The organism is Actinosynnema sp. NPDC037264 (assembly GCF_055603705.1).
The window spans coordinates 1-57,671 of the sequence record NZ_JBVJVK010000046.1; the positions used below are offsets into that span (position 1 = coordinate 1).

40 protein-coding genes (1 of these 40 running past the window's edge) are annotated in these 57,671 nt (G+C 72.8%); 25 read left to right on the forward strand and 15 right to left on the reverse strand.

Annotation, left to right across the window (positions count from 1 at the left end; translation table 11 throughout):
- The first annotated feature begins 389 nt into the window (after positions 1-389).
- The 3 genes from ACZ7GX_RS33930 to ACZ7GX_RS33940 all read left to right on the forward strand — a co-directional run bounded on the left by ACZ7GX_RS33930 (position 390) and on the right by ACZ7GX_RS33940 (position 7,443).
- Positions 390-2,780, forward strand: coding sequence for a ricin-type beta-trefoil lectin domain protein (locus tag ACZ7GX_RS33930; RefSeq protein WP_498782823.1), 2,391 nt, complete (start codon positions 390-392; stop codon positions 2,778-2,780).
- 96 nt (positions 2,781-2,876) lie between these two features.
- Positions 2,877-5,717, forward strand: a complete 2,841-nt coding sequence (locus ACZ7GX_RS33935) for a PQQ-dependent sugar dehydrogenase (RefSeq protein ID WP_498782825.1) — start codon at positions 2,877-2,879, stop codon at positions 5,715-5,717.
- 31 nt (positions 5,718-5,748) lie between these two features.
- On the forward strand, positions 5,749-7,443 hold the full coding sequence (locus ACZ7GX_RS33940) for a ThuA domain-containing protein (protein ID WP_498782827.1): 1,695 nt from the start codon (positions 5,749-5,751) through the stop codon (positions 7,441-7,443).
- An 814-nt stretch (positions 7,444-8,257) separates the two neighbouring features.
- Here the strand turns inward: ACZ7GX_RS33940 and ACZ7GX_RS33945 are convergent.
- The 5 genes from ACZ7GX_RS33945 to ACZ7GX_RS33965 form a co-directional block, all read right to left on the reverse strand.
- Positions 8,258-10,357 (reverse strand): ATP-binding protein, encoded by a 2,100-nt coding sequence (locus tag ACZ7GX_RS33945; RefSeq protein ID WP_498782829.1) that lies wholly within the window; start codon positions 10,355-10,357, stop codon positions 8,258-8,260.
- 38 nt (positions 10,358-10,395) lie between these two features.
- Positions 10,396-11,379: a TIR domain-containing protein gene (locus ACZ7GX_RS33950; RefSeq protein ID WP_498782831.1), complete on the reverse strand. Its 984-nt coding sequence runs from the start codon at positions 11,377-11,379 to the stop codon at positions 10,396-10,398.
- Positions 11,376-13,349, reverse strand: a complete 1,974-nt coding sequence (locus ACZ7GX_RS33955) for a TIR domain-containing protein (RefSeq protein ID WP_498782833.1) — start codon at positions 13,347-13,349, stop codon at positions 11,376-11,378. Before ACZ7GX_RS33955 ends, ACZ7GX_RS33950 begins: the two co-directional genes overlap by 4 nt.
- Before the next feature lie 185 nt (positions 13,350-13,534).
- On the reverse strand, positions 13,535-14,383 hold the full coding sequence (locus ACZ7GX_RS33960; RefSeq protein WP_498782835.1) for a DUF7192 family protein: 849 nt from the start codon (positions 14,381-14,383) through the stop codon (positions 13,535-13,537).
- Positions 14,384-14,386: 3 nt separating this feature from the next.
- On the reverse strand, positions 14,387-16,093 hold the full coding sequence (locus ACZ7GX_RS33965; protein ID WP_498782837.1) for an AAA family ATPase: 1,707 nt from the start codon (positions 16,091-16,093) through the stop codon (positions 14,387-14,389).
- Between the two features lie 241 nt (positions 16,094-16,334).
- Here ACZ7GX_RS33965 and ACZ7GX_RS33970 point away from each other — a divergent pair, with 241 nt between their 5' ends.
- The 4 genes from ACZ7GX_RS33970 (at position 16,335) to ACZ7GX_RS33985 (ending at position 19,791) form a co-directional block, all read left to right on the forward strand.
- Complete coding sequence (locus ACZ7GX_RS33970; RefSeq protein WP_498782839.1) at positions 16,335-16,751, forward strand: hypothetical protein; 417 nt, start codon at positions 16,335-16,337, stop codon at positions 16,749-16,751.
- Between the two features lie 138 nt (positions 16,752-16,889).
- Positions 16,890-18,071: an NAD(P)/FAD-dependent oxidoreductase gene (locus ACZ7GX_RS33975; protein ID WP_498782840.1), complete on the forward strand. Its 1,182-nt coding sequence runs from the start codon at positions 16,890-16,892 to the stop codon at positions 18,069-18,071.
- A gap of 13 nt (positions 18,072-18,084) precedes the next feature.
- On the forward strand, positions 18,085-18,942 hold the full coding sequence (locus ACZ7GX_RS33980; RefSeq protein WP_498782841.1) for an RNA polymerase sigma-70 factor: 858 nt from the start codon (positions 18,085-18,087) through the stop codon (positions 18,940-18,942).
- A gap of 111 nt (positions 18,943-19,053) precedes the next feature.
- On the forward strand, positions 19,054-19,791 hold the full coding sequence (locus ACZ7GX_RS33985) for a DUF4328 domain-containing protein (protein ID WP_498782843.1): 738 nt from the start codon (positions 19,054-19,056) through the stop codon (positions 19,789-19,791).
- Positions 19,792-20,006: 215 nt separating this feature from the next.
- Here ACZ7GX_RS33985 and ACZ7GX_RS33990 read toward each other — a convergent pair whose 3' ends face one another.
- Both ACZ7GX_RS33990 and ACZ7GX_RS33995 read right to left on the reverse strand, forming a co-directional pair.
- Positions 20,007-21,044 (reverse strand): family 2 encapsulin nanocompartment cargo protein polyprenyl transferase, encoded by a 1,038-nt coding sequence (locus ACZ7GX_RS33990; protein ID WP_498782845.1) that lies wholly within the window; start codon positions 21,042-21,044, stop codon positions 20,007-20,009.
- A gap of 59 nt (positions 21,045-21,103) precedes the next feature.
- Positions 21,104-22,282: an ROK family transcriptional regulator gene (locus ACZ7GX_RS33995; RefSeq protein ID WP_498782847.1), complete on the reverse strand. Its 1,179-nt coding sequence runs from the start codon at positions 22,280-22,282 to the stop codon at positions 21,104-21,106.
- Between the two features lie 100 nt (positions 22,283-22,382).
- Between ACZ7GX_RS33995 and ACZ7GX_RS34000 the strand changes: the two genes are divergently transcribed.
- The 13 genes from ACZ7GX_RS34000 (at position 22,383) to ACZ7GX_RS34060 (ending at position 40,992) form a co-directional block, all read left to right on the forward strand.
- Positions 22,383-23,516: a Gfo/Idh/MocA family protein gene (locus tag ACZ7GX_RS34000; protein ID WP_498782849.1), complete on the forward strand. Its 1,134-nt coding sequence runs from the start codon at positions 22,383-22,385 to the stop codon at positions 23,514-23,516.
- Positions 23,513-25,015: a sugar ABC transporter ATP-binding protein gene (locus ACZ7GX_RS34005; RefSeq protein WP_498782851.1), complete on the forward strand. Its 1,503-nt coding sequence runs from the start codon at positions 23,513-23,515 to the stop codon at positions 25,013-25,015. The genes ACZ7GX_RS34000 and ACZ7GX_RS34005 overlap by 4 nt, the downstream gene beginning before the upstream one ends.
- A gap of 122 nt (positions 25,016-25,137) precedes the next feature.
- Complete coding sequence (locus ACZ7GX_RS34010; RefSeq protein WP_498782930.1) at positions 25,138-26,025, forward strand: ABC transporter permease; 888 nt, start codon at positions 25,138-25,140, stop codon at positions 26,023-26,025.
- Positions 26,022-27,029, forward strand: coding sequence for an ABC transporter permease (locus ACZ7GX_RS34015; RefSeq protein WP_498782853.1), 1,008 nt, complete (start codon positions 26,022-26,024; stop codon positions 27,027-27,029). Before ACZ7GX_RS34010 ends, ACZ7GX_RS34015 begins: the two co-directional genes overlap by 4 nt.
- Before the next feature lie 23 nt (positions 27,030-27,052).
- A complete protein-coding gene (locus ACZ7GX_RS34020) occupies positions 27,053-28,234 on the forward strand; it encodes a substrate-binding domain-containing protein (RefSeq protein WP_498782855.1) in 1,182 nt (393 codons plus the stop codon).
- Between the two features lie 29 nt (positions 28,235-28,263).
- A complete protein-coding gene (locus ACZ7GX_RS34025) occupies positions 28,264-29,121 on the forward strand; it encodes a sugar phosphate isomerase/epimerase family protein (protein WP_498782857.1) in 858 nt (285 codons plus the stop codon).
- 63 nt (positions 29,122-29,184) lie between these two features.
- Positions 29,185-34,005: a ThuA domain-containing protein gene (locus ACZ7GX_RS34030; RefSeq protein WP_498782859.1), complete on the forward strand. Its 4,821-nt coding sequence runs from the start codon at positions 29,185-29,187 to the stop codon at positions 34,003-34,005.
- A gap of 146 nt (positions 34,006-34,151) precedes the next feature.
- Positions 34,152-35,309 carry an inositol-3-phosphate synthase gene (locus tag ACZ7GX_RS34035; protein WP_498782861.1) on the forward strand — a complete coding sequence of 386 codons (1,158 nt, stop codon included), beginning with the start codon at positions 34,152-34,154 and terminating at the stop codon, positions 35,307-35,309.
- Positions 35,306-36,160, forward strand: a complete 855-nt coding sequence (locus ACZ7GX_RS34040; protein WP_498782863.1) for an SCO3242 family prenyltransferase — start codon at positions 35,306-35,308, stop codon at positions 36,158-36,160. The genes ACZ7GX_RS34035 and ACZ7GX_RS34040 overlap by 4 nt, the downstream gene beginning before the upstream one ends.
- Entirely contained in the window at positions 36,157-37,623 is a 1,467-nt protein-coding gene (locus tag ACZ7GX_RS34045) for an EboA domain-containing protein (protein ID WP_498782865.1), read from the forward strand. The genes ACZ7GX_RS34040 and ACZ7GX_RS34045 overlap by 4 nt, the downstream gene beginning before the upstream one ends.
- On the forward strand, positions 37,623-38,480 hold the full coding sequence (locus tag ACZ7GX_RS34050; protein WP_498782867.1) for a TatD family hydrolase: 858 nt from the start codon (positions 37,623-37,625) through the stop codon (positions 38,478-38,480). Before ACZ7GX_RS34045 ends, ACZ7GX_RS34050 begins: the two co-directional genes overlap by 1 nt.
- Positions 38,480-39,586 carry a metabolite traffic protein EboE gene (gene eboE / locus ACZ7GX_RS34055; protein WP_498782932.1) on the forward strand — a complete coding sequence of 369 codons (1,107 nt, stop codon included), beginning with the start codon at positions 38,480-38,482 and terminating at the stop codon, positions 39,584-39,586. The genes ACZ7GX_RS34050 and eboE overlap by 1 nt, the downstream gene beginning before the upstream one ends.
- Positions 39,583-40,992, forward strand: a complete 1,410-nt coding sequence (locus ACZ7GX_RS34060; RefSeq protein WP_498782869.1) for an alkaline phosphatase family protein — start codon at positions 39,583-39,585, stop codon at positions 40,990-40,992. The genes eboE and ACZ7GX_RS34060 overlap by 4 nt, the downstream gene beginning before the upstream one ends.
- Positions 40,993-41,078: 86 nt before the next feature.
- On the opposite strand, the gene ACZ7GX_RS34065 is transcribed toward ACZ7GX_RS34060, so the two are convergent.
- Positions 41,079-42,722, reverse strand: a complete 1,644-nt coding sequence (locus ACZ7GX_RS34065) for a serine/threonine-protein kinase (protein ID WP_498782871.1) — start codon at positions 42,720-42,722, stop codon at positions 41,079-41,081.
- Positions 42,723-42,775: 53 nt separating this feature from the next.
- The gene (locus ACZ7GX_RS34070; protein ID WP_498782872.1) at positions 42,776-43,816 is read right to left on the reverse strand and encodes an NAD(P)-dependent alcohol dehydrogenase; all 1,041 of its coding nucleotides are present in this window, start codon (positions 43,814-43,816) and stop codon (positions 42,776-42,778) included.
- A gap of 92 nt (positions 43,817-43,908) precedes the next feature.
- Between ACZ7GX_RS34070 and ACZ7GX_RS34075 the strand changes: the two genes are divergently transcribed.
- Positions 43,909-44,496, forward strand: coding sequence for a TetR/AcrR family transcriptional regulator (locus ACZ7GX_RS34075; RefSeq protein WP_498782874.1), 588 nt, complete (start codon positions 43,909-43,911; stop codon positions 44,494-44,496).
- A gap of 125 nt (positions 44,497-44,621) precedes the next feature.
- Here the strand turns inward: ACZ7GX_RS34075 and ACZ7GX_RS34080 are convergent, their stop codons facing one another.
- Positions 44,622-47,807, reverse strand: a complete 3,186-nt coding sequence (locus tag ACZ7GX_RS34080) for a S8 family serine peptidase (RefSeq protein WP_498782876.1) — start codon at positions 47,805-47,807, stop codon at positions 44,622-44,624.
- A 438-nt stretch (positions 47,808-48,245) separates the two neighbouring features.
- On the opposite strand from ACZ7GX_RS34080, the gene ACZ7GX_RS34085 reads away from it, so the two are divergent.
- The gene (locus ACZ7GX_RS34085; protein ID WP_498782878.1) at positions 48,246-49,649 is read left to right on the forward strand and encodes a hypothetical protein; all 1,404 of its coding nucleotides are present in this window, start codon (positions 48,246-48,248) and stop codon (positions 49,647-49,649) included.
- A 1-nt stretch (position 49,650) separates the two neighbouring features.
- Positions 49,651-50,784: an ARPP-2 domain-containing protein gene (locus ACZ7GX_RS34090; protein ID WP_498782880.1), complete on the forward strand. Its 1,134-nt coding sequence runs from the start codon at positions 49,651-49,653 to the stop codon at positions 50,782-50,784.
- A gap of 9 nt (positions 50,785-50,793) precedes the next feature.
- Here the strand turns inward: ACZ7GX_RS34090 and ACZ7GX_RS34095 are convergent, their stop codons facing one another.
- Positions 50,794-51,816 (reverse strand): LLM class flavin-dependent oxidoreductase, encoded by a 1,023-nt coding sequence (locus tag ACZ7GX_RS34095; RefSeq protein WP_498782882.1) that lies wholly within the window; start codon positions 51,814-51,816, stop codon positions 50,794-50,796.
- Positions 51,817-51,909: 93 nt separating this feature from the next.
- Entirely contained in the window at positions 51,910-53,307 is a 1,398-nt protein-coding gene (locus tag ACZ7GX_RS34100) for a DUF4241 domain-containing protein (RefSeq protein WP_498782884.1), read from the reverse strand.
- 216 nt (positions 53,308-53,523) lie between these two features.
- Between ACZ7GX_RS34100 and ACZ7GX_RS34105 the strand changes: the two genes are divergently transcribed.
- Positions 53,524-54,642 (forward strand): hypothetical protein, encoded by a 1,119-nt coding sequence (locus ACZ7GX_RS34105; RefSeq protein ID WP_498782886.1) that lies wholly within the window; start codon positions 53,524-53,526, stop codon positions 54,640-54,642.
- Between the two features lies 1 nt (position 54,643).
- On the opposite strand, the gene ACZ7GX_RS34110 is transcribed toward ACZ7GX_RS34105, so the two are convergent.
- The gene (locus ACZ7GX_RS34110) at positions 54,644-54,766 is read right to left on the reverse strand and encodes a hypothetical protein (RefSeq protein WP_498782888.1); all 123 of its coding nucleotides are present in this window, start codon (positions 54,764-54,766) and stop codon (positions 54,644-54,646) included.
- 1 nt (position 54,767) lies between these two features.
- Here ACZ7GX_RS34110 and ACZ7GX_RS34115 point away from each other — a divergent pair, with 1 nt between their 5' ends.
- A complete protein-coding gene (locus ACZ7GX_RS34115; protein ID WP_498782890.1) occupies positions 54,768-55,283 on the forward strand; it encodes a hypothetical protein in 516 nt (171 codons plus the stop codon).
- Between the two features lie 135 nt (positions 55,284-55,418).
- Here ACZ7GX_RS34115 and ACZ7GX_RS34120 read toward each other — a convergent pair whose 3' ends face one another.
- A complete protein-coding gene (locus tag ACZ7GX_RS34120) occupies positions 55,419-56,291 on the reverse strand; it encodes a DUF8832 domain-containing protein (RefSeq protein ID WP_498782892.1) in 873 nt (290 codons plus the stop codon).
- 120 nt (positions 56,292-56,411) lie between these two features.
- Positions 56,412-57,671: the 3' portion of a choice-of-anchor B family protein gene (locus ACZ7GX_RS34125; protein WP_498782894.1), read on the reverse strand. Its footprint extends 39 nt past the window's final position; only the last 1,260 of its 1,299 coding nucleotides appear in the window; its start codon lies beyond the right edge, outside the window — the gene reads right to left on this strand; it ends in the stop codon at positions 56,412-56,414.

Sequence of the window (57,671 nt, forward strand, 5' to 3'; positions counted from 1 at the left end):
ACCGGAGGAACCCGCGGACCGACCCTTCCCTCCCCCCCCCCCCCCACCCACACCCCCCCCCCCCCCCCCCCCCCGCCGGCGTACTGCGCCGTGCGCCAGGCCGGGGTCCGGGATCACCTGAGACGGCCTGGGCGTGCGCCGGGCGAAGGCAGCAACCCGCAGCACCGAACCGACGATCGGCCTGCGGCTGAATGCCGGTACTTTCGCCATCCTTCGACGTACTTTCGTAATTCTTGAACAATCTTTCGTTGACTCTGTACAAAAGTCGCCTTACCGTCGCCTGGCCCGATGTGACCTGCCTAACACGCCGGCTCCCAGGGCTCCCTGCCCGAACCCCCTTGCCGAGTCGAGTCCCCTGCTCACCGGCTTAGTTCAAGGGAGAACCGCCGATGTCGTTCCCCGCCCGTCGCATCCGGTGGCTGCGCGCCGCCGGTTCCCTCACCTCGATCGCCCTCGTCACGGCCGCGTCCCTGTCGGTCTCCTCGCCCGCGCACGCCGCCGCGCCTCCACCCCAAGAGCCCGGGGTGACGCTCAGGGTCTTCGACCTGCAAACCGAGCTCGCCCGGCTGTGCACCCTCAAGACCGGCCAGACGCCGAACGTCGACAAGCTGATGCCGTCGGTCAACTGGACCACCACCGGGGACTTCGGCCTCGCCGACCGCTTCCTGACCGAGGTGACCGGCAACGTCTCCGTCACCACCGCGGGCACCTACGGCTTCCGCCTCACCAGCGACGACGGCTCCCGGCTGCGGATCGACAACGCGGTGGTGGTCGACCACGACGGGCTGCACGGCAGCGAGTCGAAGAGCGGCTCGGTCCAGCTCGGGGTCGGCTACCACTCCCTGCGCGTCGACCACTTCGACAACGGGGGCGGCCAGCAGCTCACCCTGGAGTGGCAGCCGCCGGGCGCGACCGGGTTCAGCGTCGTGCCGAACTCCGCGCTCAGCACCGACGCGGGCGTGGTCCGGGTGACCGCGCCGGGCCGCAAGGAGTGCGAGGGCAGCGGCGACGCACCGGGCGACGGCCTGCCGCTGACCGGCGTGCACCCCGCCTACTCCCTGACCAACCTGCGCCCGAGCGGGTTCGAGCCGCAGGTCAGCGGCATGGACTGGCTGCCGGACGGCCGGCTGGCCATCGCCACCTGGGGCGGCTCGAACACCAAGCTGGGCGAGGTGCACCTGATCAGCGGTGTCACGGGAGCCACCGACCCCACGAAGGTGCGCACGCAGCGGATCGCCTCCGGGCTCCAGGAACCGATGGGGCTCAAGTACGTCGACGGCAAGCTGTACGTGTCGGAGAAGGCCGGGCTCACCGAGCTTAACGACACCAACGGCGACGGGGTCACCGACAACTACCGCCGCGTCGCGACCTGGCCGTTCGGCGGCAACTTCCACGAGTTCGCGTTCGGGATGCTGTACCGGGACGGCGCGTTCTACCTGAACCTGTCGGTCGCGATCAACTACGGCGGCGCCACGACCGACCCCCAGCCCGCGGCCAACCGCGGCACCACGATCAAGGTGGACAAGGCCACCGGCGCCATCTCCTACCTCGCCGGCGGCCTGCGCACGCCGCACGGCATCGGGTGGGGCCCCGACGGCGACGTCTTCGTCACCGACAACCAGGGCGGCTGGCTGCCGTCGTCGAAGCTGGTGCACGTCAAGCAGGACCGGTTCTTCAACCACTACACCAACCCGGTCGGCCCGTTCGACAACCGCGCGATCACCGCGCCGGTGCTGTGGCTGCCGCAGAACGAGATCGCGAACTCGCCGAGCAACCCGGTGCAGCTGACCACGGGACCGTTCGCCGGGCAGCTGGTCTTCGGCGACGTGACCTACGGCGGCCTGCAACGCGGCTTCCTGGAGAAGGTCGGCGGCGAGTACCAGGGCGCGGTGTTCCGCATGACGCAAGGGCTCGAATCCGGCGTGAACCGGATCAGCCTCGGCCCCGACGGCGCGATCTACACCGGCGGCATCGGCGCGGGCGGCAACTGGGGCCAGGCGGGCAAGCTGAACTTCGGCCTGCAGAAGCTGACGCCCAACGGCGCGGAGGCGTTCGACGTCGTGGCCATGCGGGCGGTCCAGGGCGGCTTCGAGCTGGAGTACACCCAACCGCTGTCCGCCCAGACCGTGCAGGACCTCGCGACCAAGTACAAGGCGACGCAGTGGCGCTACCTGCCGACGTCGACCTACGGCGGACCGAAGATCGGCCAGCAGGCGTTGACCGTGCAGTCGGCGACGCCCTCCGCGGACCGCAAGAAGGTCACCGTCATGCTCTCCGGCCTGCAGCACGGGCACGTGGTGCACCTGCGCTCGCCCCGACCGTTCTCCTCCGAGTCCGGCAAGTCGTTGTGGAGCACGGAAGCCTGGTACACCCTCAACGTCAAGCCGGGCACCACCGCCCGCACCGGGCCGGTCAAGGGCCTCGCCGCGAAGTGCGCGGACATCAGCAACGCGGGCACGGCCGACGGCACGAAGGTCCAGCTGTGGACGTGCAACGGCACGGTCGCGCAGCAGTGGACGGTGGGGCTCGACGGGACCCTCCGCGCGCTCGGCAAGTGCCTGGACGTGCAGCAGGGCGGCTCGGCGAACGGGACCGTCACCCAGCTCTGGACGTGCAACGGGACGGGCGCGCAGCAGTGGGTCGCGCAGCCCGACGGCTCGTTGCGCAACCCGAGGTCGGGGCGCTGCCTCGACGTGGCGGGCAACAACTCCGCCGATGGCACCGCGCTGCACATCTGGGACTGCCTCGACGTCGGCAACCAGAAGTGGGTCCTCCCCTGATCGCGGGGATCCGCGGGTTCGCCGGTCGCCCCGCCGGCCGGCGAACCACCCCTCGTCGCACGTCCAGGCAGTGAAGTCCAGGAGGACGACGTCACCATGACCAGATCCCCGCGAACCCGCACCGGCCTCGCGTCCGCCGCCCTGCTCCTGGTGGCCGCCGCGGTCCAGACCGCCTTACCGACGACCGCCGTCGCCCAAGCGCCCGCGCTGCTCGACCACTCGGCGCCCCGAGCAGCGCTCGCGCCCTCGTTCCAGCAGGTCACGCTCGCCAAGGGCGCGGCCGAGATGGGCGAGCCGATCTCCATGACCGTGCTGCCCGACCGGTCGGTCCTGCACACCTCCAGGGACGGCACGGTCAGGCTCACCGACGCCGCCGGCAACACCAAGGTGGCCGGGAAGCTCACCGTCTACTCCCACGACGAGGAGGGCCTGCAGGGCATCGCCGCCGACCCGAGCTTCGCCACCAACCGCCACCTGTTCCTCTACTACGCGCCACCGCTGTCGACACCGGCCGGCGACGCGCCCTCCGACGGGACCGACTTCTCCGCCTGGAACGGGGTCAACCGGCTGTCCCGCTTCGTGCTCAACGCCGACGGCACGCTGAACACCGGCAGCGAGAAGGTGATCCTCGACGTGCCCGCCAGCCGCGGCACGTGCTGCCACGTCGGCGGTGACCTCGACTTCGACGCCGCGGGCAACCTCTACCTGAGCACCGGCGACGACACCAACCCGTTCGCCTCCGACGGCTACAGCCCGCTCGACGAGCGCGCCAACCGCAACCCGGCCTTCGACGCCCAGCGCAGCGCGGGCAACACCAACGACCTGCGCGGCAAGCTGCTGCGGATCAAGGTCAACGCCGACGGCGGCTACACCGTGCCGGCGGGCAACATGTTCGCACCCGGCACCGCGGGCACCCGCCCCGAGATCTACGCCATGGGCTTCCGCAACCCGTTCCGGTTCAACGTGGACAAGGCGACCGGGGTCGTCTACCTCGGCGACTACGGACCGGACGCGGGGTCGACGTCGGCCACCCGCGGCCCGGCGGGCCAGGTCGAGTTCAACCGCATCACCGGCCCCGGCTTCTACGGCTGGCCGTACTGCACCGGCTCGAACACCACCGAGGAGACCTACAACGACCACAACTTCGCCACCGGTGTCTCCGGGGCCAAGTACAACTGCGCGGGCGGGCCGACGAACAACTCGCCCCGCAACACCGGCCTGCCGACGCTGCCCGCGGCGAAAGCGGCCTGGATCTCCTACGACGGCTGCTCCGTGCCCGAGCTCGGCTGCGGCAGCGAGTCGCCCATGGGCGGCCCGGTCTACCGCTACAACCCGAACCTCGACTCCGCGGTGAAGTTCCCGCAGTCCTACGACGGGCACTTCTTCGGCGCCGAGTTCGGCCGCCGCTGGATCAAGGACATCGCGGTCAACGCCAACGGCACGCCGGGCGCGATCACCGCCTTCCCGTGGTCCGGCACGCAGGTGATGGACTCGGCGTTCGGCCCGGACGGCGCGCTGTACGTGCTGGACTACGGCACGGGCTGGTTCGCCGGCGACGCGAACTCCGCGCTGTACCGCATCGAGCACGTGACCGGCGGCCTCGCGCCGATCGCCAAGGCCGCCGCGGACAAGACCTCCGGCCAGGCGCCCCTCACGGTGACCTTCTCGTCCGCGGGCTCGTCCGACCCCGACGGCGACGCCATCACCTTCGCGTGGAAGTTCGGCGACGGCGGTACGTCGACGGCGGCCAACCCGCAGCACACCTACTCGGCCAACGGCGCCTACACCGCCACGCTCACCGTCACCGACAGCACCGGTCGGACGGCCACGGCGAGCGTGCAGGTGACCGTCGGCAACACGGCTCCGACCGTCACCCTGCACCTGCCGCAGCACGGCCAGCTGTTCGACTTCGGCGACGCGGTGCCGTTCCGGATCACCGTGACCGACCCCGAGGACGGCGCGGTCGACTGCACCAAGGTCAAGATCAGCTACATCCTCGGGCACGACTCGCACGGCCACAAGCTGACCGAGGCCACCGGGTGCTCGGGCACCGTCCAGACACCCCAGGACGGCGAGCACGACCCCAACGCCAACATCTTCGGCGTCTGGGACGCGGAGTACACCGACCGCGGCGGCGTCACCACCCACACCCAGCACGTCACCCAGCCGAAGAACCGGCAGGCCGAGCACCACGGTTCGGCCAACGGCGTCACGGTCTACGACAAGGGCGCCGCGCACGGCGGCAAGGCGGTCGGCGACATCCACAACGGCGACTGGATCGCCTTCCAGCCCTACGTGCTGACCGACGCGACGACGATGACCGCGCGGGTGGCCTCGGCCGGTGCGGGCGGCACCATCGAGGTGCGGGCCGGGTCCGCGACCGGCGCGCTGCTCGGCTCCGCCACCGTGCCGGTGACCGGTGGCTGGGAGACGTTCACCGACGTCAGCGCGGGGCTGACCAACCGGCCCGCCGGCACCACCACCCTCTACCTGGTGTTCAAGGGTGGCGCGGGCGCGTTGTTCGACGTCGACGACTTCACCTTCGCCACCGGTCCCCGCACCGGCCGGATCACCGGCATCGGCGGCAAGTGCGTCGACGTGAGCGGCGCGGCCACCGCCGACGGCACGAAGATCCAGCTGTGGACGTGCAACGGCACCAACGCCCAGCAGTGGACCGCGGCCGTCGACCGGTCGCTGCGCGCGCTGGGCAAGTGCCTCGACGTGCGGTCCGGCGGCACGGCGAACGGCACGCCCACCCAGCTGTGGACGTGCAACGGCAGCGGCGCCCAGCAGTGGGTCGCGCGCGCCGACGGCGCCCTGGTGAACCCGCAGTCCGGGCGCTGCCTGGACGCGTCGGGCAACAGCTCCGCCGACGGCACCGCGCTGCACCTCTGGGACTGCAACGGCGCCGCCAACCAGAAGTGGATCGGGCCCTGACCACGACGACCGCTCGACCGAGGAGCAACTGATGTCCCGACTGCGATCCGTGCTGTCGACGATCACCGCGACGGCGGTGGTGATTTTCGCCGCGGCCCCCGTCCCGGCGACCGCGGCCGATCCCCCCTACAAGGTGCTGGTCTTCTCCAAGACCGCGGGCTTCCGGCACTCGTCCATCCCGAACGGCATCCAGGCGATCCGCGACCTCGGTGCGGCGAACAACTTCACCGTGGACGCCACCGAGGACGCCGGCGCCTTCACCGGCGCGAACCTGACCCAGTACAAGACCGTGATCTTCCTGTCCACGACCGGTGACGTGCTCAACACCACCCAGCAGGGCGCGTTCGAGTCCTACGTGCGCTCCGGCGGCGGCTTCGTCGGCGTGCACGCCGCGTCCGACACCGAGTACGACTGGCCGTTCTACGGCGGCGTGGTGGGCGGGTACTTCCACTCGCACCCCGCGATCCAGCAGGCGACGGTGCGGGTCGAGGACCGCGCCCACGCCTCGACCTCCCACCTCGGTCAGGACTGGGTCCGGACCGACGAGTGGTACAACTTCCGGTCCAACCCGCGGGCGAACGTGCACGTGCTCGCGCGCCTGGACGAGGGCACCTACTCCGGCGGCAACATGGGCGACCACCCGATCGCCTGGTGCCAGACCTACCAGGGCGGACGGTCCTGGTACACCGCCGGCGGGCACACCGAGCAGTCGTTCGCCGAGCCCGGGTTCCGCGCGCACCTGCTCGGCGGCATCCGCTACGCGGCCGGCATGACCGACGCCGACTGCCGGGCCGAGACCGGCTACACGTCGCTGTTCAACGGCTCCGACACCAGTGGGTGGAGCCAGGCCGGTCCGGGCAGCTTCGCCGTCGCCGACGCCACCCTCACCTCGCGTGGCGGGATGGGGTTGCTGTGGTACTCGGCCAAGGAGTTCCGGTCGTACTCGTTGAAGCTGGACTGGAAGCTCGCCGGCGACGACAACTCCGGCGTGTTCATCGGGTTCCCGGCGAGCAGCGACCCGTGGTCGGCGGTGAACAACGGCTACGAGATCCAGATCGACCCCACCGACGCGGTCGACCGGACCACCGGCGCGGTGTACGGCTTCAAGTCCGCCGACATCGCCGCGCGGGACGGCGCGCTCAACCCGCCCGGCGAGTGGAACACCTACGAGCTGCTCGTCGAAGGGGAGCGGCTGCAGCTGTTCCTCAACGGCGTGAAGATCAACGACTTCACCAACACCGATCCGGCGCGCAGCCTGCAACAGGGGCACTTCGGCCTGCAGAACCACGGCGACGGTGACGACGCGTCGTTCCGCAACATCCGGGTCAAGGAGCTGTCGGGCACGCGCACCGGTCGGATCACCGGCCTCGGCGGCAAGTGCGTCGACGTCAGCAACGCGGGTGCCGCGGACGGCACGAAGATCCAGCTGTGGACGTGCAACGGCACGAGCGCGCAGCAGTGGACCCTGCCGGGCGACGGCACCATCCGGGCGCTGGGCAAGTGCCTCGACGTTCGGTCCGGCGGTACCGCGAACGGCACGCTCACCCAGCTGTGGACGTGCAACGGAACCGGTGCGCAGCAGTGGGCCGCGCAGTCCGGTGGCGCGCTGCGCAACCCGCAGTCCGGCCGTTGCCTGGACGCGTCGGGCAACAGCTCCGCCGACGGCACCGCGCTGCACCTCTGGGACTGCAACGGCGCCGCCAACCAGCGGTGGACCTTGCCCTGACCGGTCAACCCGCACCAACCGGACCGACCGCGTGCCCGACCGGACGTGCCCCGACTGACCGGAACCGGACCGACCGGCGTGCCCCGCCGCGCGTGCTGCCGCGGGACACCCGGTCGGTCCGGTCGATGCCGTGGCCAGCCGACCGAGGGCGGTGGACTCGTCGGCGACCCGTTCGACGTCACGGTGGCGATCGGGCAGAATGCACGTGACGCCGGGGCCTCAGGCCCCGACCCGCCGGACCTCCGACCCAAGATCACCCAAAGGCGTGACGGCCTCCGGGTATGAATGGAAAGCCGGATAGCGTTGCCGGAAATGATAGGGAGGCGCGGCGGCCCCGGTCACATCACACTCCGGTAGCCACGGGCGGTCGCCCACCCAACCGGTGTACGTGACCATGGCGCCACCCGCTAGATCAGCGTGCCGTGCTCTTGGCCGGCGGGCTCCGGGCTGCGGGCTACCGACCGCTGGCGGTGCCTGCGGCAGCGGCTGGCGGTGTCTGGCGGGCTACCGACCCGCGGTGGTTGGCGGCTGGCGGGCTGCCGAGCGGCAGTGGCCGGCGGGCTGGCGGGTTACCGACCCGCGGTGGCCGCTGGCAGGCGGTGGGTGGCCGGCGGCCGGTGGGCTACCGGCCCGCGGTGCCAGCGGCCAGCGGGCTGCCGAGCGGCGGTGGCCGGCAGGCCGGCGGCTGGCGGGCCGGCGGCTGGCGGGCTACCGAGTGGGGGTGGCCGGTGGTCGTTGGCGGCGGCCGGCGGGCTGCAGCCGTGCCGACCCGGTCGCACGAGCCGCGGTGGCCGGCGGGCTGGCGGCTGGTGGGCTACGAGCCGGCGGCCGGCTCCAGCTGGGCGAGGGCTGCGGCCACGGTGGCTCCCTGGGCCGACCCCAGTGCGCGGTACAGGTCCAGGGCGGCGGTCCACCAGCGTCGGGCTTCGGCGAAGTCGCCGGCCGACGCGGCGAGCACGCCGAGTTCCTGCAGCGCCCGTGCCTCCTCGTGCTTGCTGCCGCACGCCCTCGCGTAGCGGACGGCTTGGTGGAACGCGACCTCCGCCAGGACGTGGTCGCCCGCACGGTGCCGGATGCGGCCGAGCCGGCCGAACCCCTCGGCCGCGTCCAGGTCCAAGCCGAGCCCGATCGCGACGGCGATGGCCTCCTCGGCGTGCGCGACCGCGTCGGCGAACCGACCCAGTTCCATCTCCACGAGGGCCATGCTGCGCAACGTGATCCCGACGTTGCGGTGCGCGCCGCTGTCGCGGTACCAGCCGAGCGCGAGCTCCTGGTTGCGCAACGCCGCCGCGAACTCGCCACGCCTGCGGAGGACGGCCGCCTCGTTGGCGAGCGCGTTGCTCCTCCCGTGCCCGTCGCCGAGTTCCTCGAACAGCTCCCGCGCCCGTCGGTAGTGCTCGGCCGCTCCCTCCAGCTCGTTCAGCTCGACGAGCACCATGCCGAGGTTGTTGCGGGTGCGCGCCTCGGCGAGCGGGTCACCCGCGCGGACGCACGCCGACAGCGCCTGCTCGTGGGTGCTCAACCACCCGTCGAGCGCCTTGGTCAGGAAGTAGTAGTCCCGCAACGTGTAAGCGAGCTGCCAGCGCCGTACGTCGAGCGAGGGGTCGTCGAGCGCGCACATCGCTTCGAGGTTCCGACGCTCGAGGTCCAGCCACCGCAGTGCGGCGTCGCGCCCCTGGAGGTCGAGCATGGCCACCGCCCGTCCACCGAGGGGGAACCGCAGCCGGTGCGGCATGATGATCCGCCCGGCGCGGTCGGCCATGTGCAGGTAGTGGTCGACCAACCGCTCGACCGCGGCTCGTCGGTCCTCAGCGGTGTCGACCCGGTCGCACGTCTCCCGCGCGTACAGCCGCAGCAGGTCGTGCAGCCCGAAGCGACCGGACCCCAGGTCGAGCACGAGGTGCCGCCGCGCCAACGACCTCAGTAGCGTGGCGGCGGTGACGTGCGGGACGTCGAGCAGCGCGGCCACGGCGTGCGTGCCGAACTCCGCGCCGGGGTGCAACCCGAGTAGCCGGAAGGCCGTGGCCTCGCCGGCCGGCAGCGCCCGGACGGACCAGGAGAACACGGTCCGCACCGCGGAACGGGCGTCGTCGTCCTGGGTGTCGAGCACGTCGAGCCGCGCGTGCTCGTCGGCGAGGTCGGCCACGACACCGTCGAGCTCGGCGGACGGGGAGCGCGCGATCCGCTCGGACACGATGCGCAGCGCCAACGGCAACCCGGCGCACAACCGCACCACCCTGCCCGCGGCGGGGTGACGGGCCCGATCGCCGATCTCCGCGCGCAGGAGCGCCAGGCCGACGTCCTCGGCCAGCGGTTCGACCCGCAGCGCGGTGGCCGCGTGCTCGACCACGAGGCCGCTGAGCCGGTGGCGGCTGATCACGACGACCAGCCCACCGGCGGGACCCGGCAGCAGCGGCCGGACCTGGTCCGCGGATAACGCGTTGTCCAGCACCACGAGCGCCCGACGCCCGCTCATCAACGTCCGGAAGTGCGCGGCGCGTTCCTCGACGGTGGTCAGCGCCTCCGGCCGGGCGTACCCGAGCGCTCGCAGGAAGCCCGCCAACGCGTCCTGCGCGCGCAGCGGCTCACCTCCCCCGAAACCGCGCAGGTCGACGTGGAGCTGCCCGTCGGGGAACTCGTCGACCACGAGGTTCGCCCAGCGCAGCACGAGCGCCGTCTTGCCGACACCGGCCATGCCGGACACGACGACGACCCCGCTGGACGGCAGCGCGTCCAGCCGGGCCAGCAGGTCCTCACGGCCGGTCAGCCTGCCGCCACCGGCGGGGAGCTGGCGGGGCACGGCCTTGGTGGCGGGTCCCGCCGTGATGTGCACGTCGCCGTGGATGGCACCGGCCTGCACCGCGACCGCCGCATCACCGGTCAGGCTGTTGTGCACGTCGCTTCGAGGGGTCATGACCTCGATTGTCGACTCGTCCGGCCGCGCGCACGAGCTCAGAACGCGGTCTCGACCGCGCCGCTGAGGTCACCTGCCTCCAGCCAGTCGCTCCCGCTGAGGTCCACCGCGCACCCGACGTCCGACAGGCGCTGGGCCAGGAGCTTGCGCGGTGCGGGGTCGTTGGTCAACCGCACCACGAAATGCCCGTCGAGGTCCGTGAACCGCCGCACCTTGCCGAGCTCGACCAGGATCGTGCGCTCCGGGACCAACATCATCGCCATGCCGGTCTCGTAGATGACGTTCGGGCGGGCCTGCCCCGCCGGCCGCGTCGCCGGGTCGTGCTCGTCGGCGGCGTGCTCGGCCTTGAGCCGCACGACGTCGTCCGGCGTGGCGAGCACGATCACGGCACGGCCCTTGCCCAGGACGGCGTGCAGGACGTCGCCGATCTTCGGGGAGCCCTGCCGGACCTCGGCCAGCACCTGGGACCACTCCAACGGCTGCAGGCCGATCGCCCGCAGGAAGTCGAACAACGCACGGCGCGCCCTCTTGTCGCGCCCGTGGATCACGAAGACCGTGCGATCCCGGTCCGGCTCGGGCGCCGACCCGTCCCGGAGGTCGTCGCGGTGGACGGACGCGGCCGGGGCGGCGAGCCTGGCCCGTGCCTCCAGCAGCAGCTGCTTCTGGGTCTTGATGGGACCTCTGAACCGGTCGGCGTACGGGTGCTGCCAGTAACCGAGCAGGCCTTGGTGCTCGCTCGGCCGCTTCTGCCTGCCACCGAAGAACTTCGGCCGGGGCTTCACGGGCTCGTGGAGGAAGTGCTTGATGCGGTACTGCAGCGTGCGGACGCTGCCCTCGTACTCGAAGCGGAACTTCTCCCGGAGGTCGGCGGGGAGCAGCAACAGGCAGCTGGTGAACCACTCGTCGTAGTCGTCGCCCAGCTGCCTGGCCGCGCGCGCTCCCGCGGCGACGTCGTCGACCTGCACCTGCTGGGCCAGTCGGTCGAGCACGGCGACCTGGTCGATGAGCTCGTCCAACGTCATGACTGGAGGACCGCGATCAACCGGTCGACGGTGGGCGACCGCCAGTACTCCGCCCGTTGGTTGATCCGGATGCTCCCCGGCAGGTCGTTCTCGTCGAAGTCCTGGTCGATCACCAGGACCTGGACGGCCCGGTCGACCGGCTTCTTGACCTGGTGGTGCGCGAAGATCGCCGTCTCCAGCTTGGCCCAGCTCGACTTCGAGTACGACGGGCTGGCGAAGATGAGGATCCGCCTGCTGTGCTTCACGCCGTACTCGACCGTGCTCAGCGTGGTGTCGCCCGGCCACATGTCCTTGTCGTCGTACCAGCAGTTCAGCCCGACCGCCTCCAAGCGTCGCAGGACGTCGAGCACGACGGGCTTGTCCGCGCTGGAGTGGCACAGGAACACGTCGTACCGGTAGCCGTCCTCGGACCGCTGCCCGACGCGGGACAGCACCTTGAACAGGGCGTCGTGCTGGCGGCCGGTCAGCTCGTCGATGCCCTTGGCGTCGATGCGCAGCATCTTCGGCGACGTGAGGTTGGTGTAGGTGGGCGGCGGGACCTTCAGGTCGGGCAGGTCGATCCAGATGATCGGGAACTTCCGCCCGTCCAGCTCGCCGTGGGTCTCGGTGCGCAGCGTGCCGGCGACGAGGATGCACAGGCCCTTGGACTGCTCGTGCGGAGCGATGTCGTCGAGCGAGATCCGGAACGGGGTCAGCGGCACCAGTTCGCAGTACCGGCGCAGCGGCTGGAGCGGGTCGTCCGGGGAATCCGGCCCGACGGTGAGGGGGCCACTCGGTTTGCCCTTCGGGCCCGCCAGGTACGGGACGTTGTCGCTGACGTGCTCGAGGATGCGCTCGCTGATGTAGGCGTTGAACTGGGTCGCGGCGGCCTTGCCCACGGCGTCGTTCCCGAGCAGCTTCGACTGGACGTCGTTGTTGTTGAACGACAGCAGCGCCACGTCCGTCAACGCCACCAGGTCGGCGGTGCGGCGGCGGCCCAGCGCGAAGGCGAAGTCGCCGACGATCTCACCCACGCCGTAGGGGTACATCGGCGCGGCGTCGCCGTGGTAGCCCGTGCCCTCGGAGTTGTACACGCCGACTTGTCCGCGCAGGATGACGAACAGGGAATCACCCGGCTCGTCGAAGCGGCAGATGAACTCGCCCTCGGTCCGCTCCACGAGCTGGCCCAGCCGCAGCATGCTCGCCAGCTCGTCTTCCTTGAAGCGGTTCAACAACGGGTTCGACTTGAGCTCGTTGCTGTTCTGGTCGCGGTACTGGAGATTCAGCGCCGCTCTCTTGAGTTCGCTGGTTGCGATCGTGGACGTCGAGTTCACCTGCCAGATCCGCTTGGTGTGGTACAGCGCGTCCCAGTGCTTGCGGAAATCGTCGGCCGGCACCGACGGCTTCTTCAGCTTGTCCGAGTCGCTCAGGCTTTCCACCGGCCACTCCGGCACGGTTTCGTCCAAGGAGAGCAGGTACAGCAGCCGGGTCGGGAAATTGCGCGCGGGAAAGGGCAGCGGTTCGTGGAAGGTCACGGCCGGATCGGTTTCCGACGATCGCATCCCGCGCCGGAACTCCTCGGAGGCGACGACGTCGTCGGCCACCACGTGCCCCAGCAGCCACCCCGCGTAGTTGATCGGGCCGCCGACGAGTTGGACCCGCCCGTCGGCGCCGACGACGTCGCAGACCTCGCCGACGTGGCAGGTGATGCGCAGCGGCACGCGCTCGGCCCTCGCCCACGAGGTCAACTCGGCGAGCAGGTCGACCGCGGGCTGCTGCCAGCCGGGTTGCCGGAAGACCACGTGGCCGCCGTCGCCCCCGGACGACCAGACGACCTCGCCCGGGCCGCACGAATCGATCGTCGCCGCCACGATCCGGTTGATCTTCTCGATGCGGCGGACCTGATCGCGTTCATTCGCCTCCGAATGACCGCGGATGTCGCACGACACGATCGCAACCGGGTAGAAGTCCGTCTCGCGGGACGACTGCACAGGACGCCTCCATGGTGCCTGTCGACCACATCGTCCGCAATAATGCGGAAACGTTGCGCCCGGTGCCACTTGAACCGGTTCGCGATCATATCGCGGACGTCGGGCGAACACTTCGGAAGGCTTGCGGGGCGCCGCGGCGGTGAGGCGTCCGGCGCAGTCGATCCGGCGGTCGGACCGGTCCGGGATCAGTCCTGGATCAGCCCCAGGGCGTTGAACACCTGCCGGCCCCACGACAGCGCCGTCGGCAGGTCGTCCCACTGCCGGTCCTCTTCGGTGAGGTACGGGAACACGTACGGGTCGGTGATCTCGGCGGGCAGGTCGTCGGCCAGGCAGGTGTACGGGGGACGCCCGTAGTTGTCCGCGTACACCGCCTCGGCGACCTCCTTCGGCTGCGCGTCCCATACGCCGAACCACAGCCGCCGCAGCATCCCCGGGTGGGCCATCGCGAAGATCAGCCTGCCCACGTCGAACGGCTCGCCGGCCGAGATCACCCGCGCCACGCCGCAGTAGCGCTGGGGCTGCCGCGGCGAGTGCAGTATCCCGGCGTCCCCGGACCAGATCTCCACGCTGTGGCCGGCGTCGATGATCGCGGCGCACAACGTGGCCAGCGCCAGGCCGCGGTTGATGATCACGTCGTGCGCGATCCGGTGCGAGTACCCGGACGGGACGAGGAACGTGATCACCTTGCCCCGCCGGGAGACCTGGCGGGGCACCGCGTCCACCATGCACTCCGGCACACCGGCCAGGTACGCGCCGACGTCCACCTCGCTGCCGGTCACGTCCCAGGTCGGCTCCAGCACGGTGACGGCGTGGGAGAGGCCGGCGCTCTCGCGCAGCTCGCTGATCGTCACGTCGGCCTCCTCCAGCGCCAGCGGCCAGCCGTCGACGGCCAGCCGGACCGCCTCCTCCCAGGAGGAGCCGTGCCACCCGGTGTCGGCTCTCCGGCTGGTCCCGTGGGCGATGGACGGCGGAGCCGTGGCGGCGTCGAGGAACTCGCGCCAGGACAGCAGCGGGGGCAGCGTTGTCCGCAGCACGGGTCAGTCCAGCCCGAGCGCTTTGCGGTGCGCGTCGGAGAGGCCGCGCACGACCCGCCACTGCATCACCTGCTCCACGGTGGCGCCCGCCTCCAGCAGCTTGGCGCCGTCGATGCTGGTCCGCGGCGAGAAGAGCACCGGCAGCTTCTTGTCCTCCGCCAGCTTGCGCAGGTCCCGGACCTCGTCGAGGAGCTCGTGCACCGCGTCGGGGTGCGATGGCGCGTGCCGCAGCGCGATCCGCTCCTCCAACCCCTCGTCGATCGGCACGTCGATCACCACGAAGCGGTCCAGCGTGGCGGCGTCCAGCGTCTGCCGGCCGACGTACTGCCGGTCGCCTCCCGTGCCGTAGGTGTTCCCGGTGGCCACCAACCGGAAGTTCTCGTGCGCGTCGACCATGCGGTCCGCGAACGCGCACGTCCCCAGCGCGAGCGCCTGGTTCAGCTCGGCGAGCAGCCCGGGGTGGCCGTTGTCCAGCTCGTCCAGCAGCATCACGCCGCCGTGCTCGAACGCCCGGCGGAACGGGGTGTCGCGGTACTGGCCGTGGGCGTCGTAGTAGCCGAACACCTTGCTCATCGGGGTGGTCGGGCCCAGCGACAGCGCCTGGAACTCCAGGCCCAACGCCCCCGCGGCGTGCTTGGCCAGCATGGACTTCCCGGTGCCCGCCGGGCCGACCAGCAGCACGTGGCAGCGCGCGTGCAGGGCCACCAGCAACTCCGGCAGCACGGTGTGCGTGTCCGCGCCCAGCTCCACCTCCCCGCCCTGCGGCAGCACCACCGTGACCACGTTCGGCGCGTACTGCGCGAACGTCTTCTCCGCCTCCTCGCGGACCGCGCCGCGGACCGAGTCCAGCGCGGCCGCGGACACCTGGCCGACCACGTCCGGCAGGGCCTCGCGGGTCGCCTCGCGCGCCAGCTCGGTCGCCGCGACCGCGGCCTTGCCGGCCAGCTCGTCGTGCAGCAGCCGCAGGTCTGGAGTCGCTCCGGCCACCGCGTCGCGGGCGAGCCCCGGCAGCACCTCCGCCGCCGCGCGCCGCACGGCCTCGGCCAGCGAGCCGCGGACCTTGTCCGCCTCGTCCCGCACCGCACCGGGCGCCGCCTCCTCGACCGCCGCGCGCACCACCTCGACCATCGCGGCGGACCCGGCGCGCACCAGCTCGTCACGCACCTCGTCGCGGTCCGGGGTGGCCTTGGCGACCGCGGCGCGGGCCAGTTCGGAGATCACCTCGTCGGACTGCCGCGCGAGGCCGCCGGCCACCGCGTCGCGCACCTGGTCGGTGGCCTGGCGCACCACGTCCGCGAGCACGTCCCCGGCCTCGCCGCGCACGATGTCGGTCGCTGCCGAGGCCACGGCGGCGACCAGTTCCTCGCGCAGCTTCTCCGCGTCCGGCGTCGCCTCCCGCACCGCGGCCCTGGCCAGCTCCGGCAGCAGGTCGTCCGCGGCGCGGGTGACCAGCTCGGGCAGGTCGGCCTCCAGCTCCTTGCGCGCCGCCCCCTCGACCGCGGCCCGCAGCTCGGCCGGGTCCGGGGTGACCGCGGCGACCGCGTGCTCGGCCAGGCCGGGCAGCGCCGCCTGGGCGTGCTGGCGGATGGTCTCCGGCAGGCGGGCCTGGATCTCGCTCTGCACCATCCACAGCAGATTGCTCTGCGTGAACACCGCACGCGCCACCGCCTCGGAGATCTGGGCGATCTCCGCCTTCGTGCTGGTCCGCACGCTTCCTCCCCGTTCCACGCGTTCTCGCCCCGAGTATGGGATCGGTTCGGGGGCTCACCCGGAGAGCGGCACGTTGCTGCCACGCACGGCGGGCGGACGGGTTCGACGCCGTCCCCAGTCGGTCGGGCCGACCGGGTCGCGGACCGCTGCGGCCGACCAGTCATGATTCGCGGGCGGCCGGTCCGGCACGACAGCCGCCGACGACCCGTGCCCGACGCCGTTCGCACCGGAGTGGAGTCCGATGGAGAAGTCCCGCCGCACCCGGGCGAGCCGGCTCGCGGTCGTCGCGACCGGGGTGCAGACGGCCCTGCTGCTGCTCGGTCCGTATGGTGAGATGAGCAGGTTCGACCAGGCCGCGCTGGGCGTGCTGATCGTGCTGGGCCTGCCGGTCAACGTCGCCGCGCTCGTGCCGATGGTGCGCCGGGTGCGGCGCGGGGCCGACGCGGGCACGGCCGTGCTGGTCTTCTGCGCGGTGTTCCTGCTGTGGCACGGCTTCGCGCTGGGCGTGGTGGCGGGCTGGTGGGCGTCCGGGTTCGTGGGGGCGGTCCGCCTCGGGGCCGGCGTCCCGATCTCCCTCGCCTACCAGGTGGTGATGTGCGTGGCCTTCGCCGCGGTCCTCGCCCTGGGCGCGCCGAGGCGCGCTCACGTGGAGTCCTGAGCCGGCCGACCCGACCGGCTCCGGGTGACGTGTCGCGCGTCACATCCGCAGGTGTCACGTCCGGTGGCGCCGGTCAGTCCTATGGCCGTTCAACGCCCCGGGGAACCGGTGGCACGGTCAGGAGAACAGGGGCAGGTCATGGAACTCGACCACCACGTCGTCGTGCTCGGCGCCGGGTACACCGGTATGTTCGCCGCCATCCGGCTGGCCCACCGCACCCGCCGGCGCGGTGTCCGGATCACGCTGGTCAACCCGTCGGCCCGGTTCACCGAGCGGCTGCGGATGCACCAGCTCGCGGCCGGGCAGGAGTTGGCCCACCTGCGCATCGCCGACCTGGTCACCGGCACCGGCATCGTGTTCGTGCGGGGCAGGGCCACCGCCATCGACCCCGACGGCCGGACCGTCACGCTCGACGACGGCGCCCGGCTGGACTACGACACCCTGGTCTACGCGCTGGGCAGCGCCACCGACACCAGCCGGGTCCCGGGCGCGGACGTCCACGCCTTCACGCTCGACAGCCCCCAGGTCGCCGTCCGCTTCCACGACCGGCTGAACGAGCTCGCCGCCGGCGACACCGTCACCGTCTGCGGCGGCGGCCTGACCGGTGTGGAGGCGGCGACCGAGGTCGCCGAAGCCCGACCCGACCTGAACGTCACGCTGATCAGCGCGACCGAGCCCGGCGCGATGATGGGCGACCGGGCCCGCGCCCACCTCGACCGGTCGCTGCGACGCCTCGGCGTCACGGTCGTGGTCGGCGCACGGGTCACGCGGGTGCAGGCCGACGCCGTCGAACTGGAGACCGGCGAGCGGGTAGCCTCGGCCGCCTGCCTGTGGACGACGGGCGTGGCGGTGTCGCCGCTGGCCCGTGAGTCGGGCATCGCGGTGGACGACCGGGGTCTGGTCGTGGTCGACGCGACGCTGCGGTCGGTGTCGCACCCCGACGTCCACGCCATCGGCGACGCCGCCGCCGTCCGGCTCGGCTGGGGGAGCGTCCACGGCACGTGCCAGAGCGGCCTGCCCACCGCCCAGCACACCGCCGACACCATCGCCCGGCTGCTGCGCGGCAAGCAGGCCCGGCCGTTCCGGTTCGGCTACTTCCACCAGCCGGTCAGCCTCGGCCGCCGTGACGCGGTCATCCAGTTCACCCGCGCCGACGACACCCCGCGCCGGGCCTACCTCAAGGGCCGCGCCGCCGTGCTCTACAAGGAGTTCGTCAGCGGCAGCCCGGTCAAGATGTACCGGTTGGGCAAGCGCGTGAACGTCAGCACCATCGTCTCGAAGGGCGGCCGCGCCACCCGCGAGCCGGCCGCCGCGCGTTGAGAGCATGGCGGCCATGACCGATCGGGACCCGTACCTCGAACACCGGCGGCTGCTGTTCACCACCGCCTACCAAATGCTGGGCAGCGTCGCGGACGCCGAGGACGTCCTCCAGGACGCCTGGCTCACCTGGCACGCCGCCGACCGCTCGGACGTCCGGCACCCGAAGGCGTACCTGGTGCGCACGGTCACCAACCTGTCGTTGAACCGGCTCACCTCCGCCCGGGCCACCCGGGAGACCTACGTCGGCCCGTGGCTGCCCGAGCCGCTGCTGACCTCGCCCGACGCCGCCACGGAGACCGAAATGGCCGACACCGTCTCCACCGCGATGATGGTGGTGCTGGAAACCCTCAACCCCGTCGAACGCGCGGTGTTCCTGCTCCGCGAGGTCTTCGGCTACTCCCACGCGGAGATCGCCGACGCGCTGGACCGCCCGGAGCCCACCGTCCGCCAGATCGCGCACCGCGCCCGCGAGCACGTGCAGGCCCGCCGTCCCCGCTTCGACACCGACCCGGAGCGGCGCGCGGAGATCACGTCCCGGTTCATCGCGGCCTGCGCGGGCGGCGACCTCACCGCGGTGATGGAACTGCTGGCCCCCAGCGTGACCGCGTGGTCCGACGGCGGTGGCAAGATCACCGCGGCCCTGCGGCCCCTGCACGGCCCGGACCACGTCGCCCGCTGGTTCCTCGGCGTCCTGGCCAAACCCACCTCGGCGGGCGTCGTCCTCGAACCGGCCTCCATCAACGGCGAGCTGGGCGTGCTGGTCACCATCGGGACGACCCCCATCGGCGCCCTGACCTTCGACCTGGCCGACGGGCTCGTGCAGAACCTGCGCCTGCAGATCAACCCGGACAAGCTCACCGGCCTGCGGTAGCCGTGAGGGTCGCGTTCCTCGCCGGTGTGCTTGGCGCAAAAGCGATCGGCCGCCACCGGCACGTCGCGTAGGCTGCCCTCCGGGTCGGGGGACCTTTCTAGTGGAGATTCCGTGTTCCGATCCGTGCGCGGCCTCGGTGTCGCGTTCTCCGTGCTGGTCGCGTCGACCGCCTTGCTGGACCTGGTCCTGGCCGGGTGGGTGTGGCGCGTGCACGGTGTGCTGCAGGACTACGTCGACGGCCGCATCGGCGAGGCCGAGCTGGAGCGCACGCTCGCCGTGACCGACTTGCTCGACCTGGGCGCCGCCGCCGCGTACCTCGCCGCGGGCGTGGTGTTCGTGGTGTGGACGTGGAACGTCCGCTCCAACGCGGACCTGGTCGCGCCGGACGCGCACCACCTCGCCAAGCGTTGGGCCATCTGGGGCTGGCTGCCGATCATCAACTTCTGGTTCCCGCGCCGAGTCGTGGTGGACGTCTGGCAGGTCAGCCTGCCGCGGCACGAGCTCGGCCGGGGCCGCGCCGAGGTCAACTGGTGGTGGGGCCTGTTCATCGCCTACCAGGTGTTCGACCGGATCGCGGACCGGTCGCTGGCCCGCAGCACGACCGTGGACGGGTTCGCCAACGGCGGTGCGGTGCTCGTGGTGGTGGCCGTGCTGTCGGTGGCCGCCGCGGCGCTCGCGGTGAACGTCGTGCGGCGGATCAGCGCGTGGCAGTCCGTGCCCGGCTTCGTCACGCCGCCGGAGGTCGTCTCGCCGTCGTCCGCCGGGTTGACCCCGGTCGACGTGCCCGAGCCGCCCGCGCCGCCGACCGCGCCGCCCGCCGACGACCCGCGGTGGCAGCGTCCGGAGTAGACACCCGGCTCAGCCGACTCCCTTGACGGCCACGGCACTCCCGGTGGGTGCCGTGGCCGTCCTCGTGGGAATCCCGGCTTTTGGCGGAGGACATGCAGAAGTAGGTGGACGGACCGTCCTTAGGCGACGAGTTTCACCTCGACATGCTCATATGACGGCACTCACTTCGGCGCGCGCCCATGACGTCAGGGCGACCGTGCCGCTTCACCGCGTGGTCAGTGGTCGCGGTGGACGATCGCGTGCGCGAGGTCGGTCAGTTCCGCCGCCGCGCGCGGCGTGGGCTTGATCGAGTCGAGCCGGCGCAACGCCTGGTCGAGGAGCAGCTCCGCCTGGCGCTCGCTCCAGGCGCGACCGCCGGCCGCTTCGACCAGGTGCGCCGCGCGGGCCGGGTCGGCGGCGACCAGCCGCCCGTCGCCCTCGTACATCACGGCGAGCTCCCGGCCCGCCGGCGTGCCGGAGGTCAGGGCGGCGACGACCGGCAGGGACTTCTTGCGGGCGCGCAGGTCGCCGTGCACCGGCTTGCCGGTCACGGACTCGTCGCCCCAGATCCCCAGCAGGTCGTCGACGTGCTGGAACGCCACCCCCAGGCGCAGGCCGAAGTCGCGCAGGCCCGCGACTTCGGCGGGCCCGGCCCCCGCGAACGTGGCGCCGAGGGCGCAGGCGCACGCCAGGAGGCCGCCGGTCTTGCGCTCCGCCATGGCCACGCAGTCGGCCACGCCGACGTCGTGCCGCGCCTCGAACGCGAGATCGGCTTGTTCGCCGTCGACCAGGCCGAGCACGGCGGCGTTGAGCAGGCGCACGCCCGTCAGCGCGGCCGGGTGCCCGCCCGCGACGAGCACGTCGAAGGCGAGCGCCAGCAACGCGTCACCGGCCAGGACGGCGTCCGGCACGCCGAACACGCGCCACGCCGTCGGGCGGTGCCGCCGGGTCGGGTCTTCGTCGAGCACGTCGTCGTGCAGCAGCGTGAAGTTGTGCACCAGCTCCACCGCGGCGGCGGCCGGCACGGCGGTGATCGCCTCGCCCCCGACCGCCTCGGCCGCCAGCTGGGCCAGCACCGGGCGGATCGCCTTGCCGCCGTCCGCGTCGGTCGGGTCGCCGTGCTCGTCCCACCACCCCAGGTGGTAGCCGGCGACGCGGCGCGCCGCGGCGGGCAACCCGTCGACGGCGGCGCGCAGGGCCGGCTGCACCAGGTCGCGGCTCCACGCCACGACTTCGCGCACGGGTCGGGCACCGGCGATGGCTTCGGGCGGCACGACGCACCTCCTGGTCGGTCGGGTCGGCGGAGCCGCCGGGACGCGATCGCGCCCGCGGCTCAGGCCAGCTGGCGGTCGACCACGTCCGGCGAGAGGACGTGCTGCACCACCATCGCCGCCGCGCCGAGCACGCCGGCGTCGTCACCCGCCTGCGACGGCACGATGCGCAGGTTCCCGGTGGCCAGCGGCAGGGAACGCCGGTAGATCGCCTCGCGCACGCCGGCCAGCAGCATCTCGCCGGCGAGCGCGACGGTGCCGCCGACGACGATCAGCGACGGGTTGAACATGCTCACGCAGGCGGCGAGGACCTCGCCGATGTCGCGGCCCGCCTGCCGCACGGCCTGACCGGCTTCGAGGTTGCCCGCGCGGACCAGCGCGACGACGTCCGCGCTCGTGTGCGCCTCGACGCCCTTGGCGCGCAACGCCGCCGCGATGGCGGACCCGCTGGCGACCGCCTCCAGGCAGCCGGTGTTGCCGCAGCGGCACGGCACGTCGCCGGCGTGCGGCGCGAGGATGTGGCCGAGGTCGCCCGCCGAGCCCACCGCGCCGCGGTGCAGCTTGCCGTTGCTGATGAAACCGGCGCCTATCCCGGTGGCCACCTTGATCACGATGAGGTGCTCGGCCTCCGGGAAGCACTTCGTGTGCTCGCCGAGGGCCATCAGGTTCACCTCGTTGTCGACCAGGACCGGGACCCCGAGTTCCGCGCCGATGTGGCTCGGCACGTCGTAGCCGTCCCAGCCGGGCATGATCGGCGGGTTGTTCGGCCGGCCGGTGGAGTGCTCGACGGGACCGGGCAGGCCGATGCCGACCCCCGCCACGCGCGTCGACTCGAGGTCGGTCTCCTCCAGCAGCGACCGCCAGGCCGCCACGAGCCTGGGCAGGACCACTTCCGGGCCCTCGGCGATGTCCTGCTCGAACCGGTGCACCGCGAGCGGCGAAGCGGTCAGGTCCGTCACCGCGATGGTCGCGTGGGTGGCGCCCACCTCGGCGGCGAGCACGACCCGCGCGCGGGCGTTGAACACGAACCGGCCGGCCGGGCGCCCGCCGGTCGACGCCTCACTGCCACCGTCGCTGACCAGGCCCGCGTCCAGCAGCGCGTCCAACCTGGCTCGCACGGTCGACCTGGCCAGGCCGGTCACCGTGGTGAGTTCGGACCGGGTGCGGGGCACGCCGTCGCGGAGCAGGCGCAGCAGCTCTCCCGGAGACGCGGCGCCGACGGTGGAAACGTCTTCTTTCACCCTTCAATTGAAGCAGAGGTTGCAGTCATACGGCGTCAGCCGTCGAAACATGTCCTACTTTTGGTTGACATCCGCCATTACTGATCTTACGGTTCGCCACATGACTGTGACCCACCTAACTCAGCCGGCCGCCGGCGGTCGTGCCGAGCCACGGACACCGCGGGTCGCCGTGGTGGGCGCCGGGTTCATGGGCCGCGTGCACGCGGAAGCGGCCCGACGGGCGGGGGCCGCCGTGGTCGCCGCGGTGGCGAGCACTCCGGACGGCGCGGACCACGCCGCGAAGGCGGTCGGCGCCGAGCGCGGCTACCCCGAGCTGGCCTCGCTGCTCGCCGAAGCGGGCGCCGACGTGGTGCACGTGTGCACGCCCAACGCCCGGCACGCGGAGGCGGTGGAGGCGGCGCTCGCCGCGGGTGCGCACGTCATCTGCGAGAAGCCGCTGGCGGTCGGCGTCGCCCAAGCCGCCGTCCTGGCCGACGCGGCGGTGGCCGCGGGCCGGGTGGCGACGGTGCCGTTCGTGTACCGGTTCCACCCGATGGTGCGCGAGCTGCGGGCCAGGCTGGCGACCGGTCAGGCGGGCGTGGTGTCCACCGTCAGCGGCGGCTACCTGCAGGACTGGCTGTCCCGGCCGAGCGACGACGACTGGCGGGTCGACCCGGCGGTCGGCGGCCCGTCCCGGGCGTTCGCCGACATCGGCTCGCACTGGTGCGACCTGGTCGAGTTCGTCACCGGCGACCGGATCCGGCGGCTGTCCGCGCAGACGGCGACCGTCCAGGCGCGACCGCGGCCGTCCGCCACGCCGACCGAGGACGTCGCGGTCGTCCAGTTCGCCACCGAGTCCGGTGTCCTCGGCACGCTGGTGGTCTCGCAGGTCGCGGCCGGCCGGAAGAACCGGCTGCACCTGGAGGTCTCGGGCACCGAGTCCAGCTTCGCGTTCGACCAGGAGGACCCGGAGCGGCTGTGGGTCGGCAAGCGCGACGGCAACCAGGTGCTCCTGCGCGACCCGGGGACGTTGTCGCCCTCGGCGGCCCGCTACGCGCGGCTGCCCGCCGGCCACGCGCAGGGCTACCAGGACTGCTTCGACGCCTTCGTCGCCGACACCTACCGCGCCGTGCTCGGCGAGGACCGGCCGGACGGCTTGCCGACCTTCGCCGACGGCCTGCGGGCGGTCCGGATCACCGACGCGGTCCTGACATCTGCCGCGTCGTCCGGGGCTTGGACGGAGGTGGCCCGATGACCGCAGAGGGCGATGTCGTCGTCCGCCTCACGGGGATCACCAAGAGCTTCCTGGGGGTGCCCGTGCTGCGCGGCGTCGACCTGGAACTGCGCGCGGGCGAGGTGCACGCGCTCATGGGCGAGAACGGGGCCGGCAAGTCGACCCTCCTCAAGGTCCTCGCGGGCGCGCACCGGCCGGACGCGGGCCAGGTGGAGGTCAACGGCGAGCCGGTCGCGTTCGCCACTCCCCGGGACGCCCAGCGGGCGGGCATCGCGATCATCCACCAGGAGTTCAACCTCTTGGAGCACCGCACCGTCGCGGAGAACGTCTACCTCGGCCGCGAGCCCGTCCGCCGGGGTCAGGTGGACCGCCGCAAGATGGAGGCGGACACCAAGGCGCTGCTGGACTGGCTCGGCGAGGACGGGGTCGACCCGGCCGAGACCGTCAACCGGCTGTCGGTCGCGCAGAAGCAGGTCGTCGAGATCGTGAAGGCGCTGTCCACCGACGCCAAGGTGCTGGCGATGGACGAGCCGACCGCCGCGTTGGCCGACCACGAGGTGGAGCTGCTGTACGGCCTGGTCGACCGGTTGCGCACCAGGGGCATCGCGATCCTCTACGTCTCGCACCGCATGCGCGAGGTGTTCGACCTGAGCAAGCGGATCACCGTGCTCAAGGACGGCGCGTTCGTCACCTCCGCCCTCACCGCCGAGCTGACCTCCGACCAGCTCGTGCGCCACATGGTCGGGCGGTCCCTCGACGCGCTCTACCCCGACCGCGCGACCCCGGACGACCTCGGCGACGTGCGGCTGGCGCTGCGCGGCGCGGGCAACGACCGGGTCCGCGGCGTGACGTTCGAGCTGCGGGCGGGCGAGATCGTGGGCATCGCCGGGCTCCAGGGCTCCGGGCGGTCCGCGATCGCGCGGGCGATCTGGGGCGTCGAGCCGTTCACCACCGGCACGCTCGAGGTCGACGGCGTCGCGCGGCGGATCACCGACCCGCGTGCCGCCGTGCGGCTGGGCATCGGCTACGTCACCGAGGACCGCAAGGGGGAGGGGCTGGCGCTGCGCCAGTCCATCCGGGACAACGCGCTGCTCGTCCGCCGGGCGGCGCTGGCGGGCGGCGCGGGGCGGCGCAAGTCCGACCTCGCCGAGCTGCTGAAGTCGGTCGCGGTCGTGGGACGGGGCGAGCACCAGGAGGTGCGCTACCTGTCCGGCGGCAACCAGCAGAAGGTCGTGCTGGCCAAGTGGCTCGCGGTCGGACCGCGCGTGCTCGTCGTGGACGAGCCCACGCGCGGCGTCGACGTCGGCGCGAAGCAGGCGGTGCACCGGCTGCTGCGCGACCTCGCCCGCAGCGGGGTCGCGATCCTGATGATCTCCTCCGAACTGCCCGAGCTGATCGGCATGAGCGATCGGGTGCTGGTCGTCCACGAGGGCGCGATCGTGGGCGAGCTGCCCGCGGGCGCCGGTGAGGAAGCCGTCATGGGCCTCGCCACGGGGCACGGTATGGGAGAAGTGGCGTGAGCGTCGTGCAGGAGAAGGTCAAGCTCGCGGGCGCCGCCCGCCGTGGCGGGGTCCGGCGGTTCGGCTTCACGCCGACCGTCACCGTCTACCTGGCCCTGGTCGTGCTGCTCGTGGTCGGCAGCATCCTCGTCGGCCTGAACGGCGGCGTGCTGCTCGACCAGGGCGGCATCCTCAACATCCTGACCCGCAGCACCGTGCTGGGGCTGGTCGCGGTCGGTCAGACCATCGTGATCATCACCGGTTCGCTCGACCTGTCCGTGGCCTACCTGGTCGGGCTGTGCTCGCTCGTGGCGGCGGAGACGATGGCGGGCAGCGACGGGATGATGGTGCCCGGCGTGCTGCTGGCGCTCGGCGTCGCCGCGGTCGTCGGCCTGGTCAACGGGCTGGTCGTCACGGTCCTCAAGGTCAACGCGTTCATCGCGACCCTCGGCGTGGCGCTCATCCTGCGCGGCTACCTGGAGGAGAACTACACCGGGCCGGCGGGCAGCGTGCCGCGCGCGTTCCAGCACCTCGGGTTCGACCGCATCGGCCCGGTCCCGGTCGGCGTGCTGCTCATGCTGCTCGTCGCCGCGGCGGCGTGGTGGTACCTCAAGCGCACCCGCGCCGGCTACCACACCTACGCGGTCGGCGGCGACGTGGACGTCGCCCGGCTGTCCGGTGTGCGCACCGGCCGCACGATCGTCATCGCCCACGTGCTGTGCGCGGTCGCGGCCGGTCTCGCCGGGGTGTTCCTGGCCAGCCGGCTCGGGTCCGGCGCGCCGTACGTCGGCACGGACGCCGGGTACGACCTGGAGTCCATCGCGGCCGTCGTGCTCGGCGGCGCGGCCCTCGCGGGCGGTCGCGGCGGCGTCGTCGGCACGATCGGCGGCGTCCTCATCCTGGCCACCCTCGACACCGTCTTCGACGACCTCGCGGTCGACCCGTTCTTCAAGGACGTGGTGCGCGGCATCGTCCTCATCGTCGCGGTGGCGCTCTACGCGCGCCGCAAGCTCTCCAGGAGGTCCGCGTGAGCGCGCCGACCACGTGGCGTCCCCGGCTGGCGGACGGCACCGCGCCCGTGCTGGTGGTGCTCGCCGTGCTGCTGGTGGCGCTGGCCTTCACCGGCCCCGCCTACGCGGAACCGGCCGGGTACCTGGCGCTGCTCAAGCGCGCCGCGCCGCTGGTGCTCCTGGCCATCGGCCAGTACTTCGTCATCGTCTCCGGCGGGTTCGACCTGTCGGTGGGCTCGCTGGTCACCGCCGAGGTGGTGATCGCGGCCCGGCTGATCGACGGCCAGGAGTCGGCGACCGGCTGGGTGATCGTGCTGCTGCTCGGCTTCGGCCTGCTGGTCGGCCTGGTCAACGGGCTGGTCACGACCAAGCTGCTGGTGCCGTCGTTCATCGTGACCCTGGGCATGCTGCTCATCCTCGACGGCGCGGTGTTCCTGTGGACCGGGGGCGCACCCCGCGGCGCGCTGTCACCGTCGTTCCGCGTGTTCGGCCGCGGTGGCGTCGACCTGCCGGTGCTCGGCCACCTGCCGTGGTCGGTGGTGATCCTGCTGGCCGTCCTGGTCGCCGCCGTGCTGTTCATGCGCAGCGGCACCGGCCGCACGCTGGTCGCGGTGGGGGACAACGAGAACGCCGTGCGGCTGGCCGGCGGTCGGGTCGATCACCTGAAGGTGCTGGCGTTCGGGCTGTCCGGTCTGCTCGCGGCGCTGGCCGCGATCCTGCTCGGCGGGTTCGCGGGCGTGTCGGCGCAGGTCGGCGAGGGGCTGGAGTTCCGCGCCATCACCGCCGTCGTGCTCGGCGGCGTCCTGCTCGGCGGCGGGCGGGGTTCCGTCGTCGCCGCGGCCGCCGGCGCGCTCACCCTCGAAGCCCTCTTCTCGCTGCTCAACCTGCTCGGCGTCTCCGGCGCGCTGGAGTCCGCCGTGCAAGGCGTGATCATCATCGCCGCCGTCGCCTACGCCGCCCTCGGCCTCACCCCGCGGCTCCGGTTCCGCCACCGCGCGGGCACACCCGAGCCCGCCCGCCGCTAGTCACCGCCGCACAAGGAGATCCGATGAACAGGAAGTGGTCCGTCGTGGCCGTCGCGGGCCTGCTGGCCATGGCCGGCTGCAGCAGCGACCTGCCCGTCGACACCGGGACGTCCGGCACGACGGGTGCGACGAAGGACGCCGGCGCGAAGTCGGAGTTCTTCGACCAGGCGCGGTACGAGAGCCAGCTCAAGTTCCGGTCGACCACCCCCGAAGGGCCGGCCGACAAGCCCTGGGAGCAGATGATCTCGCCCGCGATGGTCGACACGGTGAAGCTCGCCAAGCCGGGTGGCGACTACCACCTGTGCTTCTCCAACGCCTCGGTCGACAACCCGTGGCGGCAGGTCGGGTTCAAGACCATGAAGGAGGAGGTGAAGCTGCACCCGGAGATCACCAAGTTCACCGTGCTCGACGCGGAGGCCAAGGACGACAAGCAGATCAGCGACATCCAGTCGTTCGCCTCGCAGGGGTGCAGCGCGCTCATCGTGTCGCCGAACACGACGGCGACCCTCACCCCGGCCATCGAGGCGGCGTGCAAGACGAACGTCCCGGTGATCGTGTTCGACCGCGGCGTCAACACCGCCTGCCCGGTGACGTTCATCCACCCGATCGGCGGGTTCGCCTTCGGGGCGGACGGCGCGGAGTTCCTGAAGGAGAAGGTGAAGGCGGGCGGCAAGGTGCTGGCCCTGCGCATCCTGCCCGGCGTCGACGTGCTGGAGCAGCGGTGGGCCGCGGCGAACGAGATCTTCTCCGGCAGCGACCTGAAGATCGTCGGCGTCGAGTTCACCGACGGTGACGCGGCCAAGACCAAGACCATCGTCAACGACTACATCCAGCGCGAGGGCCAGATCGACGGCGTGTGGATGGACGCGGGCGCCACCGCCGTGGCCGCGGTCGAGGCGTTCCAGGACGCGGGCGTGCAGATCCCGGCGTTCGTCGGCGAGGACCAGCAGGACTTCCTGCGGATGTGGGCCGACGAGAAGATGACCGCCGTCGCGCCGACCTACCCGACCTACCAGTGGCGCACCCCGGTCATCGCCGCGCTGAAGATCCTCAACGGTCAGCAGGTGCCCAAGGAGTGGGTGCTGCCGCAGCCGAAGGTCACCCAGGACACGCTCCAGAGCTTCCTCAAGCAGGACATGCCGCCGCTGCACTACGCGATGTGCGGGTGCGAGTCGATGCCCGGCTACCCCGCGCCCTGGAAGTGACCACCCGACCCGGCCCGGACGGAGGAGCAGTGCACGCGATCGGTGTGAGCACGTGGGTCTGGACGTCGCCGCTGCGCGACGCGGCACTCGCCGAGCTGGCCGCGCGGGTGGCCGGCTGGGGGTTCGACGTGCTCGAACTGCCGGTGGAGGAGCTCGGCGACTGGGACCCGGCGCGCGCCGCGCGGGTGCTGGCCGACCACGGCCTCGCCGCGACCGTGTGCCTGGTGATGCCGCCGGGCCGGGAACTGGTGGCGGCCGAGCCCGCCACCGTCACGGCCACCCAGGACTACCTGCGGCGGGTCGTGGACGTCGCGGCGCAGGTCGGCTCGCCCGTCATCGCGGGCCCGGCCTACGCGTCGGTCGGCCGCACGTGGCGGATGTCGGCGGGGGAGCGGCGCGACCGGATCGCCGAGCTGCGCGACAACCTCGCGCCGGTGGTGGAGCACGCCCGGTCGGCGGGCGTGCGGATCGCCGTCGAACCGCTCAACCGCTACGAGACCAGCCTGCTCAACACGATCGGGCAGACCTTGGAAGCGCTGGACGGGCTGCCGGTCGACGGGTGCGGCGTGGCGGTCGACGTCTACCACCAGAACATCGAGGAGAAGCACGTCGGCGCCGCGATCCGGTCGGCCGCCGGTCGGATCGCGCACGTCCAGGTGTGCGGCAACGACCGCGGCACGCCGGGCGAGGACCACCTCGACTGGCCCGACGTCGTCGCCGCGCTCGCCGAGGCCGGCTACTCCGGGCCGCTGTGCATCGAGTCGTTCACCGGCGAGAACGCGAGCATCGCGACCGCCGCGTCCATCTGGCGCCCGCTCGCGCCCACCCAGGACGCGCTCGCCACCGACGGCCTGAAGTTCTTGAAGGAGGTGATCGGCACCAGCTGACCGGCGTCACCACCACTCACCGGCGCCGGCACGCCGGGCGGAACAGAAAGCGTGTGGAGGATCGTGAGAACCCCTGTGTCCCGCTTGCGCACCGTCTTCGCTCTCCTGCTGACCTTCCTCGTCGTGGCCGGTTTGCTGCCGGCGACCGCCGCGGCGCACCCCGGCCACGACGCGCCGGCCGAGTTCCGAGCCCTGCTGTTCACCAAGACCGCCGCGGGCGCCTACCGCCACGACTCGATCCCGGCCGGTGTGGCGATGGTCGAGAAGCTCGCCGCGGACCACCACTTCGAGGTGGTGCACAGCGAGGACGCCACCCAGTTCACCGACGCGAACCTGGCCGGCTTCGACGTCGTCATCATGCTCCAGAACGGCGGCATGGTCTGGGACACCGACGCCCAGCGCGCGGCCGTGAAGACGTTCGTCAACAACGGTGGCGGCATCGTCGCCATCCACAACGCGACGGACATGAACATCGAGTCGTCGTTCCCGTGGTGGGACGACTTCGTCAACGGCGGCGCGCACATGACCGCGCACTCCGCCAACGGCCTCACCGCCACCTCCTACCAGGTCGACGAGGTGCACGAGTCGACCAGGCACCTGCCGGACCGCTGGCAGAAGGCCGAGGAGTGGTACAACTTCAAGCCCAGCATGCGCGGCAAGGTGCACCCGCTGGTCGAGGTGGACGAGAAGACCTACGACCCGGGCTCCGAGGCCATGGGCCACGACCACCCGATCAGCTGGTGCCGTGACGCCGAGGGCGGCCGGGTCTGGGCGACCGGCATGGGCCACAACGCCGCCGACTACACCGAGCCGACCTTCGTCGCGCACGTGCTGGGCGGCATCCGCACCGCCGCCGGCGTCGTGCCCGCGGACTGCGGCGCCACGGTGGACGCCAACTTCGAGAAGGTGACGCTGGACGACGCCACCCACGCGCCGACCACGCTGGACATCGCGCCGGACGGCCGCGTGTTCTACACCGAGCTGCTCGGCCAGATCCGCGTGCACGACCCCGCCTCCGACGCCACCTCCACGGCGTTGACGCTGCCGGTCTACAGCGGCGGCGAGGACGGCCTGGTGTCGTTGGCCCTGGCGCCGGACTTCGCCACCAGCAACCACCTGTACGTGTACTACTCGCCGGCGGGCACGGCCGAGGTCAACCGGGTCTCGCGGTTCACCGCCGAGCGCAGCGTGATCCGGCCGGACAGCGAGAAGGTCCTGCTGGAGATCCCGGCGTCGCGCCGCGAGGAGCCCGGCCACACCGGCGGGTACCTGGAGTTCGGGCCGAACGGGAACCTGTACATCGGCGTCGGCGACGACACCAACCCCTTCCAGTCCAGCGGGTACGCCCCGGTGGACGAGCGGCCCGGCCGCGACCTGTTCGACGCGCAGAAGACCTCGGCGAACACGAACGACCTGCGCGGCAAGATCCTGCGCGTGCACCCGGAGCCGGACGGCACCTACACCGTCCCGCCGGGCAACATGTTCGCGCCGGGCACGGCCAAGACCAGGCCCGAGATCTACGCCATGGGCTTCCGCAACCCGTTCCGCTTCAACGTCGCCTCCGACGGCACGGTGTTCATGGCCGACTACGGCCCGGACGCGGGCGGCGACAACCCGTCGCGCGGCCCCGGCGGGCTGGTCGAGTGGAACGTCATCAAGGAACCCGGCAACTACGGCTGGCCGTACTGCGTCGGCGACAACACCCCGTTCAACGACTTCGACTTCGCCACCAACACGTCCAAGGCGAAGTTCGACTGCGCCAACCCGGTGAACGACTCGCCGAACAACACCGGCCTGACCGCGCTGCCCGCGGCCAAGGCCGCCGACGTCTGGTACGGCAACGGCGCCGAGGGCGACGAGTTCCCCGAGATGGGCACCGGCGGCGAGGCCCCGATGGCCGGGCCGCGCTACGAGTTCGACCCCAACCTGGCCTCGGACGTCAAGTTCCCCGAGTACTACGACGGCAAGCCGTTCTTCTACGACTGGGCGCGCAACAAGTTCTGGACGTTCTCCCAGGACGACCAGGGCGGCCTGCTCAAGATCAACGAGTGGTTCAAGAGCGCCGCGCCGTTGGCGCCTATGGACATGAAGTTCGGTCCGGACGGCGCGATGTACGTCGTGGAGTGGGGCGGTGGCTACGGCCGCGACAACCCGGACTCCGGCGTCTACCGGATCGACTACACGCAGGGCAACCGGCGGCCGACCGCGAAGGCGACGGCGACGCCGTCCTCGGGCCGAGCCCCGCTGCCGGTGAAGTTCTCCGCCACGCAGTCCTCCGACCCCGAGGGCGCCGCGCTGACCTACGCGTGGACCTTCGGCGACGGCGGCACGTCCACCGAGGCCGAGCCCACCCACACCTACACCGCCGACGGCGTCTACAACGCGCAGCTCACCGTGACCGACCCGTCGGGCAAGAGCGGCGTGACCAACGTCCAGGTGACGGTCGGCAACACCGCGCCGTCGGTGACCATGACGTCCCCGGTCGACGGCGGGTTCTTCGACTTCGGCGACAAGGTCGCGTTCGACCTCGACATCACCGACCCGGAGGACGGCCAACCGGACTGCGCCAAGGCGGTCCTCCAGCCCGCCCTCGGCCACGAGGCGCACGCGCACCCGATCGACCAGATCAACGCGTGCGAGGGCGAGTTCACCACGCTGGTGGACGACGGCCACGCCGACGCGGACATCTTCTACTCCGTGGACGCGTCCTACACCGACCGCGGCGCGGGCGCGCTGCCGCCGCTGGTCGGCCGCGACCTCGCGGTGATCCAGCCCAAGCACAAGCAGGCCGAGTTCCACCAGGAGTCCTCGGGCGTCCTGGTCTCCGCCGACCCGGCCGCCGAGTCGGGCAAGCGGGTCGGGGACCTCGGTGACGGCGACTGGATCGCGTTCGACCCGGTGAACCTGCACCGCATCGACCGCGTCACCGCACGCGTGGCGTCCGCGAGCGCCGGCGGGTCGATCGAACTGCGCCGGGGTTCGCCCACCGGCGACCTCCTCGCCACCATCGCGGTGCCCGAGACCGGCGGCACCGGCCGGTACGCGACGGCACCCGACGTGGCGGTCACCGACCCGGGCGGCACGATGAAGCTGGTCGCGGTGTTCCGCGGCCCGGCCAACCAGTTCACGCTCGACTCGTTCACGTTCATCGGCAAGGGCGTGTCGGTCAACGCCGCGCCGCACGTGGTCGTCACGGCGGACCCGGCGACCGGCGCCGCGCCGTTCACCACCGAGCTCACCGCGACGGCGACCGACGCGGAGAACGACGCGCCGTTCACCTACGCGTGGGACCTCGGCGACGGCACGTCGGCGTCGGGCGCCGTGGTGCGGCACACCTACGCCGATGACGGCACGTACCACGCGTCCGTGACGGTCACCGACGCGGCCGGGCGGACCAAGAAGGTGTCCACGCCGGTGGTGGTGCGCGACCCGCCGATGCCGCCCATCACCTGCGCCACGCCGGACCCGGCCGTCGCGCCGAGCGACGAGTTCGACGGCGACCGGCTCGACGGGTGCCGCTGGAACGCCGTCGTGCGACCGGACCTGGAGTCCATGCGCATGGGTGACGGTGTGCTGAGCATCGACACGCTGCCCGGCGACATCAACGGCGGCAACAACGACGACCCGCGCAACTTCGTCCTCCAGAACGCGCCCACGGGCGACTGGACGGTGGAGACGAGGTTGGCCGCGCCCGTGGTCGAGCAGTGGCAGCTCGCCGGCTTCATGGTGTACGCCAACGACGACGACTACGTGAAGTTCGACGTCGTCGCGCGCAACGCGCCGGGCCAGGCCGTGACGCTGGGCGCGGAGCTCGTCTCCGAGAACAACGGCTCGTTCGGCGACGGCGGCAACCGCGGCCTCGCCATCGGCACGCCGGAGAGCGGGTGGTGGCACCTGCGGCTGAAGAAGGTGGGCAACACCTACAGCGGCGAGATCAGCGACGGCGGCACCACCTGGACGTCCATGGGCGCCCCGGTGACCAACGACGTGCCGAACGCGAAGTTCGGCCTGATGGCGATCGGCCCGTCGCAGACCATGGGCCCGGTGACGGTCGACTTCGACTGGTTCCGGGTGTCCGGTGTGGACACCACCGCGCCGGAGGTCACGGCGACCGTCGACCCGGCCGCGCCGAACGGCGGGGACGGCTGGTGGACCAGCGCGCCGACCGTGGCGGTCACCGCGGTGGACGCCGGTTCCGGCGTGGCCGGCGTCGAGTACCGGATCGACGGCGGCGACTGGAAGCCCTACACCGCGCCGTTCCCGGTGACCGGTGACGGCGCCCACGCGGTGCAGTACCGGGCGACCGACGTGCGGGGCAACCGGTCCGAACCCGGTTCGGTGGCGGTCAAGGTCGACGCGAGCGCGCCGACCGTGAGGCTCACCGGGCTGCACGACGGCGTGAGCTACGGCCACGCCGAGGACAAGGTGGTCACCTGGCAGGGCGAGGACGCCACGTCCGGGGTCGGCACGGTCACCGCCACGCTCGACGGCCGCCCGGTGACGTCCGGCACGACCGTCTCCATGCACGCGCTCGCGCTCGGCGCGCACACCTTGGCGCTGACCGCGACCGACAAGGCGGGCAACGAGCGGGACGTGGTGGTGACGTTCACCGTCACGACCTCGTTGCCCGACCTGCAGGCCATGGTCGACCGGTTCGCGGCGGAGCGGCGCATCACGTCGTCCGTCGCGCGCGGGCTGGACCGCGACCTGGACGAGGCGCGGCGGCTGCTGTTCGACGGCAAGCCCGCCAAGGCGATCGAGAAGCTGGAGGGCTTCCGCGACGCGGTGTCCCGCAAGGTGACCGATCGCGCCGTGCGCGACCTGCTCGTCGCCGACGCCGACGTGGTGATCGCGGCGCTGCGGGGGCAGGCGGGCGGTAGCTGATGGGCAATGGCCGGAGCCACCGTGCTCCGGCCACCAGCGCGTGGGGCGGTTGCCGGACCGCACCCACCCGACCGGTGCCGGGACGTCCGCGTCCCGGCACCGTTCGGTGACCGGATGTTGAGTGAGCGGGCGAAGGAGGGTGGCCAATGACGGACGAACCCACCGGGCTGTGGCTGATCGGGGCACGCGGATCGGTCGCGACGACGGCGATGAGCGGGCTGCTGGCGCTGCGCGCCGGCCTGGCGCCGCCGACCGGCTGCGTGACCGGACGACCAGAGCTGGCCGGTGTCCCCATGCCGGGCTGGCACGACCTGGTCGTCGGCGGGCACGACGTCGTCGACACACCCCTGGTCAAGCGCGCCGAGCAGCTGGTGGACAGCGGCGTGCTGCCGCACCGCCTGCTCGGCGCGATCGCGGACGGCCTGCACGCGGCCGACGCCGAGGTCCGGCCCGGCTACCACCCGGTGACGCACCGGGGCAGCCAGGCGGAGGCGGCCCGCCGGCTGGCCGCCGACATCACCGACTTCCGCGAGCGGCGCGGTCTCGCGCGGGTCGTGGTGGTGAACGTGTCCTCGACCGAACCGCCCGTGCCCGCCGCGCCCGAGCACGGCGACCTGGCGTTGTTGGAGGAAGCGCTGGCCGACCCGGCGCGCGCGGTGCTGCCGCCCAGTTCGGTGGCGGCGTACGCGGCGTTGCGCGCGGGTTGCCCGTTCGTGGACTTCACCCCGTCCACCGGGATCGCGCTGCCCGCGCTGGACGAGCTGGCCCACCGCGAACGGCTGCCGTACGCGGGGCGCGACGGCAAGACGGGGGAGACGTTGCTGCGCACGGTGCTCGCGCCGATGTTCACCGCGCGGGCGTTGCGGGTGCGGTCGTGGGCGGGCACGAACCTGCTCGGCGGCGGCGACGGCGCGACGCTGGAGGACCCGGCGCACGCCGACAGCAAGCTGGAGTCGAAGGGACGCGGGCTGGCGGCGTTGCTGGGTGAGGACGTCACCGCGCCGCTGCACATCGACAACGTGCCCGACCTGGGCGAGCAGAAGACGGCGTGGGACCACGTGTCGTTCGAGGGGTTCCTCGGCGTGCGGATGTCGCTGCAGCTGACCTGGACGGGGCTCGACTCCTCGCTGGCCGCGCCGCTCGTGCTGGACCTGACCCGGCTGGTGGCGGCGGCGCACGCGGCCGGCGAGGTGGGTGCGCTGGGCGCGCTCGGGTTCTTCTTCAAGGACCCGCTGGGCAGCGACGAGCACCGGTTCGCCGAGCAGACCCGTGAGCTGTACCGGTGGGCGGGTGAGCTGGCGTGAGGGCGTACGCGGAGCTGGTCCGCGCGCCGGCCGCGCTGACCGTGCTCGGTGACACCCTGGCGGGCGCGGCGGCGGCCGGTGTGCCGTTGCGGGGCAGGCGCTTGCTGCTGCCGCTGTCGTCGGTGGCGCTGTACTGGTCCGGGATGGCGCTCAACGACTGGGCCGACCGCGAGCTCGACGCCGTGGAACGCCCGGAGCGGCCCATCCCGTCCGGCCGCGTCAGCCCTCGTGCCGCATTGACCTTCGCGGTGGCCCTCAGCGCGACCGGGCTCGGCCTCGCCGCGCTGGCCGGTGGGCGTGACTCGGTGGCGGTCGCGGTGCCGTTGGCGGTGGCGGTGTGGTCCTACGACACGGTGCTGAAGGACACCGCGGCGGGACCGCTGGCGATGGCCGCGTGCCGAGGTCTGGACGTGGCGCTCGGCGCGGGCCGGGAACGGGCGGCGAGCGCCCTGCCGGCGGCCGCCGTCCTGGCCGGGCACACGCTCGGCGTGACGGCGCTGTCGCGCGGCGAGGTGCGGGGCGCGTCCGCCGGTGCGGCGAAGGCGGTGCTCGGCGGCACGGTGGCGACGGCGGTCGCGGCGATCGCCCGGCCGGGGCGGACGTGGCGGCACCGGCTCGGCGCCCTCGCCGGCGCGGCCACGTACGCGGTCACGGTGGGCCGTGCGCAGTTGGCGGCGGTGCGCGACCCCGGTGCGAGCACCGTCCGGTCGGCCACGAAGAACGGCATCCACGGCATGGTGCCGCTGCAGTGCGCCCTCGTGGCGCGCAGCGGGTCGCCGGCCGTCGCCGCCGGTCTCGCCCTGGTGCTGCCGCTGGCCCGCAAGCTGGGTCGGAAGGTGGGGCCGACATGACCTACCACCTGGGCTACGGCACCAACGGGTTCGCCAACCACCGGCTGGACGACGCGCTCGCGGTGATCGCCGACCTCGGCTACACCGGGGTGGCGCTCACGCTCGACCACCACCACCTCGACCCGTTCGCACCCGACCTCGCGCAGCAGGTCAAGAAGGTGGCCGCGCGGCTGGACCGGCTCGGTCTCGGTGTCGTGGTGGAGACCGGCGCGCGGTTCCTGCTCGATCGGCGGCGCAAGCACCACCCGACGCTGGTGAGCGACGAGCAGGAGGTCCGGGTGGACTTCCTGCTGCGCGCGGTGGAGATCGCGGCCGACCTCGGGGCCGACTGCGTGTCGTTCTGGTCCGGCATCGTGCCACCGGACGTGGACGACGAGGAGGCGTGGCGGCGGATGAGGTCGGGCGTCTCGGCGGTGCTCGACGGCGCGGCCCGGCACGGCGTGCCGCTCGCGCTGGAACCCGAACCCGGGATGCTGGTCGAACGGCTCGACCAGGCGCTGCGGCTGCGCGCCGACCTCGGTTCGCCCGCCCTGCTCGGGATCACCCTCGACGTGGGGCACTGCGTCGCGGTCGAACCCGAGGACGCCGCCGCGTGCGTCCGGCGCGCGGGCGACCTGCTGCTCAACGTGCAGCTGGACGACATGCTGCCGGGCGTGCACGAGCACCTGGAGTTCGGGGAGGGCGACCTGGACCTGGCCGCCACCCTCGCCGCGCTGGACGAGATCGGTTACACCGGGCTGGCCGGTGTCGAGCTGCCCCGCCACAGCCACGCCGCGCCGGACGTGGCGCGCCGCGCGATGAGCGCGCTGCGCGAGGCGTCGTCCGGGCTGGGGGCGGTGGCTGGGAGTGCGCTGCGCGAGGCGTCGGCCGGTCCGGAGCACCCGTGGCTGGCCGAGGCCGAGCGCGCGGTGCGGGCCGATCCCACGGCGATCCGGTCGATCTTCCCCGCGGTCGGCCGGGCCGTCGGCAGGCAGGCGTTGCGCGGCGAGGCCGACCCGCTCGGCGTCGTGCACGGGACCGTCGACGACGCGGCCCGCACCCGACTGCTGACCGCGCTCGCGTCGGCGACCGGCCCGCAGGAGCTGGCGGCCGAGCTGCTCTCGCTCTACCGCTTCGGTGACGACGCGGAACGCCGTGGCGTGCTGCGCGGGCTCGCCGCCGTCGGGGACGAGGCGCCCGCGGCCGGTGTCGAGCTCGTCAAGGACGCGTTGCGCACCAACGACACCAGGCTCGTCGCCGCGGCGCTCGGTCCGTTCGCCGCCGATCACCTCGACGCGCACTCGTGGCGGCACGGCGTGCTCAAGTGCCTGTTCCTGGACATACCCCTCGCCGCCGTGGCCGGGTTGGACCGGCGCGCGGACGCCGAGCTGCGGCGGATGGTCGCCGCGTTCGCCGACGAACGCCGGGCCGCGGGCCGCACCGTGCCCGGCGACGCGCTCGAACTGCTGAGGAGCCAGACCTGATGCGCATCTTCGACCCGCACATCCACATGACCTCACGGACGACGGACGACTACGAGGCGATGCACGCCGCCGGCGTGCGGGCGGTGGTCGAGCCCGCGTTCTGGCTGGGTCAGCCGCGCACGAACGTCGGCTCGTTCACCGACTACTTCGACGCCCTGATCGGCTGGGAGAGGTTCCGGGCGGCGCAGTTCGGCATCCGGCACCACTGCGCCATCGCGCTGAACCCCAAGGAAGCCAACGATCCCCGCTGCACCCCCGTGCTCGACGTGCTGCCGCGCTACCTCGCCAAGGACGGCGTGGTCGCGGTCGGCGAGATCGGCTACGACTCGATGACCCCGGAGGAGGACGAGGCGTTCGCCCGGCAGCTGGAACTGGCCCGGCAGCACGACCTGCCCGCGCTGGTGCACACACCCCACCGGGACAAGGCCGCCGGCACGGCGCGCACCCTCGACCTCGTCCGGGAGTCGGGCCTGCCCCCGGAACGGGTGCTCGTGGACCACCTGAACGAGATGACCGTGCGCGCGGTGGCCGACTCCGGGTGCTGGATGGGCTTCTCGATCTACCCGGACACGAAGATGGACGAGACCAGGATGGTGGCGCTGCTGGTCGAGCACGGCACGGACCGGGTGCTGGTGAACTCCGCCGCCGACTGGGGCCGGTCCGACCCGCTCAAGACGCACAAGACCGGGTTGGCGATGCTGGCGGCCGGGTTCGACGAGTCCGACGTGGACAAGGTGCTGTGGCGCAACCCGGTCGAGTTCTACGGCCAGAGCGGGCGGCTGGCGCTCGACGAGCCGGACGAGCCGGCCGCGTCACCGACGTTCGCGGGCAACTCGATCCTGCGGGGTGGCTCGTGATCCCGGCGTACTGCACCAACGTCCACCCGGCCGAGGACCTGGCCGGCGTCGTCGCCCAGTTGGACCGCTACGCCGTCCCGGTGCGCGAAGCGCTCGGCGCCGACGCCCTCGCGCTGGGGCTGTGGCTGGCCGAACCGGTCGCGCGCGGCCTCGCGGAGGACGGCGCGGCCCGCCGGCGCTTGGCGGCGGACCTGCGGGCCAGGGGACTGGAGGTGAGCACCCTCAACGCGTTCCCGTACGGCGGGTTCCACCACGAGGTCGTCAAGCACTCCGTCTACCACCCGACGTGGACCGACCCGCGACGCGCCTCGTACACCCTCGCGTGCGCGACCGTGCTCGCGGACCTGCTGCCCGATTCCGCCTCCTACGGCAGCATCTCCACGTTGCCGCTGGCCTGGCGCGAGCCGTGGACCGGCGACGACGACGTGCGCGCCCAGGCCGCGCTCGACACCGTCGCGCGTGGCCTGCGCGCCGAGGCGGCCCGGCACGGCAGGCCGATCAGGCTGGCCGTCGAACCGGAGCCGGGCTGCGTGCTCGACACCGTCGCCGACGCCGTCGCGTGGCTGGCCGACCGCGTCGACCACGACCACGTCGGGATCTGCCTGGACACCTGCCACCTGGCCGTGTCCTTCGCCGACCCGGCCGAAGCGGTCAAGGCCATCCGCGGGACGGGCCTGTCGGTGGTCAAGGTGCAGGCGTCGGCGGCGCTGGAGGTCGCCGAGCCCGGCACGGAGGAGGGCAGGCGGGCCATCGCGGCGTTCGTCGAGCCGCGCTACCTGCACCAGGTCCGGGAGAACGCGCCCACCGGCGTGCTCGCGGCCGACGACCTGCCCGAGGCGCTGACCGACCTGCCCGCCGCGCACCCGTGGCGGGTGCACTTCCACGTGCCCCTGCACGACCAACCGACCGCACCGCTCACCTCCACCACGGACGTGCTGCTGACGGCGGTGGAGGCGGTCCGGTCGACCGCGGACACCATGCCGCACGTCGAGGTCGAGACCTACACGTGGACCGTCCTGCCCGGCGCGGGCGACGACCTGGCCGCCGGTATCGCCGCCGAACTGCGCTGGGCGGCGGACCACCTCGGAGACGGAGGCGCCCCATGAAACCGCTGGTGGTCATCGACGTCGTCGGCCTGACGCCGGCGTTGCTGCCGCACATGCCCAACCTCGCCCGGCTCGGCCGGCGTGGCTGGCAGGCCGAGCTGGGCACCGTGCTGCCCGCTGTGACGTGCAGCGCCCAGTCGACGCTGCTGACCGGGCTCACCCCGGCCCAGCACGGCATCGTCGGCAACGGCTGGTACTTCCGCGACCTCGGCGAGGTCCACCTGTGGCGCCAGCACAACCGGCTCGTCCAGGGCGAGAAGCTCTGGGAGACCGCCCGCCGCGCCCATCCCGGCTACACCGCCGCGAACGTCTGCTGGTGGTACGCCATGGGCGCGTCGACCGACGTCACCATCACCCCGCGGCCGATCTACCACGCCGACGGCCGCAAGTCGCCCGACGCCTACGTCCGCCCGCCGGCGCTGCACGACGAGCTGGTCGGCGAGCTGGGCGAGTTCCCGCTGTTCCAGTACTGGGGACCGACCGCGACCTTGAAGTCCAGCGAGTGGATCGTCGGCGCGGCCCGCCGCGTGCTGGCGTCGCGGCGCCCGGACCTGCTGCTCGTCTACGTGCCCCACCTGGACTACGACCTCCAGCGGTTCGGACCCGAGGGCCCCGAGGCCGCGCGTGCGGCGGCCGAGGTGGACGCCGCGCTCGCACCGCTGCTCGCCGACGCCGAGGCAGCCGGCGCGACCGTCGTGGCGCTGTCGGAGTACGGCCTCACGGCCGCGCGCCGGCCCGTCGACGTCAACCGGGCGTTGCGCCGGGCCGGGCTGCTGGAGGTCTACACCCAGGCCGGCATGGAGCTGCTGGACCCGTGGGCGTCACGGGCGTTCGCGGTGGCCGACCACCAGATCGCCCACGTCTACGTCGCCGACCCGGCCGACGTGCCCCGCGCCCGAGCCGTGCTGGCGGAGCTGCCCGGCGTGGACACCGTGCTCGACCGCGCGGCGCAGGCCGGCGTCCACCTCGACCACGAGCGGTCGGGCGAGCTGGTCGCGGTGGCCGAGCCGGACGCCTGGTTCACCTACTACTACTGGACCGACGACGACCGCGCGCCGGACTTCGCGCGTGGCGTGGAGATCCACCGCAAACCGGGCTACGACCCGGCCGAGCTGTTCTTCGACCCGCACGACCCGCTCGTCAAGGCCAAGGCCGGGCTCAACCTGGCGCGCAAGAAGCTCGGCCTGCGCTACGCGATGAACGTGGTGCCGCTCGACCCGTCGTGCGTGCGGGGCACGCACGGCAGGCTCCCCGACCGCGCCGAGGACGGCCCGGTGCTGCTGTGCTCCGACCCCGCCGCGCCGGACTCGGTCGAGCGGAACGGCCGGATCGCCGCCACCGACGTCCGGGACCTCCTGCTCGACCTGCAAGGCCTGTCCGCACCCGTGAGGGGAACCGACCGCTGAACCGACCGGTGGGCTCGCCCGCGCGGCGAGCCCACCGGCGTCCACTCGCGGGGCAGCTCCGTCCGGAGCCGACCCGCGACGGGGGATCACTTGCCGCGCGGGTAGGTCTTCTGCACCTCGCCCTTCAGGTTCGCCTGGAGGAACGCGCCGCCGTACTCGTCGATCAGGTACACCTTGATCGACGGCGTCTCGTCGATGATGTCGCTGTCGACGATCAGGTACCGCAGGGTCGGCTGCGGGACGCCGAGCTCCTTGTTCGCCTGCTCGAACAGCGCGGGCACGGCGTCCCAGTTCACCTGGTTCAGGTCGATCACCGGCCGGTCGGCGTCCACCCCGTCCGCGCCCTTCCTGGTCGCCTTGCCGCCCCGGTACTCGAAGTCGTCGAAGCCGTTCGCGACCGCCGCGGTCGGTGCGACGGCCGTGGCGTGGTCCGGCCACAGCGTCAGCTCGGACACCATCGTGCCGCCCATCACCCCGCCGAGGGCGGCGACCGCTTCCCGCGCGCCGGCCGGCGTGAGCAGGTCGACCTTCGCCGCGGTGCCCGCGGTGGTCGGCTGGTCGCCGGGCAGGCCGACATCCCGCTGTGTGGCCGCGGTCGTCGTCGTCCCCGTGGGGGATTTCGCCGAGTTGTCCGCGTCCCGGAGGTGGTTCACCAGCACCACGGTCGCGACGACCAGCGCCACCCCGACCAGGGAGAGCACCACGGTGCCCGTCCGCGTGCGGGCCTTGGGCAGCGGGGTGGGGTAGGACTGCGGGTAGCCGTGGGGCTGGGGCCCGCTGACGGGCATCGGCGTCGGCGTCGGCCAGTGGGGGTACTGGGGCTGGGGACCGCTCGGCGGCCCCGGGACGGCGAACCCCACCGGCGTCGGGGGGCCCAGCGGCGGAGGCGAGTCGCGCTCGGCCGCGGCGAACATCTGGTCCAGCACCTCGCCGGTCGGCCGTTCGGCCGGGTCGTTGCGCAGGGCCGCGTTGAGCGCGGGTGCGAGGGCGCCCGCCCGGCGCGGCGGCGGCACCGGCTCGGTCATCACGGCGGCGAGGGTCGCCATCGTGGACGCGCGGCGCATCGGGTGGTAGCCCTCGACGGCCACGTACAGCAGCATCGCGAGCGACCAGAAGTCCGACGCGGTGTGCGTCTCGTCGCCGCGCAGCCGCTCCGGCGCGATGTACTCCGGCGACCCGATCACGTCGCCGGTCGCGGTGAGCTGGGTCGAGCCCTGGAGGGCGGCGATGCCGAAGTCGGTGAGCACGGCGCTGCCGTCCGTCCGCAGCAGCACGTTGCCCGGCTTGACGTCGCGGTGCATCACGCCCGCGGAGTGGGCCGAGCGCAGCGCCGCGAGCACGTCCCGCCCGATCCTCGCCGCGTCGCTCGGGCTGAGCACGCCGTCGCTCAGGCGCGCGTCGAGCGACGTGCCGCGGACCAGCTCCATGACGATCCACGGGTACGGCGAGTCGGCCGACTCGATGATCTGGTAGATCGACACGACGTTCGGGTGCTGCAAACGGGCGAGCGCGCGGGACTCGCGCAGCACGCGCTCCCGCAGCTGGGCGGCCGTCGCGGGATCGCTGTCGACCTGGTCGGCGTCGGCCGGGCGGACCTCCTTGATGGCCACCTCGCGGTGCAGCCCCAGGTCGAGGGCGCGCCAGACCGTGCCCATCCCACCGCTGCCCAGCCTCTCCAGCAGCTCGAACCGGCCGTCGAGGATCCGCCCGGTGTGCTCTCGCTCAGACACCGCGTCACGCTAGCAACCGGCGACCGGAGGACGGAGAACCGGCACTCCCGAGTTCAGAGGTCGGACAGGTCGAGGACGAACCGGTAGCGGACGTCGTTGCGGCCCAGGCGGTCGAGGGCCTCCGCGACGCGGGCCGACGGGAGCGGTTCGACGTCGGCGGCGATGTCGTTGGCGGCGCAGAAGTCGAGCATGGCCGCGGTCGCCGGACGGCCCCCGCTGCCGGCGGAGCCGAGCTTCTTGCGGCCGATGAGCAGGTCGAGCGCCTGGACGGTGACGGGCCCGAGGTGGCCGACCTGGCTGAGCGTGCCGTCCAGGGCGAGAAGTCCCAGGTACGGGCCGAGGTCGTGGGGCACGGGAATGGTGTCGATCAAGACGTCGAACCGGTCGCGGGCCGCGGCCATCCGGTCGGGGTCGGTGGAGACGACGAGGTCGTGCGCGCCGAGCCGGGCCGCCTCGGCCGCGCGGTCCGCCGACCGGCTGACGACCGCGACCTCGGCGCCGAGCGCCACCGCGAACTTGACCGCGAGGTGGCCCAGCCCGCCCAATCCGCTCACCGCGACGCGGGCGCCCGGTCCGACACCGAGGGCCCGCAGCGGTTCCCACACGGTGATCCCGGCGCACATCAGTGGCGCCGCCGCGGCCGGGTCCAGTCCGGCGGGCAGCGGGTAGGCGAACCGGTCGCGCAGGACGTACTCGCGGGAGAAGCCGCCCAGCGTGGTGGACCCGTCGTGGCGGTCGACGCCGCCGTAGGTCAGGGTCGGGAACTCGCGGCAGAAGTTCTCCTGGCCCGCCGCGCACATGGCGCACGCTCCGCAGGAGTCGACGATGTTGCCCACGGCGACGGGGTCGCCGACGCGGAAGCGGGTCACGTCCGGACCGGTCTCGGTCACCACGCCGGTGAACTCGTGGCCCGGCACGAGCGCCGGCACGTCCCCGTCGCGGTGCGCGCGGACGGCGTGCAGGTCGGTGTGGCAGACGCCGCAGTAGTCCACGCGCACCGCCACGTCGTCGCGGCGGAGGTCCCGCCGGGGGATCGTGACCCGGCGCAACGTGCCCGTCGAGCCGTGCGCCTGCCAGCCGGTGGTGCTCCTCATGACGCTCCTTTAAACAGACTGTTCGGTCTGTTTCACGGTAGGCAGGCATCGGGCGAAAAGCAAACCAACTGGTCTGTCTGTAGAGTTCGGCCATGTCCGACCAGCAGCTGACCGCCCGCGGCGCGGCCACGCGGCAGCGCATCCTCGACGTCGCCACCCGCGAGTTCGCCGAACACGGCATCGCCGGCGCCCGCATCGAGCGGATCATCGCCGCGGCACGCACCAACAAGGCCCAGCTCTACGCCTACTTCGGCAGCAAGGAAGGGCTGTTCGACGCGATCTTCTCCGGTTCGCTGGAGCGGATCGTCAACGTCGTGCCCATCGACGCCGCCGACCTGGCGGACTGGGCCGTGCGGCTCTACGACGAGTACCTGCGGCGGCCCGACCTCATCCGGCTCGCCACGTGGGCCCGCCTGGAACGCCGGCCCACCGGCCACCTCGTCGACGACGCCGACCGCCTCGACGACGGCAAGCTCCGGGCCATCGCCGAGGCGCAGGAGGCGGGGCTGGTCCGGGCCGGCGACCCGTTCGACCTGATGGCCCTGGTCATCGCCCTGTCGATGGCCTGGTCGCCGGTCAGCAACGTCTACGCGGCCACCGCCGACGAACCGGCCGCCACCCACGACCGCCGCCGGGCCCTGCTGCGCGACAGCGTCCGCCGCGCGGTCGCGCCCGGCTGACCGGTCACGTGACCGCTCGTCAGGCCCGGCGAGGCGCGCGTTCGAACTCGGTCCCTTCCAGGGCGACCGCCGTGCCGGCCCCGGTATCGCGAGTGCGCGGGGCCGGCACGGTGGCGTGGCGGTTCCTACTTCAGCGCGTACGCCCTGGTGATCGTCTGGCGCTGGCCGTTGCCGTCGGGATCGGTGATGCTCGACCGCAGCGACACGAACCGCGCACCCGCCGGGTGGTCGACGGTCGCCTTCCAGCCACCGTGATCACGCCACACCGCCGCCGGCCGCCACGTCGCGCCGTCGTCGTAGGACACCTCGACGACCGGTGTCGAGACCGTGCCGATCGCGCTGCTCCCGTTGCGCTGGAAGTACACCGGGATGGTGAACCGCTTCCCGGCCGGCGCCGCGTTGTGGTGGTCGAGGTTCGGCGCGAACCTCACCCCCACCAGCGGTAGCGCGACCGCCTCCGCGCCGCTGTGCTCGGACGTGAACGTCCACTCCGCGCTGATCGCGGTGGACAACCGGTCCGACGGCCGGGTCGTGGTGGTGCGCAGGGTGTAGGACGCCCGCTCCGGCACGGCGTCGAACCAGCCCATGCCGTCGTACGGGTGCTCGGCGATCACCCGGCCGTCACGCAGGAGCGTCGTCGTGCCGGCCACGTCGAAGCTGAAGTTCATCCGGCCCCGGCCCTGGTCGGTGGCCGTCGGCACGGCGAAGCTGAAGCGGTCGCCGATCCGGGCGGCGAAGTCGGCCGGGCCGTGCAGCCCTCGTGGCAGTGACGGCCCGAACACGCCGACGTTCCAGCGCTCCGCGGTCGTGCGGTCGAGCGGGAAGCTCCTCGGCTCGACCTGGTACGTGCCCGACACCGCTTGACCCGACTCGTCGATCTCGGTGAAGTCGCCGTCCCACGGCACGTCCGGCGTGTAGTACTCGGTCAGCGCGCCGGGCAGCGGCAGGGGGAGGAACGACTCCCGCAGACCGGTCCGGCCGGACGTGGCGACCGCGTGCTCCGAACGCACCTTCGCGAACTGCCGGTCCCGGTAGCGCCACCGCAGCGTCTCCGGGACGGTGCCCTTCTCCGCGTGCCGGACGTGGTAGAGCGACGAGCCCGTGAACGACTCGCCGTCACGCTCGGCCAGGCGCTGCTCCACGGTGAACGTGAACGCGTCGCTCCTGGTGGTGGCCGGCTTCACCGCGCCCATCTCACGGCCGCCGACGCGCATCAGGTACTGCGTCGCCTTGATGCCGCCCCACGCGGTCTCGCGTTGGAACACCACCTTGCCGTTGCCGGGCTTCGCCTTCGGGTTGTCCAGGTCGAAGCCGACCGGCTCGGCCTCGCGCGCGTCGAGGACGAGCTCGACGTCCCGGGTCAGGTCCAGCGCCGGCTCGACGAACTCGGCGGTGCGGAAGTCGCGCAGCTCCGGGATCGGCAACGCGATCGTGGCGTCGAAGTAGTACTCGCCCTTCGGCAGCCGCATCCTGGCGGTGCCGGACGAGTCGTACAGCGGGAACTCCCGCGGGCGGTCGACGTCGATGAGCCGCGCCGTGTGGAAGTCGGTCGGCGCGCCGTCGAACCCGACGAACTTCACGGTCACGTCGTAGCTCTCCGGTTCGCGGTTCACCGAGATCGGCGTGCGCACCGACCGCCCGTTGCCGGTGGCGATGACCAGTCCACTGTGGACCTTCTCCTCCGAGCCGTCCCTGGTGTCGGTGGTGACGGTCGCGCCGGCCCGACCGCCGGCCGGCACGGTCAGCCGAGCGGGTTCGACCGCGAACGGCGCTCCGGTGGTCGTGAGGTCGAGCGTGACCGGCTCGGCGCCGGTGTTGGTGTAGGTCAGGGTCGTCCTGACCGGCTGGTCGTCGTCGTGCGGCCACTGGGCGATGCCGTTGGTGATGCTCGCCGGCGTCGCGGACACCGCGGCCGTGGTGGCGGCGGCGACGTCGACCCGGCCCGCGCCCTGCTCCGCGACGGTCGACGTGTCGTTCGGCCTGGCGCTGCCGACGAGCCCGGCCTTGAGCTGCTCCGCTCGCCAGTCGGGGTGCCGGCCCGCGAGGACGGCGGCGGCGCCCGCGACGTGCGGCGTGGCCATCGACGTGCCGGACAGGGCGACGTAGCCGTCACCGGCGGGGATGCCGATGCGGCCGTTCTTGGCCTTGGCCGCGACGATGCCCACGCCCGGGGCGGTGATCTCGGGTTTGACGGCGCCGTCCCGCAGGCGGGGGCCGCGACCGGAGAAGTCGGCGAGCCGGTCGTCCCGGTCGACCGCGCCCACGGTCAGCGCGGCGTCGGCCGCGCCGGGGCTGCCGATCGTCCCGGCGGCGGGGCCGTCGTTGCCGGCGGCGACCACGAACAGCACGCCCGTCTCGGCCGAGATCCGGTCGAGCGCCCGGGACATCGGGTCGGTGCCGTCGCTCGGCGAGCTGCTGCCCAGGCTCAGGTTCACCACGTCGGCGCCGCTGCCCGCGGCCCACTCCATGCCCGCGATGATCCAGGACTCCAGGCCGCTGCCGTAGTCGTCGAGGACCTTCCCGTTGAGCAGCTTGGCGTCCGGCGCCACGCCCCGGTGCCTCGCGCCGTTGCCGGTGATGGTCGAGGCGACGTGCGTGCCGTGGCCCTGCCGGTCGTCGGCGGTGTCGCTGTCGGTGAAGTTCCGCTCGCCCACGACCGCGTCCGACAGGTCCGGGTGGGTGGCGTCGATCCCGGTGTCGAGCACGGCGACCGTCGTGCCCTGCCCGGTGTGGCCGGCGGCCCACGCGTCCGGCGCGCCGATCTGCGGCGCCGAGTGCTCGACGCTCGCGCGGACCGGCCCGTCGAGCCAGACCCGCTCGGCCTGGCGCGCGGTGGCCCAGTAGGCGGGCGACCGCTCGACCGAGACGGCGGCGGCGCCCATGGCCGGCAGCTCGCGGCTGACCCGGGCGCCCGCCGCGCGCGGGGTGGCGCCCGGGTAGTCCACGATCAGCGGCAGCCGGTCGCGGGAGGCGTCGTCGTAGCCGGTGCGGGCCAGCTCGGTGACGTCGAACAACCGCGGGTCGAGCGTCCCGCGCGCCAGCGCGAGCGCGGCGTCCTCGGGGATCACGTGGATGTCGCCTTGCACGTCCGTGCGGAGGTGGAAGGTGAGGTGCTCGCGGCCCTCGGCGGGACGCACCTTCGCCCCGTCCGGGCCGCCGAGCGCGACCTCGTCACCGGTCAGCAGCGTCACGGTCGGCCCCACCGGCGTGAACGCGCCAGGCGCCGCGACCGCACCCGGCGCGTTCACGGTGGCCGGCGCCACCACACCGGCGGCGACCGCCGCGGCGAGCAGAGCCCGTCTGTAGATCATCAGCCCTCCAGCTTGGACCCGACGACACGTCGCCGGTCGACACTTCCGGTCCATGCCCAAACGCGGCAGACCCCCGTTCCGCTGCACGCCGGCCGGAACCGGTTCGGCGGCGAGTCGCCCATCGCATCCGGGATGCCGGCCGGCACGCCGAGGTCGTCGACGGGCACCACCGCCCTCGACCCCGCCGCGTGACGGCTGCGCGCCTCGGTCCCTCGTGCTGTGGCTGCGCGCCGACGCCGCAGCGTGACGGCCGGTGGGCCGAACCGTTCGCCGGGGCGGCCGGTGATATTCCCGGCGGAGGCGGCCACCCGGTTGCTACAGTTCGCCGGCCGGCCGCGGGACTTCGGTGCGACTTCCGGAACCCGCCTCTGAAGCGATGATTCGCTGCTCGTGCCCCCATTCCCCGGCCGGCCCCGACACCACTCCCGGAGCAGACGCATGGACGCCCTCACCGCCGACGACATGATGATGTTCATCAACGCGGCGACGACGTCCACGTCCCAACGCGAGTTCCACGGCGGCGCCGACGACCAGCGGCTGTCGCTGGACTTCCTGCACGACTACGTGATCGGCAACTACCGCGACCTGTACGCGGCGGCCCTCGCGCTGGACATCAACGACCACAACGCCGCGCTGATCGTCCGCAAGCTGCTGGAGACCACCGGCGACGCCACCGCCGGCCAGCGGCGGGTCGAGGGCGGGCTGATCGCCCGACGGCTGCGCACCCTGCCGCCCCAGCGCGTGTACGACCTGTTCCGCGCGTTGCGCCGGGCACGGGTGAACAACCGGCGCACCCGCGCGATCATCCGCGAGTGGGTCGCGGCCCGCCCGGACCCGACGTTCGACGCTGTCAAGTACCGCACCGCCCTGAAGGGCGCGCTGCGGCACGCGCACGTCGCGCCGGACGGCGAACTGGGCCCGTTCCTGTTCACGTCCGGCCACCACCCCCGGTACCGCACCCCGCTGCTGGAGACGTGGCGGCGCGCGCACTACGAGCAGGCGTCGGTGTACGAGCTGCCGTACACGGTGGCCGAGGGCTTCGCCGCGAAGCACGGGATCGACCGGGCGACGTTCCTCAAGCGCATCGAGCCCCGGATGACCAGGCTCGAACGGTTCCGGTTGCAGGAGTCCGCACGGCGGGACAAGGCCGCCGTGGCGGTCGACCTCGCGTCGATGCCGCTGACCCGCCTGGCCTCCTACGTCCTGTCCCTGCCGGTGCCCGTGCGGGTCGAACGGCGGGGCGAGCTGACCGGGGCGCTGCGCGCGGCGGCGGTCCGGGCCGCCGGGCCGGCCGCGGGCGGGTGGGGTCGGGTCGCGGCCGTGCTGGACGACAGCTTCTCCGCGTCCGGCTCCACGCAGAAGCGCCGCCGGCCGTTGGCGGTCGCGCTGGCGTGCCACTACCTGCTGGCGGAGTTGGCGGCGGAGTACGTCCCGTTGTGGACGTCGGGGCGCGCCGACGCCCTGCTGGCCCGCCCGCACGGCATGACGCCGCTGGGCGAGCGGGTGCTCGACGCGCTGGAGCACGCGCCGGACCGGCTGCTGATCGTGTCCGACGGCTGGGACAACGCGCCGTACGGGCTCGCGTCGGAGGTGTTGCGGGTGTGGCGGGCGAAGCTCGACCCGGAGCGCCGGGTGGTCGCGGTGCACCTCAACCCCGTGTACGACGCGGGCGACTTCGACGTGAAGCGGCTCTCCCGGTCGGTGCCGACCGTCGGCCTGCGCGATGCGGAGGACGTGCCCGCCCTGGTCGAGTTCGCCCGGTTCACCGAGGGCCGGACCGGGTTCGCCGACCTGCGGGCGCACTTCGACGCCCGGGTGGCCAAGTTCCTGCAGGAGGGGTGACGTGCAGCTCGACCTGACGGGGCTGACCACGCGTGCGGCTCAGGTGTGGGGCGGCGTCCGGCTCGTGCCGTTGACGCGGGACGAGCCGATCACCGGCCTGCGGCTGCACGACCGCGTCTACGGGGACGACCCGGCGATCGTCGAAGTGGGCCCGCGCACGCACTACGCGTCCTACATCCCGCACGGTTTCGTGGCGACGTGGACCGACGACGACACCCCGGTCGCGACGTACGGCACGCAGCTGAAGCGGGGCGCCGCCGCCACGGGGCCGCCGCCGCACGGGATGCGGCTGCGCATCCACCGCCGGATGGCACGCCGGGTCGAGCGCAACCGCTTGCGGTTCCTGCCCCTGCACGTGGCCGTCGAGGGGTACCTGGCGCTGCACTTCGGCGGCCCGGAGGTGGTGTGGGAGGAGTGGTCGCAGCGCGCGATCCGCCGCGGCCTCTCGCCGCGCGTGGAGGAGGCCTACTCGGGCGCCGAGGTCGAGGGCCTGGCGGACGCGCTGAAGCACTTCGAGATCCACCCGGGCCAGTGCGGCGTGCTGGTGTACGTGGCCGACGCGCTGGCGGCGGCGTTCGTCGTCCCGCACCCGGACGACTACCGGGCGCTGCACGCCACCCTCGTGCAGGACATGTACGGCGAGCTGATCCACTACTACGCGACCCTGGCCACGCCCGCGCCCCGGTTCGACGTGCGGCTGCCGGACGACGTGGCGTCGTTGGCCGACCTGCGCGCGGCGGCGGCCCGGGAGCAGGCCGAGTGGGCCCGCTTCCACGACCTGACGATGGCCGCCGGGCTGCTGGGCGAGAGCTACGCGACGAACCGCGTGTACCGGATGGGCGACTACACGCTGTCCCGCTTCCTGCCGACCTTCCGCCTCAAGGAGGAGAACCACATCGGCGAGCTGATCACCGCTCGCGACGGTCGGACGGCGTACCTGAAGACCTTCCGCCTCTCGGAGGCCCAGATCCGCCGCGGCCACCTGCTGACCACCCTGGCGGCCCACGACTGGCACCTCCCGACCGCCGCGAACGCGCTGCGCGTCACCGAGCCGCAGTTGGGCCTGCGCCTGCAGGCGGCCGGGTTCGGCGCGCTGCTCCGCGAGGACGTCCTGGCCCGCTACCGCGCGGGCTGACCGCCGGGGTCAGCGCCAGCCCAGCGCCGGGGCGACGTGGGTGAGGACGTCGTCGAGCAGGTGGGTGTTGTAGTCGACGCCGAGCTGGTTGGGCACGGTCAGCAGCAGCGTGTCCGCCTCGGCGATGGCCTCGTCCCCGACCAGCTGCTCGACGAGGGCGTCGGGTTCGGCGGCGTACGTGCGACCGAAGACCGCCCGGGTGTCGGCGTCGAGGTAGCCGATCTTGTCGGTGCTGCCGCCGTCGTCGCCGAAGTAGGCGCGGTCGAGGTCGGTGGTGATCGCGAAGATGCTGCGCGAGACCGAGACGCGCGGCTCGCGCGACCACCCGGCCTCCGACCAGGCCTTGCGGAACGCCCGGATCTGCTCGGCCTGCTGGACGTGGAACGGCGCGCCGCCCTCGTCGTTCTTCAGGGTCGAGCTCATCAGGTTCATGCCCTGCTCCGCCGCCCAGACCGCGGTGCCGTTGGAGCCCGCGCCCCACCAGATCCGCTCGCGCAGGCCCGGCGAGTGCGGTTCGACGCGCAGCAGGCCCGGCGGGTTGGGGAACATCGGGCGCGGGTTGGGCTGGGCGAAGCCGTCGCCCTCCAGCACGGTCAGCAGCACCTCGGCGTGCTTGCGGGCCATGTCGGCCTCCGTGTCGCCCTCGGCGGGGCGGTAGCCGAAGTAGCGCCACCCGTCGATCACCTGCTCCGGCGATCCCCGGGAGATGCCGAGCTGGAGCCTGCCGCCGGCGAGGAGGTCCGCCGACCCGGCGTCCTCGGCCATGTACATCGGGTTCTCGTAGCGCATGTCGATCACGCCGGTGCCGATCTCGATGCGCTCGGTCCTGGCGCCGATCGCGGCCAGCAGCGGGAACGGCGAGGCGAGCTGCCGGGCGAAGTGGTGCACCCGGAAGTAGGCGCCGTCCACGCCGAGCTCCTCCGCGGCCACGGCGAGGTCGACGGCCTGCAGGAGCGCGTCCGACGCCGACCTGGTGCGCGAGTGCGGCCCGTCGGACCAGTGCCCGAAGGACAGGAATCCGATTTTCTTCACGCCCCGTGGAACGCCTCGGCGAGCTGATTGATTCCTCAACTACTCGTGGCGACCGACCCGGCACGAAGTGCGGCAACCGCCGTGGCGCGGGTCTCAAGCAGGTTGGGCGGTGGCCAGGTCGGGCGCGAGGAAGTCGAGGACGTAACAGCCGAGCGAGCCGTCTTCGGCGCGGCCGAGCCACACCGGGTTCGCGCCGTCGCTCCAGCCCTTCACGATGATCAGGTCGGTGCCCTCGGCGGACAGGGTGCGGTACGGGCCGTCGCCGCTCATGGCCGTCTCGATCTCGGCCTCCTGGTACGCCGCCACGCCGGTGTGGTCGACCAGCGCGAGGGTGGCCGTGTCGACCGGGTTGCCGAAGAACTCGCCGTCGCCCAGCGCCAGTTCGTGGTCACCTTCGAGCAGGGCCAGGTGCCACGAGGTGACGGGCGCGTCCGTGATCGTCACCCGGCACGCGGCGGTCGTGGTCGTGCCCGTGCCGTCCTCCACCACCTGGAACACGTCCACCGGGTACTCGCCGGGCGGCGCCGTCGTGGCCAGCGGGGTGGAGCCGTCGTCGAGCCAGGCGGGGTCCGCGACGACCACCCTGCCGCTGGGCAACCTGATCGTGCCGACCGGGAGCCGCCGGACGGTCAGGGCACGGCCGTCCTCCGTGCGGAACCGCGCGCCCTCGGTGACGGTCTCGGCGATGTGGCGCGGTCGCAGCGGTCGCGGTGGGCGCCACGGGAAGTGGGTGGGCACGACCGCGGGCCCGGGGCGGGCGGTCGCGGGGCCGGTCATCCCGGCGAGGCCCGGCCAGCCGTCGACCGCGGGCACGGCGACGTCCTCCGGCGGCGGCGCCGACTCCGGCCAGTTCGACCCGTCCGACCAGTCGCGCGAGGTCTGCAGCGTGCTGCCGTCCGACTGCACGGCGGTGATCCCGATGGTTTTGATCGCCGCGGTCGCGTCACGGCGGACCCGGGCCCGGAACGTCGGCTGGTCGCCGTCGAACTCCGGCGCGTGCGACCCGGCGTAGTTCCAGCTGCGGACCTCGAACAGCCGCAACCACCCGTCCGGCCAGCGCCGGTACGCGACGCCCCGGTACCTGCGGCCGTCGGCGTCGACGTGCCACAGCTCGGCGTGGTGCTCCGCCCAGCACACCTCCACCACCGCCCGCGCCGTCCCGTCGACGAGCAGGACCACGGCGTACTGGCCGCCCGAGGCGTCCTGGGCGCGTGCGACCGACTCGGACATCGGCGACACCGGGGCACGCGCGCCGGCGTCCCACCCCGCGCAGTACACGACCTCCACCGGCCGGTCCGTCGGCGCGGGCACCTCCGCCACCGGCAGGTCGTCCAGGTCGGGCCCGACGCCCAGCGGTCGGTCGCCCGGCTCGCGGACGTTCGCCAGCGCCAGGAACCCGCCCGCCGTCATGACCACGAGGCCGCCGGCCAGGAGCACCGTTCGTCGGGAGAGGCGCGTGCCCGTCCCGTCCCCTTGCGTCGGCGGGTTCACGGATCGCGACCTTACTGGACGGCCCCGGTAACGATGACCCAGCCGGCGCCGATGCGAATGCGCGCATTTCGTGGACGTCCCGTGTCCATTCCGCGCCCGTGCCCGGCGGCGGTGCCCCGCAATGCCGAAGTTCGTTGCCCAGCGCCGGCTCGGCTGCTTGTCCTGCGCGGGACACGGGGATTCCTGCTGTCGCTCCACTTTGACCTGGGGGATGGTTTGCGGACTTTCCGTGGCGCTGGAGCCTGCGCCGCCGCGCTGCTCGTCGCGACGACACTGGTGGCCGGTGCGCCCGCCGCCGCGGCCGCGGAGCCGCCCGCCGCGCCGTACACGGCCTTCACGACGCACTTCGAGGGCTTCGGCTACATCGACGGGAGCTTCTCCTACGAGGCGTCCCGCAGCACGATCCGGGCCTTCCAGCAGAACGCCAACGGCTACGCGTTGACGATGATGGCGTCCACCACCGGCCACCACCACAGCTTCGACCTGTCGCCGCCGAACGGGACGCGGTTCGAGGCCGGCCGGTCGTACCCGGCGAAGACCGGCTTCTACACGTCCGACTCGATCACGGTGTTCAACGTCGGCGGCGACGGGCAGGGGTGCGAGGGCGCGGCGGCGACCTCCGGCACGGTCAACGTGCACGAGGCCGCCTACGACGAGGCCACGGGCCGGTTCACCGCGTTCGCGGCCGACTACCTGATGCACTGCGACGGCACGACCCGCACCGCCAGGGGCGAGATCCGGTTCCAGTCCGGCGTCGGCTACCGGGCCACGGACAGCCCGGACTACCGCTCGCAGTTCGGGCGGCAGCCCTGGGGTGAGCAGGGCACGTCGACGCAGGTGCCGGTCGAGGTGAACGGCACCGTGCCCACGACCTTCGGCGCGGCGTCGCTGACGGGCCCGAACCCCACCGCCTTCCGGATCACCGCGAACACCTGCTCGGGGAACACCCTCTCCCACGGTCGGACGTGCGCGTTGACCATCACGCCGACGGCCACCGCGGTCGGCGCGCAGACGGCGTCGCTGACCCTCCTGGAGGACTCCGTCGCGGGCAAGGTCAGGCGCCTGCTGTCGTTGGAGGGCTTCGACGCGCGCGGCGACCGGGGCACGTTCTACCCGCTCACGCCCTACCGCGTGCTGGACACCCGCTCCGGCCAGGGCGCGCCGCGCGCCACGGTCGACTCGGGCCAGACGGTGCGCCTGCAGCTGACCGGCCAGGGCGGGGTGCCGGTCGAGGCGTCGACCGTCGTGCTGAACGTGACCGTCACCGAGCCCTCCGGCCCGGGCTACGTCTCCCTGTACCCGACGGGTCTCACCCGCCCGACCGCTCCTCGCTGAACTACGGGTCCGACAGCACCGTGACGAACTTCGCGGTCGTGACCGCCATCCCGTGCTCCGACTGCGGCAGTGGCACGGGTGCGCCGTCCATCGGGGTGTACACCAGCCAGGACAGCCACGTCATCGTGGACATCGTCGGCTTCTACGACGACAGCTCGCTGGAGGGCGGGCTGCGCTTCGAGCCCGTCGTGCCCAACCGGATCGCCGACACCCGCGCGGGTCAGGGCCGGCCGTCCGCGCTCGGCCCGGCCACCACCGCGACCGTCGTCGCGCCGGAGCCGCTCACGGGTCCGGACGTCTGGCGGTTGGCCACCAACGTCACCGCCGTCCAGCCGACCGCCCCCACGTTCCTGACGGTGTGGCCGGCGGGCTACAGCGGCGTCGGCCGTCCCAACACGTCCAACCTCAACCCGTCCGCCGGTGCGATCGTGCCCAACGCCGTGCAGACGATGATCGGCCCCGAGTGCGGGTTCCACGTCTACAACAACCAGGGCTCGAGCCACGTCCTGGTCGACGTCGTGGGCACCTTCTACCACGACCCGCCGCCGTCGACCGCTTCCGCTTCCACCCGCGGGCACGTCGCCCAGGGGCAGGTGGCGGCCCCGAAGGCGGAACCGCTGAACGGGCCCCAGCGCGCGTAGGCAAGGCACCTCCGCCGGAAGTCGACTGTCCGGTGTGGATAATCACGTCCACATCGGACAGTCGGCTCTCGGCGGTGTGCGCGGCACCTGGCGTGAAGGCCCGCGCTGTCCCGCTGGCGGGAGCCGGGGCCCGGATCAGGCCACGGCCACCGTGATCGCGGCGGTGTGCACGGTCCCGCCGTGGGCGAACTCCAGGAACAGCCGGTACTCGCCGCGGTCGGCGAACGTGGCCTGGAACGTCAGCTCGCCGTCGACCAGCGGCACGCCCAGGGGCTGGACCGGGTGCAGGTGGGTGGCCGACAGCAGCATCGTGTGGAAGCCGGTCATGTGCCCGTAGGAGCCCAGGTGGGGTTCGAGCGCGCGGACGAGCGAGCCGTCGGGTGCGCGGATGGCGAAGCGCAGCTCCTGCGGCCGCATCGGGGCGGGTCGGGCCGGCTCGTCCACCCGCGTCACGGTGAACCCGGTCGCGGTCACCGCTTCCGCGGCGGGCGCGGGCACCGGGACCAGGGTGGTGTCACCCGGCACGCTGAACGGGACGCCGAGCACCACCGGGTGCCGGGGGTCTTGGGTGTCGAGCGGGACGAACTCGGCGAACATGCGGTACGCGCCGCCGTCGTCCAGCCGGACGTCGACGTGCCACGTGTCGCCGACCAGGGTCGGGTGCACGTGCTGGAAGACGTGCATGTCGTCGCGGATCACGAAGAAGTGCAGCTGCTTGGTCTGGTTGTCCAGGAAGCGCGTGCGCGGCAGCCCGTCCGGGCCGAGGATCCGGAACGCGACCGGCACGGCCGGGCCGCGCGTCGACGGCACGGTGACCCGCTCGAACCGGTAGCCGCTCTCGGCTTCCGACAGGCCGTCGCTGTGCGCGGCGGGCACCAGGTCGGCCGCCCGTTGGTGCGTCGAGTGCGCGGGGCTTGCCGGGGTCCGGAACAGCGCCAGCGCGCCGGCCAGCACGATCGCGACGGCCAGGACGGCGAACACCCAGTCGGTGAGGCGCAGGTTGCGCATCATCACTCCTCACGTCCGGCAGGACGGCGGCCCCGTGCGCGGCGGGTGGCCGCGCACGGGGAAGGGCACGTCAGAGCTGGAGGCGCCGGGCGTCGAGCGGGCCGACGCCGTCCTCCGCCGTCACCTGACGACGCCGAGGTTGGGCTTGACCACGACCAAGCCCTGCTCGATGCCGTTGACCAGGACGATGCCGCTGGCGAAGTAGGGGTAGTTGCTCCACGCCCCGTTGAACCGCGCCGCGTCGCCGGCCGGGTAGATGTCGAAGTAGCCGACCTCGGTCAGCCGGGCCGAGGCGACCTGGCTGACGTCCAGGATGCGCAGACCCGCCTGGTAGTTGGCCTGGTAGGAGTACCGGCCCTTGACGTACTGGTTGTGGTCGATCGCGGTGGCCGGCGAGCTGTAGGTGCCCGTGTGCACGGGCGAGGAGAGCTTCGCCAGGTCCCAGATGTAGGTCTTGGTGCGCTTGTCGGTGCTGCGGGACTCGTCCAGCTCGTCGTCCAGCAGGAAGTACCGCTGGTCCTCGGTCAGCCAGCCCTGGTGCGAGTACTGCGCGCCGGAGTAGGCGGTGCGGGCGAGCTGCACCGGCGAGGACTTGGTGGTCACGTCGACGATGGTCAGCGTGTCCTCGTTGGAGTTGAAGCAGATCTCCCGGCCGCGGTGGGCCTGGTCCGGGCCGCGGTAGACGACGCACTGGGTGTCGTGGGTGTAGCCGTCCTGCGACACGCACCCGGCCTGGGTCGGCGACTTCGGCGTCCGGATGTCGACGATGTGCGGCCCGCCGCGGCACGTGTTGGAACCGATCGCGTAGGCGTAGCCGGTCTCCTCGTTGATGGCGATGTTGTGCGCCGGGCCGAAGCCCCTGTACAGCGCGTCCGCGGTGAACGTCTGCGGCGTGGTGACGGTCCGGAGCCTGGTCAGGTCGAAGACCTGCATCCCGTGGCCGCTGATGGCGTCGGCCACGATGAACGCGTGGTCGCGGTACACCTTCATGTCGCGCCAACTGCTGCTGCCGCCGTTGGACGGCAGGTTGCCCAGGTACCGGGGCGAGGTGGGCGTGCTCACGTCGACGAACGCGGTGCCGTTGGTGCGGCCGACGATCGCGTACTCCTTGCCGGAGGACGGGTCGGTCCAGCCCCAGATGTCGTTGCCGTTGCCGCCACCGATGGAGGCGAGCGGCAGCACGCTGAGCAGGTCCACGTTCTTGCAGGGGTAGATGTCGGCCTTGCCGTTCGCGCACGGCACGCCGGCCGCGGTGCCGACGACGGCGTGCCGGTCGGCAGGCAGGTGGTCGGTGAGGAAGGCGCGGACCGCCGCCTGTCCTTCAGGGGTGTCGGGGTCGTGCGCGGAAGCCGCCGTCATGGACAACGCGACCATGGACGT

Coding starts and splice junctions, on each gene's coding strand:
- ACZ7GX_RS34035 (WP_498782861.1), top strand. CDS start 34,152: ATGACGGACGAACCCACCGGGCTGTGGCTGATCGGGGCACGCGGATCG.
- ACZ7GX_RS33970 (WP_498782839.1), top strand. CDS start 16,335: ATGGAGAAGTCCCGCCGCACCCGGGCGAGCCGGCTCGCGGTCGTCGCG.
- ACZ7GX_RS34020 (WP_498782855.1), top strand. CDS start 27,053: ATGAACAGGAAGTGGTCCGTCGTGGCCGTCGCGGGCCTGCTGGCCATG.
- ACZ7GX_RS34000 (WP_498782849.1), top strand. CDS start 22,383: ATGACTGTGACCCACCTAACTCAGCCGGCCGCCGGCGGTCGTGCCGAG.
- ACZ7GX_RS34005 (WP_498782851.1), top strand. CDS start 23,513: ATGACCGCAGAGGGCGATGTCGTCGTCCGCCTCACGGGGATCACCAAG.
- ACZ7GX_RS33975 (WP_498782840.1), top strand. CDS start 16,890: ATGGAACTCGACCACCACGTCGTCGTGCTCGGCGCCGGGTACACCGGT.
- ACZ7GX_RS33940 (WP_498782827.1), top strand. CDS start 5,749: ATGTCCCGACTGCGATCCGTGCTGTCGACGATCACCGCGACGGCGGTG.
- ACZ7GX_RS34110 (WP_498782888.1), bottom strand. CDS start 54,766: ATGACGTGGCTGTCCTGGCTGGTGTACACCCCGATGGACGGCGCACCC.
- ACZ7GX_RS34070 (WP_498782872.1), bottom strand. CDS start 43,816: ATGAGGAGCACCACCGGCTGGCAGGCGCACGGCTCGACGGGCACGTTG.
- ACZ7GX_RS34075 (WP_498782874.1), top strand. CDS start 43,909: ATGTCCGACCAGCAGCTGACCGCCCGCGGCGCGGCCACGCGGCAGCGC.
- ACZ7GX_RS33935 (WP_498782825.1), top strand. CDS start 2,877: ATGACCAGATCCCCGCGAACCCGCACCGGCCTCGCGTCCGCCGCCCTG.
- ACZ7GX_RS34045 (WP_498782865.1), top strand. CDS start 36,157: ATGACCTACCACCTGGGCTACGGCACCAACGGGTTCGCCAACCACCGG.
- ACZ7GX_RS34060 (WP_498782869.1), top strand. CDS start 39,583: ATGAAACCGCTGGTGGTCATCGACGTCGTCGGCCTGACGCCGGCGTTG.
- ACZ7GX_RS33950 (WP_498782831.1), bottom strand. CDS start 11,379: ATGACGTTGGACGAGCTCATCGACCAGGTCGCCGTGCTCGACCGACTG.
- ACZ7GX_RS33980 (WP_498782841.1), top strand. CDS start 18,085: ATGACCGATCGGGACCCGTACCTCGAACACCGGCGGCTGCTGTTCACC.
- ACZ7GX_RS33945 (WP_498782829.1), bottom strand. CDS start 10,357: ATGACCCCTCGAAGCGACGTGCACAACAGCCTGACCGGTGATGCGGCG.
- ACZ7GX_RS33930 (WP_498782823.1), top strand. CDS start 390: ATGTCGTTCCCCGCCCGTCGCATCCGGTGGCTGCGCGCCGCCGGTTCC.
- ACZ7GX_RS34120 (WP_498782892.1), bottom strand. CDS start 56,291: ATGCGCAACCTGCGCCTCACCGACTGGGTGTTCGCCGTCCTGGCCGTC.
- ACZ7GX_RS34080 (WP_498782876.1), bottom strand. CDS start 47,807: ATGATCTACAGACGGGCTCTGCTCGCCGCGGCGGTCGCCGCCGGTGTG.
- ACZ7GX_RS34085 (WP_498782878.1), top strand. CDS start 48,246: ATGGACGCCCTCACCGCCGACGACATGATGATGTTCATCAACGCGGCG.
- ACZ7GX_RS34050 (WP_498782867.1), top strand. CDS start 37,623: ATGCGCATCTTCGACCCGCACATCCACATGACCTCACGGACGACGGAC.